This window comes from Enterobacter sp. 118C5 (assembly GCF_034107645.1).
GTDB lineage: Bacteria > Pseudomonadota > Gammaproteobacteria > Enterobacterales > Enterobacteriaceae > Enterobacter > Enterobacter nematophilus.
The window spans coordinates 1-55,016 of sequence record NZ_JAWNEU010000019.1 but is presented as its reverse complement, the minus strand read 5'-3'; the positions used below and the strand labels follow the sequence as shown (position 1 = coordinate 55,016).

The following is a 55,016-nucleotide window of genomic DNA, read 5'->3' as shown; positions in this document are numbered from 1 at the left end:
CAGCGGTTTACGGTGAGCACGGCGTGGTTTATGTTCATCTCTTTACCGTACCACGTCCGGCGCGAAAAACAAAAGGGCACGTCATGCTGCAATCTCTCAACCACCTGACCCTTGCGGTCAGCGACCTGCAAAAAAGCGTCACCTTCTGGCACGAGCTGCTGGGGCTAGCGCTGCACGCCCGCTGGAATACCGGGGCCTATCTTACCTGCGGCGATCTGTGGGTCTGCCTGTCGTACGACGAGGCGCGCCAGGTCGTGCCGCCGCAGGAGAGCGACTACACCCACTACGCGTTTACCGTGGCGGAGGCGGATTTTGAACCGTTATCGCAAAGGCTGGAGCAGGCGGGCGTCACCGTCTGGAAGCAGAACAAAAGCGAGGGGGCGTCGTTCTATTTTCTCGACCCGGACGGGCACAAGCTGGAGCTACACGTGGGCAGCCTCGCCGCGCGGCTGGCGGCGTGTCGCGAGAAGCCCTATGCGGGCATGGTGTTTACCTCAGACGAGGCTTGAGGCGCGCACCTTCAGCCTGCCCGCCAGCGTTACGTGCGTGGCGGCATCTTCCTGATTGCACAGGTACTCCACCGCCAGCCTTCCCAGCTCGCTGTAGGGCAGCTGGATACTGGTCAGCGGCGGGGTGAGCTGCTCGGAAATCTTCTGGTCGTCGTAGCCCGCCAGCAGCATGTCCTGCGGGATGCGCACGCCGTTCACCGCCAGCGCCTGATAGCAGCCAATCGCCAGCCAGTCGCTGGCGCAGAAGATAGCGTCCGGGCGCTCGGCCAGTTCCAGCAGAGAGGTGGTGGCGGTAAAGGACTCGCTGAACTGCCAGTTGGTCTGGCGCACGAGACTGTCGTCGCACGCCAGTCCGGCTTGCTGTAATGCCGCCTGGTAGCCCGCCAGACGCTGGCGCGAGGCCTCCATCCAGCTCTCCCCGGTGATGTGGGCGATGCGCGTGGCCCCGCAGGCGATGAGGTGTTTAGTCACCTGGAAAGCGTTGGCGTAGTCGTCCGGGATAAACGACGGCAGCAGCGGCGAGCCGGGGTCGCGCTGGTTGAGCAGCACCAGCGGGATGCGGGTGCAATCCTGGAACGCCGTCATGTCCACCAGCGTAGTGACCGGAGAGGCGAGAATAATCCCGATGCAGTTGCGCTTCTCCAGCTGGCGGATGATGTTCAGCGCCAGCTCGATGTCGTCGCCGTAGTCGTAGACGGTGAGCAGGGTCTCGTTGCGCCACGCCGCTTCCCGCGCCTGGCTGATGGCGTCGATAAACGGGTCGAAGCTCTGCATGGAGCTCACCAGCAGGGCGATCTCTTCCTGGTTGCGCGGGGCGTGAACGGCGGGGAGGCGGTCGTAGCCGAGCTCGGTGGCCACGTTAATCACACGCTGGCGGGTGTCGTCGCTGAGCTTGATGTTGCGGGACTGGTTAAGCACCAGCGATACCGTCGCCTGCGACACGCCCGCCGCCCGCGCAATATCGTTCATCGTTACCTTCGTTTTTCGCTTCATCCGTCCTCTCCCTTTCGCGACTTCGCATCATACCCTAACCGCACGCTTTAGCGCCGTCGATCACGTTTCTCATTCATCGAAGCGCGAACTTTGTGAGAGCCGTCGCTTTTCGGAACGCCGTGATTTGCGCATTTATCCCGCAACTAATATTTATTAGCTAAATATTATCAGTAAGAGGACGCGTAATGAAAGAGCAGTGGAGCAGGGAGCAGGCACAGGCGTGGTATGAGCAAAAAGGCTGGCTGTGCGGGTTTAACTATCTGCCGTCGACGGCGGTGAACTGGACGGATATCTGGCAGGAGGAAACGTTCGATGCAGAAACCATCGAGCGCGAGCTGGGCTGGGCGGCGGACGCGGGCTACAACACCCTGCGCATCAACCTGCCGTTTATCGTCTGGGAGCACGACCGCGACGGGCTGATGGCGCGTATCGACCGCTTTTTGACGATTGCCGACCGCCACGGGTTCAGCACCATGCTGACCCTGATGGACGACTGCGGCTTCTCCGGCGACGAGCCGTACCTTGGTCCGCAAAAGCCGCCCGTGCCGGGCAAGCACAACAGCCAGGCGGCGGCGAGCCCCGGTCGCGATAAGGTGTGCGATCCGGACTGCTGGCCGCAGATTGAGCGCTACATCCGCGACGTTGTCCGCCAGTTCCGCGACGATAAGCGCGTGCTGCTGTGGGATCTGTACAACGAGCCGGGCAACCGCGGCATTTTCGCGACGGGCACGCAGGAGGTGCAGTACGACCCGAAGCTGGAGACCTGCGCCCACGCGCTGATGAAGCTCGCGTTCCAGTGGGTTCGTGAAGAAGATCCGACCCAGCCGCTCACCGTCTGCGCGTGGCGCGTCCCGCCGGAAGAGGAGGGCGAGATGTTCTTCCAGCACCCGCTGGACCAGACCGCGCTGGCGCTCTCGGACGTGGTGAGCTTCCACGCTTACACCCACACCGGGCGGATGACGGCGATGATCCAGCAGCTGCAAAAGCTCGGCCGGCCGCTGTTCTGCACCGAATGGCTGGCGCGCCACGTGGGCAGCACCATCGAAGAGCAGCTTCCGCTGATGTACGCGGCGAAGGTCGCGCCGTACCAGTGGGGGCTGGTGCGCGGCAAAACCCAGACGTGGCTGCCGTGGCCGGTGGTGATGAAGGAGTCCACGGACTACTGCCGCCTCTGGTTTCACGACGTGTTTGAGGAGAACGGCATTCCGTTCTCGCGCCGTGAAATCGCATTAATGCAGCAGCTGCGCAAGATCGCCCCGCAGGTGCAGGGCTAATAATATCGACCCGGCGGTCCACCGCCGGGCAACCAGGCAGGCATATAACAATGGCAACGACAATGAAAATACCGTCTCGCGAGTTGTGGTCTTATTTTGGCTATGGTTTAGGTCAGTGTTTTAGCTTTGGTTTAGTGGGTTCGTTTATTAACTATTTTTACACCGACGTGCTGGGGATCTCGGCGCTGGCGGCGAGCACCATCTTCCTGATTGCCCGCGCGTGGGACGCGGTTCACGATCCGCTGTTTGCCAGCATTATGGACACCATTAACAGCCGGTTCGGCAAGTTTCGCCACTTTTTGCTGATCGCCCCGCTGCTGATCACCGGCGTCACGCTGCTGTCGTTTTATAAAATTGAAGCGGACATGACCACCAAAATCCTCTACGCCGGGGTGACCTACATCCTGTGGGGGACGCTGTACGCCATCTCCGATATCCCGTTCTGGTCGATGTCGTCGGTGATGACCAACGACTCCGGCCAGCGCACCCGCGCGGTGACGGCGGCGATGCTCGGGGTGAACGCGGGGATCGCCTGCGCCAACATCTTCTTCCCGAAGCTGGCGGCGTTCTTCGCCCAGTACAGCAACGATAAAGGCTACTTTATGGCGGCGCTGGTGATGATGCTGGTGGGCCTGCCGCTGATGCTCAACGGCTTTATGCAGATCAAAGAGCGCGTGCCGCCGAGCCCGGAGAAGGTGACCATCCGCGACACCTTCCACAACCTGCGCCAGAATAAGCCGCTGTTTATCGTCCTGCTGTCGTTCTTCTTCTGCGTGTTCCACAACGTGGCGGGAGGGCTGTATATCTACTTCTTTATCAACAACCTGGGCGACGGCAGCCTGCAGATGGCGATTGGCGTGATGGGAATAGTGGCGGCGGTGCTGTGCCTGGTCGCCCCGATGCTGACGCGCCGGATGCAAAAGAGAAAGCTGTTTATGATCCTCTGCGGGCTGGACGTGGCGGTGCGCGTGGCGATGTGGTTCGTCGGGTATCAGCAGGTGACGATGCTGTTTATTTTGCTCGGCCTGAGCACGCTGTTCGTGATGATGACCAACATCCTCACCTCGTCGATGATTGCCGACACCATCGAGTACGCGGAGTACCACACCCACAAGCGCTGCGCGGCGATCACCTTCTCCGGGCAGACCTTTACCGGCAAGATGTCGGTGGCGGTGGGCGGCGGGCTCATCGGCGTGTTTCTGACGATGATTGGCTACGTGCCGCAGGCGCAAATTCAGAGCGACGGCGTGCTGTCGGGGCTGTTCTTCGGGATTTGCCTGCTGCCGGCGATAGGGTCGCTGATCAGAATGGGCTTTATGTCGCGCTTTACCTTTACCGAGGAGAAGCATGCGGAGGTTTGTCGGTTGCTGGCGGAGCGGAACGCGTCTGCGAAAGCACCTGGCGGCGGCGTGTCGCGAGAAGCCCTACGTGGGGATGCTCTTTCCTGAGCAGGGCTTCGCGTATTACAACGATGTTTTAAACTGCCTTAAAATCAAAGCGATGGCGTACAACCCCATCGCGATGATAAACAGGCGAATCCCCCCTGAGCTCAGCCCCAGGGTCAGAACCAAAACAGGGTGACTGCTGCTGGCGGTAAAGATAAACACCTGCAGCGTGTCCCGGATCGCAGGGAAGCCGGCGTCGACGATCAAAAGCAGGCTGGATGCTTTAAGCAGGCGGATGAGGGAATCATCCAGAATATAGCCGTCGCGCAGCTTATAAAAGAGCAGGGCTATCAGCACGAGGGCAAGGTAATAGGGGATAAAGCCACACAGATCGACGGCCATCGTCAGAATATAAATGCCCCAGCCGCCCACCGACGCGTGTGCGATCGCCGGATAAAACCGGGCGTAGTTCTCGTAAATGTCCTGGAACGCTTCGCCGCTGAACCAGGATTCCAGCATGTACCAGGCCTCCGCGACAGAGCAGACGATCAGTAATATGCTAACCGCCACGCACAGGATGCGAATGCGGGTTAATGCCGCACTGTGTTGTTTTGTCTGGTAAACCGCACCGGTCTCGATTGCCATCGATAGCCCCTTATTTTTTAAGAGAGAAGATAAACAGAGCCAGCCCGCCGATAAGCGAGAGAAACACACCCAATCCCATGGCGTACATCACGCTAAGAATAAATGAAGCGCTATATGGCATTGATCTTCTCCCTTACTTTTTAACTTCGCCAGGGTTCTCCTGTGCGGCTGAAAATGGCTGTTTATGCTGGAATAAAAAAGGAGGTAGTAGTCCTGTCTACCACTACCTCAAAGATTGAAAACGAATATTACGTCAATGATATATATGTCTTAACGCTCCTTGTCAGAGCAGGAACGATATTGCGGCTTATTATATAAACAATGCTTAAACATAAAATCGGCAAAGGGTTAATTAAGAAACTTCATATGTGTCTGTATACAGTGGTGAGGTATCGGGAAATCATTTTTATCTCTGAGACGCTTTCGAAGAGAATCCAAATACGTGCGAAACGGTCTGTTCGTCCTTTTTTTTAAAACCCACAACCCGCTCTGCAACGGCTAATTGCTGGAGCAGACGGTTAAGGTGGTGAGTTTGCGCACGAAATGACAATTGGGATGGTGAAATTTTATTTGCATAATGTGCAATGTTTCGAGTAGCGTTAGCATACATTTCGCTAATGAGCTTATTTATTAGCGCGTTAATAAATATCTTTTGGCTAATGGCAAGTTCGGGGTAAAAGATGATTTTTCCGTATAATAATCCCGTGAGAATTCGGTAAATCCTGTCGGTGCACAGAACAAGGGCATTGTCCGCGAGCAAAAGTTCGGGCAAAAAAGAGAGCGCGAGGCACTGGCTATCGTCAGGAAGCAGAAAAACGGTTGAACAAGATTCCGGGAGGCTGTTTTTCTGAGATGATATTAAATGATTAATGCTGCGGTACAGCATCTCATTGTGAAAATAGTCGGGAGAAAAAACGTCAATCTTAAACATAATCCACCACATTATAATTGATTGCCTTCTGGTTTAGAGTGGCATGTTAATTTTACTAAGGTCACATGCCCCTCAGGTTAATAAAGTAATCAGAAATGGCTGGTTGTTGTAATATATGTTTACTGATATCGCTAATATGCTTTTTTTGAGCCGTTTTTTATGAGGATTGAGGTTTTTATGCTAAAATCTCACTTTACTTTCGGTGTGCTCATATCCTGTTGGGGCTATTCAGCTAAGTAAGAGGTTAAATGGAATACGTTATCAACGATATGGTTGTATTCGATATCCAGCGCGGCCGGTTGAGTTTGGCCGATGGGGATGGAGAGGTGTTTCTCGCCCAGGCGATGACGCGTCTTCTTAAGCTCTTTATTGAAAAGAATGGCCAGACCATCGAACGAGAAGAGCTTTTCGAGAAAGTCTGGGATGACTTCGGAATGCGATCCTCCAATGCCAACCTCAACCAGCATATAAGCCTGTTGCGTAAAGAGTTTGCGCTGATGGGCCTGCCGGATAATATCATCGTTACCGTGCCGAAAGTCGGCTTCAAATTTATTGCCGATATCGCCGTGCGGGGAAAAGAGGTTACCGCAGAACGCAAATCCTGGCTAGGCTGGTTGGCTGCGGGCGCTCTGGCGCTATCGGTCTGTTTTGCTGTCTTTACCGCCGTGGCGGTGAGCCGGGATACTTTGCCGCCGGTGAAAAAAGAATATCCGCTGGGCACCGTTAACGGCTGTAAGGTTTTCTCTTTTAACCGTGTCGAACAAAACTTAATTCCTGAACATCTTGATATGGTTCGCTTCTTATTACAAAAGCTGAATCTCTCCTGCAGCGCGGATAAAGAGATCCGCCTGAGTCTCGATCAGCATTTCGCTTCGAAACATGCCCAACGGGTATTTTTCTCTCTTTGTCAGAAAGAGGGTTCGGTAGAATGTATTAATCTCTACACCCATAACGGGGAAGGATAACGCGATGAAAAGGATCCACGCATGGGGAATTCTTGGCGGGTCTGCATTACTGGCCGCCGCCAGTGTTAGCACGCTGCTCTGGCATTCGCACCATAATGGCTACAGCATGGTGTGTGGTACCCGTCTGGATATTACCTACGATTCCCTGAGAAGGGACTCGGATAAGCTCACCGGCGAAATGTCTTTGCAGCTCAAAAGAGATTACACCGGCACGTTAAACGTGGCGGGTGACGTTTACCTAGATGAGAAACATCTCTTTCATATGTTCCGCAGCGTGAAGTTTAACTATGAGCTTGCCGACAGGAAAAAGGGACTGGTCAATCTTAAGTTCACCGGGGTTGAATTCTATCCCCCCGACTCAGAGAAAAATCAATATATCTCCTGGCCGATAAATAAAAAGGACACTGGCAAAGAGATGGAGCTGATCGTCAATATGCTTGAGCCGGGTCTGATGCTGGTCTCGAATTTTTACTCGCCGGTCATGAACTGCGGAGAAATTCTGGATAACTAACCCCGCCGCTAGGGTAGATAAATCTGCTGGTGATGTCCCTGTCTCTCCAGCATCATGTGCGCAATCATGTCCTTCAGCGACAGCGGTTTTGAGAACAAATAGCCCTGCATACTGCTGATCCCTTTGCCGGCAAGGTAGTCGGACTGATATTCGTGTTCTACCCCTTCCGCAATAATATTCATCCTAAGCTTTCTGGCGATATCAATCACACAGTCCAGCAGGACATTATCCTCGTCGTGTTTACCTATCTGGCTAATAAACTGTTTGTCGATTTTGATGTGGTCGGGATGAATGGAGCCCAGGTAGGCCAGGTTGGAATTACCGGTGCCGAAATCGTCCAGCGCAATCGCCACGCCCATTTTGCGTAAGGTTGCCAGCACCTCTTCCAGACGGCTGGTGTTGCCGATGTCATCGCGCTCCGTAATTTCCGCAATGATATTAATGCGGTCTTTGCCCACCGTATCGAACAGTTTTTTACAGTCTTCAATGAAGGTCAGGGATTCAAAATGCTGCTTGCTGAGGTTGAAGCTCACATGAATTTTATTCGGCAGCCTGGCCTGCAGATACTGTAAATCGCTGGCGACTTTCTCCATTAGCAGCGACGTCATCGGGACAATCAGCCCGCTCTGTTCGGCCAGCGGAATAAAGGCGTCGGGCGGGATGACCCCGTGTACCGGGTGGATCCAGCGGGCCAGCACCTCAAATCCGACAATATTGCGCTCATCCACGTTCACCAGCGGCTGATAGTAGGGAACGATCTGCCCGCGCTGAATGGCGTTTTCCAGCATATGAAACGGCGATTGCTGTTTCGACATCCACAGGTGATACAGCCATCCGGCCAGCGCCGACAAAATAACGTTGAGAATAAACAGGTACTTGCCCCGCTGCCAGACCATCGAAAAGGTCGGCGTACCGTAGCTGTAGGCCACGACGTAGGGAAAATTGCCGGAGCGGTAAATTTTGTATCCTTCCTGCTCGCCCGGCGGGGCAGGAACGACTTTGCCGGATTTGGTCATCAGCATTTTGCCCGACTGAAAATAGGCGTCGTTCAGCGCGCCGATCTGCTGCAGAGCGTCACGCAAAAAGTTGCCGTGAATAGTCACCACGACATCCCCTTCCGGGAACTGCTTACGCAACGAAAAGGCGGGAATGCCCGGCGTGACCACGGTGCCGGGATGCAGCGCCAGCTCGCCTCCTTCAAAAAGGTCAACTTCCAGCTGCAGGGTTTTACTGATCAGTAAAGAGGAGCACCAGATCGTGCTCCCCTCTGCCAGATTGATGGAACGAATATAGGGGAAGAAGGCGTTGAGGTGCGCCAGCTGCCAGCCGGTTTCGGCGGTGCATTTTTTGTCTAAAAACGACTGGCTGCGGATAGCCGTCTGCTCGGCCTGGATGAGCATGGCATCAATATGGCGAGTGATTTGTTTTGCATTGTTCTGGGCATCCGCCTGGTAGGAGCGGTAGGTTTGATACCAGATTGAGATGCTCCCTGTGATTAACATAAACACGGTGATAATACCCGCAGTTAATAAGACATAATATTTTCTTTTCAGTGGCATGGTTTTTCTCGTGGCTATTTTTGCCAGCAATCGTGTCGCCATATCGGAATAATCATATGAGGGCGTGAAATTATAATTCAGGACACTATCAGGCTGGATAACATTATGGCGATCATTATACGTGTTGTGGGCTTGTAGGGTTAGTGATGGAATTTAAAATCAGAATCCTCATAGCTTACAGTTAGCCTGTATTTATATAGACTGAATTTCCTGCAAAGCGTTAAGACAATATGTCATTATGATAAAGAAACGTTTATTTTCAGCAATGCTGCTGCCCGTTATTTTATCGGGCTGCGATGACGCGCCGGCTACAAGCGCCCTGCGCAAAATACAGAAAATAGTGGATCACAAAACCACGCCGTTTATCACGGTAGACTCCGTCTGGCGCGGTGACGTGAGCCACTGTTTTTACGAGAAGCGCCACGGCGAATGCCTGATCAATACCATCCAGAACTCCGGCTCGCCGAAAGCGGTGGAGGCGGCGATGTATGTGTCTGCCAAAGAAGATTACGGCTATGTGTCTGGCTACACGCGCATTCACAATATTGCCATTGCGACCGTCACCTACCCGTTTAGGGAGAAAAATACCCAGGAGGATATCCTGGTGCCGTCAGAAGGTGCGCCGGTGGATACGCAGGACGCGCTTCAGGATATTGAGGGGAATGGCCAGTGGCGGCGATTTTTACAAAAACAGCCTCATGCCTTTCCGGTCGGACCGGGTTTTTTAGTCGATAAATCCGTGAACTATCATGGACAGCAGCTATTTTACGCCTATCCGGTAAAAGTGTGCCAAGACTGTGAAACGATTGGGATTTTAACCATGAGTTATAATTTCGACCGTTCAGGTGATTTTACGGGAAATGAGGTGGTCGGTGTCGTTAATTAAAGATTTTATCACCGGGTGCCAGAGCCGATAAAAAGGCGTCGCTACTGCGACGCTTTTTTTATTTGAAATTAAATTTGCCCGGATGATTATCCGCGCTACCCGTCAGGGCAGCAAACAGCACTGTTTTACCGTCGATAGACAGCTCATCGCTGATATTCATCCACTGTAAGGTCTGCTTATTTTCGCTTTCGTTGCTGGTGGCCAGCACGCCCGCCATTTTATGCGTTTTGGGTGAGTAGAGAACGGCAATTTTCTCTGCGCCGCAGTCGTGCGGTTTACAGGCGGTTTGCAGCTGGTACGTCACGCCATCGATAGTAACGTTTTGTCCCTGTGAATCCACGCCGCCTTTTACTACCCACTGCGGCAGGGTAGTTTTGCCCACCATCTCTTTAAACGCGGCGGCGGTAGTTTTGCCCGTCGCCAGCGCGCTGACGGTCGGCATGTCCGCAGCATGTCCGGAGAATGCGCTTAAAGAGAACAGCGATGCGATAAGTACTTTATTCATAGTTACTTCCATATTGGTCACGTTATTAACGGGGTAAAAACTCATTGTAGGTCAGGGTGAACGTCGCGGTGCCGTTGGCCTGGTCTGCGGTCACCGCGGTGGCCGTCTGGTAGTAGCGTGCAGAAAGCGGCACGTTAACGTTGCTGCTCAGCGCTAACGGCACGCCACGTTGTCGAGATACCGCAGCGATGCTTCGTTTTTTTTCTGCGGTGGCAGCACAAAGTCTGCGCGACAGGTACGGCCGTTGCCGTTACCCCATTTCGCCACCAGAGCGCCTTTATCCGGCACGCCGCTCAGGTAAACCTGACCGCCGTCGCCCACAATCCCGGTTCCGGAACCCTCCTCGCCGTCGAGCGTTACCAGCGCGCCAAACGGCAGCGGTTTGCCGCCAAACAGCAGCGTCATCAGCACGCGCGAACCGACGCGGGTTTTAAAGTCAGCGACCACCACCGCACCCTGGGTTGGCACCACGTTTTGGGTTTTCAGATCCACATCCACGTTCTCCGCCAGAGTCTGCGTATCCAGCGCTACACGGTTACGTTTGTAGGCACTCACGTACGGTACAACGGCGTAGCCGCGCCAGTCGGTTTTCACCCCAGAGTGGTTTTCAACCAGCGTACCGGATGCGCCCGGCGCTCTGACCAGCGCGACCGTATCGCCCAGCGGCTGAGACAGCGTAACGCCATACGGATGGACGATAATCCCGCCCGCCAGACCGTAGTTCACCTGGCGCGTATCCTGGGAGTAGTTATATCCGCCCGTCACTTCACCGTAGGTGCCTTTGTAGTCCGCCGTGGCGTAACCGCTGTTTCCTTCACCCTTGTTGGTATAACCTTGACTGATGCTGTAGTTCAGGTTGTTATTGGCCAGCGCCGTCCCGGTCAGGCCGGCCTGCTGCACCGTTTTATGCTGTTTGTCGGTGGTCACGCTGTAGTAGGCGTTGGCGTTCGGCAGCCATTTACCCAGCGGGATCGACAGCGAGAAGGCTAGCTGCTGGTTGTCCGGCCCTTTGTCTGCCGGGCGGGTCCAGGTGTAGTTAAGACCCCAGGTCATGTTCCACAGATTGACGCTGTAGCCCACCGCCAGGTTACGTTCGCTGCCGTTTTGTCCCCAGTAGCGCTGGTCATAACCAGACAGATAAAAACTGCCGTAATCCCCGAGCGTCTGGGTGATGTTGAGCTGGGTACGGCTGCGTTTGTGCCCGTACCAGAAGGTGCCCGGTTCCCCGTTTGACACCATTTCGTTCGCTTCCTGGAAGTCATAAAAGCCGTTGGTCGAGTAGCGATAGCCCGCCAGCGTAAAGTTGGTGCCGGTCTCCGCGATATCTTTTGAATACTGGATACGGTACGACTGGCCCTGCTCTTTGCTGTCATCGCGCATTTTGGTTCTGGACTGGGTCACGTCCGCTGAAACGGAGCCCAGCTCGCCAAAGCCATGGCCGATACCGAGAGCCGCCGACTGATAATCCCCCGCGCCAATCACGCCGCCGTACAGCGTGGTATTCGCCGGCAGGCCGTAAATCAGGCTGAGCTGACCGAATTCCATTTCCCGGGAGCCTGACACGTTGCTGCGGTATTTACCGCCCACGACGCCGTATTTCAGCTGGCCTTCACGCTGCATGATCGGCAGGGAGGAGTAGGGCTGAACAAAGCGCTGCTCGCGACCGTCGGCTTCACGAATGGTCACATCGAGGTTGCCCTGAGAGCCGGTCGGGTAGAGATCGTTAATGGCGAATGCCCCCGGCGGGACATACGACTGATAAATGATGTAGCCGTTCTGGCGCACGGTGATCTGCGCGTTCGACTGGGCGATCCCGCGAACGATCGGCGCAAAGCCGCGCTGGCTGTCCGGCAGCTGGTTATCGTCGGAGGCGAGCTGCACCCCGCGAAACTGCACGCTGTCAAACACTTCGCCCGGCGTGTTGCTGTCACCCATCGTTAGCTGGGCGCGCAGGCTCTGGATGTCGCGCTGCAAATAGCTGTTGACCGAATCCCACTTCGAGCCGGTGTTGCTGGTGCTGCTCCAGGTGGAGTAGTTACGCAAACGCCACGGGCCAAAGTTGGCGCCGCTGCGCAGGTTTAAAAAGTTACTTTCATAGGTTCCGCTCTGACGCTTGTAGTCGGTCTGCGATCCGCTATAGGTGTAGTTCAGCAAAAATGCCGGCACGCCGTGATCCCACTGCGAAGGATCGACATATCCGCGCACCTGATTCCCCATCGCCGCCTGCGGCACGGAGATATCCAGACGCTGCTGGCTAAAGTTCAGTGAGGTATCGGCCTGGGGAATGTATTTCCCCGGCTCGGTAATCACCGCGTCATCTTTAAGGCTGACCAGTTCAGGAAAGAGCGCAACCTGCACACCCCACTGCTTCAGCTGGGCGAGCGTCAGCTCTGGGCGCAGCTTGCCCTCTTCGGACACGAAATTCACGTCGCGGGTTTCAACCTGCTCCCCGTTCACATAGATATTGACGTGATATACCCCCGGCGCCTGCCCGCCGGTTTCGGCAAAGCTTGCCAGATCGGCCGTTTGTCCGCCGTTACGCAGATCGATGGCGTTTGGGTTGAAGTAGTCCCGTGCCAGTACAGGATGGGCGACAATCAGGCCCGGAATAAGGCAGGCCAGCAGCGACAATGTAAAGGGCGGCATTTTGCACAGGTGAACGTCCGCAAAAGGTTTCATAACGGTCCCGTATTGTTGTTTTTGTCGATGGGTGGGGTGACTGGCTACGTTCTGGAATGGGTTAGAGCGTGGCGTGAGCCTCTTTGGTGATACCGCCGAAGTCGTCGATCGCTTTCCAGCGAACCAGGCCGCCATTAGAGGCTTTCAGCGCGAGCGTGCCGCGTGGGGCAACCATGCCAGCGTCTTTAATCTCTTTGCCGCCGATATTCACGCTATAAAACGATACGTAATAGGGGGTCGGGTTGTTCACCACCACGTTGTCACCCTGCCGGCTAAAGGTCAGCGCTTCATAGGCTTTTGCCGCGTCGTCATTGTTCAGCGCAGCTGGGCGCCAGAAGAGCTTGATGCGCGTGCGCACGGTGATTTGCAGCTGGTTTTTGTTGGATTCATCCGATGACGGAATCGATTTCACGTTAACCATAAATACCGATTCGCGATCCTGCGGCAGCGCCGTGGAGGTCGGGATAATTCGCAGGATATTCTCCTGGCCCGGATCCAGACGGAACAGCGGCGGCGTCATGGTGAACGGCGTTTTTTGGGCATCGGACTCGGAATAGTTGTCTATCCATGACTGAATCAGATACGGGATAGACTTGGTTGGGTTCTCAACCGTCAGCTCGGCTTCACGTTTATCCGCATTAAAAACAACGCGCGTTGCGCCAACGATGACGCCAGCAAAGGTCTGGCTTGAATTCAGTAACAGACCTGCCAGACAAAAGGCAGAAAACCAGCGCATGAGTTCCTCCTGGTGATGAATGAACAGAGATGGGAAAAGGGCAGGCCGGGTGCCCGGCCTGCCAGACAACGCTTAGTTGTAAGCGATGGTGAAGTCAGTCGTTGCGTTCGCAGTACCTGCTGTAACAGACGCTGCGGTAGACATATATTTCGCGACGAACGCCAGGCTGTTAGTCGTCAGCGAGCTGTCGATCGTTTGCTTAGCGGACGTAGTGTGCATTGGCACCAGCGTGCTGCCGTCTTTTTCATAGATAGCCACGCCAACGCCAGTCGCGGTGCTGTCGGTAGACAGTTTCAGGATCTGGGTGTTGGTGGTATCGGAGGTACCGTCGAACTTAACGGATGCCGCAGTCACAGTGCTTGGGCAGCTGGTCAGATCGATGGTGAACGCCGTTGGTGCAGCAGTTACGCCCGCAGCGCTAAACGCTGTTGCGGCAACGGTACCGAGGTTAACGGTCTGGCTTGCAGAGGTTGAATCAACGGTACAGGCTGCATCGGTGATGTTACCGGTGAAGTTGATGGTGCCGTCTGCCGCGTTCACTGCGGTCGCGGTGAACAGGCCTGCCATAATGCTTAATGCGATAAATTGCTTTTTCATAGTCCGGTTCCTGGTTCCGTCCGGATTATTACCGGAGGAGCTTTATTTTTATTAAGGCTAAATTCCGATTCCCTGGTGTTGGTGAATAACGGAATGGAGATGCCAGCAGTACTCTGCCTTCCAGTAAAGTGCACTGATAATATTCACCTGCAAGCAAGCGATGTTTATACAAGCGGTAATACTCTCAGGCTCGGTGTCTTAACGATCCCTGTCCATATGCATTTCCTGCTGACGGGACTCATTCTATTTTTTTTAAACCGGATCACAATATGTCCATTTTTGTGTTGAGGTGGAGAAGGTGGATTAAGCAGCAAAATTTGATTTTTGTCTGAATGGGTTGTGATTTTTGGTGGATGATACTGTTTTTTGTGTGCGTTAAGCGCTTATTGTGGTTTATATAACTACTGGGAGTGAAGTGGATAAGTCAGGGTTTTTGCTGCCTGATTATGTATCTATATGAATTTTAAGGGTGATTTTTTATTTGTCGGAAATGTAATCTTTTTAGCTTTCGGAATAGTCGAGCACATGGCATTTTGGCGCCCATAAATAAATTCATAAATCAGAATTTGAATATTGTTTTAACCATGTTTTCTATCGCCTGATAATAGTTTCAGTCAGTGCATGATATTTACTTTCCTGGCGTTTAATCCCGAATTCAGAGGGCATTCCCGATCTTTTTTTGGATCGTGTCGGCAGAGATAAAAGCAGATTTGCCGCCTGGAAAACGTGCAAAATACCTGAAAAATCTCAGTTGCTTCTCTTCGTTTCGCGTCCACATTGCGCCTGTGTTTTTAACACTCACTGCTCTGCAATGGTGTAAAAATCTATAAAGTTATAAATAGTAGATAAAAATATGTATTTATTTGCTGTTTATGGATTTAAATTCCGGCCAGATAAATTTTAGGGGTATCGTTGGCACATCAAAAAACGTGTGAAGCGAAGCGCCTGGATTCTTGTTTTAGATCAACAGAGATGACGCGAGCCGCTGACTTCCATGATGTGCCACTGGCTGAGTGAGTGATATCAAATGAATATTGAGATTGTTACCGAGAATACCTTCTATAAAGAGAGCATGTCCGCGCTTTTCGCGAAAAACCTCGGAACGTTGCGCGCAGAAAAATATAGCCTCGACATGCTCAAGGTGTTTATTCTGCCGGATGATGCAGACTGTATCTATTTGCCTCGCTCTTCAGCGTTGCTGGATGCAGATAATGCCGTGATTTTTTGCACCCCGACCATAAAGCGTATTTTTTCTGGCCTTTTTTTTGACAGAAACGTTTGCTTTATTACGCTGGATGCGAAAGAGGATGTGTTGATTGAAAAATTGCTGAGCGCAATGGCGACAATATCGAAGCAGCCGTCATTCTGTCCGCGCCAGAAAAATATCTTCGAACGCCTGACCTCGACGGAAATGAGTACGCTGGATTTTATTATGTATACCGGGCAGGGCGTTACGCTGTCGAAAACGCAAAGCCTGCATAAACGGAATGCGATGCATAAGCTGGGCGTGATGAGCACCTTCGAGCTGTACTGCAAGATGAAGCTTGCTGAAGCGCTGTTGACCAAAGTGAAAGGGGCGAAGGGCGCCTACATCGATTTTCTGCACACTAAGGGCAAGTTTGCCAACGACGAGTACAGCTCGTTTGATGTTTATGCCCTGAGTACCGCGCATCCTTCCGTGCGTAACCTGCCGTCTGACCGCTTCGGTACCCTTCTGTAAACCCAATGTACCAGACCCTCACGGGCTGGTTTTTTCTCAGTTGTAGGTCATAGTAAAGGTGGCCGTTCCGTTCGCCACGCCGCCCGTAACCTTACTCGCCGTCTGGTAATAGCGCGCGCTTAAGGGCACCGTCATGTTTCCCGCGGCGGTCATGGAACCGACGCTGATGGCGCTGTTCAACGGCGCTGCGGTATTTTTATATAAAAGCTGAATGCCCACGCCGGTGGCCGTCGTACCCGTTGTCGCCGGGTCGAGATTAATCACGCCGTTTGCCGCGTTAAACGCACCGCTGCTTCCGGGGGAGAGGGTGATTTTGGCGTTCGTTGCCTGTGAACAGGTTAAAGAGATATTAAACGTTTGCGTGTTGGCCGTGCTGCCGATGCCGGTGAAGGCGCTGTTTTTTGTCATGCCGAATGGAACGTTAATCGCGGTGTTATTAACGGTACAGGCTTTTAAGGACACTGTTGGCGAGCCTGTGATAGAAATAGGCACTTGTATGACTTCAACGTTATTGGCATTATCTCCAGAGCAGACGAAAGTGATGTTTGAGAAGATGAGAGAATTTAACGTGCCGCTTGATATTACATTGGAGGTTTTAACCAGAGCATAATAGATGTTATGGGTATTTGTCCCACCTGTTTTTGGTTGGTTGACCACAAGGGAAACATTCGCTGGGGTCGGTATACTGTTATCACTCCATACCGATATGCCTATCCCAGAAAGATTTGTTTTAACAACCCGTGCTCCGTTTTGAGAGAAAGTCACACCACTTACCCCTGATGCGGCCCACCCAAAGATGGCAGCAGAACCTCCTCTGCCAATATCCGTGATTGACATTTGAGTTTGTCCGGTCGCAATCGCCGAACCTATGGCAGCTGAAGGGCTTACCGTAATTGGCCCGGTAAAACTGAAGACGGGATAGCTATTAGCTATGGCACAACCATTTGCCTGGCAATTTGCAGCCGCGACCATTAACAATATAAAAAGAAAGAAAGATTTTAACATGTGCTTTTTCACTCATTGAACATAAACATCTCCTGCGAAGATTGGCCTTCTATGCAGGTAAGTAATATTATTTTTAATAATATCATTTCTTACCACCTTGCTTTTATAAATCAGAATATACCCCTGACGGATATCCAGGAATAATACTTTTTTAAGAATTTAGAAATATCATCAGGGGAAATACAGTCATATTCCCCCCGATCCGTTATTTTATTTTGCAGCCGGGTGACGGCGACCCTTCAACCGGCCGATACTATTACAGCGACTTCACGAAGGTCAGCAGATCTTCGTTGAGCTGGTCCTGGTGGGTCAGCGCGAAGCCGTGCGGGGCGTTGTCGTACACCTTCAGCGTGGCGTTTTTGATCATTTCCGCCGCAAGCTTGCCGGTGCTTTCAAACGGCACGATCTGGTCGTTGCTGCCGTGGATCACCAGCGTCGGCACGTCGATTTTCGCCATATCCGGGCGGAAGTCGGTTTCGCCGAACGCGGTCACGCAGTCGATGGTGCCCTTCAAGGACGCCAGCAGGGCGATGTTCAGCGTCTGGGTCAGCGCGCCGGCGGAGACGGTCTGCCCGGCGTTGGTGCCGTAGAACGGGGTGGCGAAGTCGCTGATGAACTGGGCGCGATCTTTACGCAGCCCGTCGCGAATGCCGTCGAACACGCTCTGATCCACGCCCTGCGGGAAGGAGTCGGATTTACCGAAGATCGGCGTCACCGCGCCCAGCAGCGCAAGCCCGGCGACGCGTGAGCTGCCGTAGTTGTTGATGTAGCGCGTCACGTCGCCGCCGCCCATGGAGAAGCCCACCAGCGTCACGTCGCGCAGGTCCAGGGTGGTAATCAGGTCGTTGATGTCGGACGCAAAGGTATCGTAGTCGTAGCCGTTCCACGGCTGATCCGAGCGGCCAAAGCCGCGACGGTCAAAGGCGATGGCGCGGAAGCCGCGCTCCGCCAGGTAGTTAAGCTGGCTGTCCCACATGTCGCCGTCCAGCGGCCAGCCGTGGCTGAAGAGAACCGGTTTGCCCGCGCCGCAGTCTTTGTAGTAAATCTGCGTGCCGTCTTTTGCCTTAAACGTTGCCATAGTGTGTTCCTGTACAGGTGATGGTTATGGTTATACCGGCGCGACCAGATAGCGAATTGCCGGTGATGTTGTGCCCTGATGAAAAGCCAGAACGCGGCTCTGCAGCAGGAGGTCATTCATGGTATGGCGCTCCTGCTGGCGCAGATGCTCAATCCAGGAGCCCATCAGGAAGGTCTCGATAAACAGACCGGGGCGCTCAATATCTTCGTACACCGCCCAGCTCATCGCCCCGGCGCGGCGGCGCACCCGGCGCAGCTCGTGTACCGCCTCGAGGAAGGCCTTCGCGTTCTGCGGGTCGATAATGTACTCGTGCGATACCAGCACCGGGCCGCGCTCGTTCGGCAGGTCGATCTCCACGCCGTCCAGCGGCTGCCCGCTGAGGTCGAGGTTCAGATCGGGATCTTTCTCGAGCTTCCAGCGGAACACCGTTGCGCTCGCCAGCACCATGCCCAGCGTGGCGACCACCAGCGAGGTTGGGGTGCCAAACTGCGAGGCGATCTGCCCCCAGATGGCGCTGCCCGTGGTCATCGAGCCGAAGAACACCGTCAGGTAGACCGCCAGCGCGCGGGCCTTCACCCAGCGGGCGGCGCTGCGCTGCGCGCCGAGATTGAGGGTGGAGAGCACCGCAATCCACGCGAAGCCGGTGAAAAACTCAAACAGGTTCAGCAGCCAGATGTGACGCACGAACGCCAGCGCCAGCATGGTGAGAGCAAAGGTCAGGCTGGCGGCCACCATCAGGCGGTCGGCGTTCAGCCGCTGGCGCAGGCGCGGCAGCAGGATCGCCCCGGCAATCGCCCCCAGGCCGATGCAGGCCAGCATCACCCCGTAGCCCGCCGGGCCTAAGCCCAGCTCGCGGCGCGCCACCAGCGGCAGCAGTGCCCAGCCCGCGCTGCCGAAAACGAAGAAGGCCACCGTGCGCACCAGCACGTTGCGCAGCACCGGCGCGGCGTGCACGTAGCGAATGCCGGATCGCACAGCGGAGAAGAAGTGCTCCGGCGGCAGACGCTGCACGGACGGCGCCGGACGCCAGCGCCACAGCACCCACGCCACGCCGACCACGGACAGCGCGTTCAGAGCAAACACCATCCACGGCCCGGCGAGCGACAGCAAAAAGCCGCCCAGCGCGGGGCCTATCGCCCGGCTGATGTTCACCCCGAGCGAGTTCAGCGCCACGGCGGCGCCCAGCTCCGGCTTGCTCACCAGATCGGGCACCACGGCCTGGAACGGCGGCGAGCTCATCGCCGCGCCCACGCTCAGCAGAAACGTTGCCACCAGCAGAACGGTAGGGGTAACGTGTCCGGTGAAGGAGAGCACCGTCAGCCCGGCGGCGGCGATGAACACCCACAGCTGGGAGAAGAGCAGGTATTTACGTCGGTCGACGATGTCCGCCATCACCCCGGACGGCAGGGCGAAGAGGAACATCGGCAGGCTGCTTGCCGCCTGCACCAGCGCGATGTCCAAAGGATCGGCGCTCAGGGTCAGCATGCTCCAGTTGATGCCGACGTCGCTCATCCATGAGCCGACGTTAGAGACCACCGTGGCGATCCACAGCATGCGGAACACCGGCTGGCTCAGCGGCTGCCACGGCGAAACCGCCTGCGCGGGCGTCGTCTCGACGTGTGCGTCGCGAACGTCGTTAACCTGGGTCATGCGAACCTCTCCGCTGCCTTACGCTGCAGCCGCCACTGGCCCGGCCCGGTGAGGGCGAGGGTGGTGAAGATAATCAGCAGCAGCCAGCCAAACTGCCCTTCGGCAATCGACCAGTCCGGGTGGACCGCCAGCATCGCCACCAGCAGCACGGCGATAATCGGCAGGCACGCCAGGCGGGTGTACACGCCCGCAATGATAAACAGCGGGCAGATCACCTCGGCGACGATCGCCGGGATCAGGCTGGCGTAAGGTCCGAAGCCGAACGGATCTTCAATGCGCGTCAGCTCTTCGCTGAAGTGCAGCACCTTCGGCAGGCCGTGCACGTAGAGCAGCAGCAGGCTGCCGGTCAGGCGCAGGAAGAACAGCCCCAGGTCGATCCGGGGCGGCATAGTGGTGTTTTTCATCAGAATGCAAAGCAGCTGCAGCCCAGCGCCCCCCAGAAAGCGTTATCGTCGGACACCGGCATCTCTGACGTGCGGGCGAAATCATGCTGGTGGCTGTGAACCCCGCACGGCCCGCTGCAGTGGTGAACAGGGCTCATGCCGACGCGTGCGGCCTGCGGCGGCGCGCTGCGGTAGTGGCCCGGCACTTTCACCACCGGGGACCACTCGGGCAAAACCGGAATGGCCGGCGGCGCGAGCGGGCCAAAGCTGCCTGCGGCGTAGACGATATCGCCGTTCACCACCGTCAGGACGGACTCAATGCCCTTGATCTCCTCTTCCGGCACGCGGAAGTAGTCTTTGCTGAGCACCGCCAGGTCCGCGAGCTGGCCGACCTTGATCTGCCCCTTCTGGTTCTGCTCGCTGGAGAACCACGCGCTGCCCTGGGTCCAGAGCATCAGGGCGGTGTCGCGGTCCAGACGGGCGCTGTGGTCGTACATCTGCATCCCGCCGACGGTGCGGCCGGAGACCAGCCAGTAGAGCGCGGTCCACGGGTTGTAGCTCGCCACGCGGGTGGCGTCCGTCCCTAAGCCCACCGGCACGCCGGTCTCGAGCATTTTTGCCACCGGCGGCGTGTGGCGGGTGGCTTCGATGCCGTAGCGCTCGGCAAAGTACTCGCCCTGGAAGGCCATGCGGTGCTGCACGGCAATGCCGCCGCCGAGCGCTTTGATGCGGTCGATGTTGGCCTGGGTAACGGTTTCCGCGTGGTCGAAGAACCAGTGCAGGCCGTTGAACGGAATGTCGCGGTTCACCTTCTCGAAGACGTCCAGCATGCGGCTGATAGACTCGTTATAGGTGGCGTGCAGGCGGAACGGCCAGCGGTGCTCCACCAGATGGCGCACCACGCGCTCCAGCTCGTCCTCCATGCCCGGCGCGAGGTCCGGACGCGGTTCGAGGAAGTCTTCAAAATCGGCGGCGGAGAAGACCAGCATCTCCCCTGCGCCGTTGTGGCGGAAGAAGTCGCTGCCCTGGCCCGGCGTGAGCATGTCGGTCCATTTTTCAAAGTCCTCCAGCTCGTGGCCCGGACGCTGGGTAAACAGGTTGTAGGCGATGCGGATGGTCATCTGCTTTTTCTCGTGCAGCTCGGCAATCACCTCGTAATCTTCCGGGTAGTTCTGGAAGCCGCCGCCCGCGTCGATGGCGCTGGTCAGCCCCAGGCGGTTCAGCTCGCGCATAAACTGACGGGTAGAGTTGACCTGCTGCTCCAGCGGCAGCTTCGGCCCTTTGGCGAGCGTGGCGTAGAGGATCATGGCGTTCGGACGGGCAATCAGCATCCCGGTCGGGTTACCGTTGGCGTCGCGCTGGATCTCGCCGCCCGGCGGGTTGGGCGTGTCTTTGGTGTAGCCGACCACCTTCAGCGCGGCGCGGTTGAGCAGGGCGCGGTCGTAGAGGTGCAGGATGAAGACCGGGGTGTCCGGCGCGGCGTCGTTAATCTCGTCCAGGGTCGGCATGCGGCGCTCGGCAAACTGGAACTCGGTCCAGCCGCCCACCACGCGCACCCACTGGGGCGACGGCGTGCGCAGGGCCTGCTCTTTCAGCATCCGCAGGGCATCGGCCAGAGACGGCACGCCTTCCCAGCGCAGCTCGAGGTTGTAGTTCAGCCCGCCGCGAATGAGGTGCAGGTGGGAGTCGTTCAGGCCGGGGATGGCGGTGTGGCCTTTTAGATCAACAACTTTGGTGCCGTCGCAGTGGTGCTGCATCACCTCGGCGACGGTACCCACTTCCAGAAATTTTCCGTCGCGCACGGCAACGGCTTCCGCGACAGGATTCTCGCGATCGACGGTGTGAAACTGGCCGTTAACCAGAATAAGATCGGCTTTACCGAGGGTAACCATAACTGCTCCTGACTGAGAGGGGGAATGGTCAGGATTATGGGAATCGGTTTCGGCAAAGATCCAGTTATACAATAGGATAGGTATACCAAAGTATAACTATACCTAAGGTTAACTATACGAAGAGATAATTACGCGCGGCGACGGAAAACCGCAGGATGAGGGTGACTTTATCGTCGTGGCACTCACGGCGATTTCTACCCTTAACCACTGGAAAATGCTATGACCTCTTCAAAGCTCGAAGTGTTAACCCCTGCGAACTGTCAGATCATCTTTATCGATCACCAGCCTCAGATGGCGTTTGGCGTGCAGTCTATTGACCGCCAGGTGCTGAAGAACAACACCGTGGCGCTGGCAAAAGCGGCCAAAGTGTTCAACATCCCGACCATCATCACCACCGTAGAGACCGAAAGCTTCTCCGGTAACACCTATCCGGAGCTGCTGGACGTCTTCCCGGGCCAGGACATTCTGGAGCGTACCTCCATGAACTCCTGGGACGACCAGAAGGTGCGCGACGCGCTGAAGGCCAACGGCAAGAAGAAGGTGGTGGTGGCCGGCCTGTGGACCGAAGTGTGCAACAACAGCTTTGCCCTGTGCGCGATGCTGGAAGGCGACTACGAAATTTATATGGTGGCGGACGCGTCCGGCGGCACCTCCAAAGAGGCCCACGACTTCGCGATGCAGCGCATGATCCAGGCGGGCGTGATCCCGGTGACCTGGCAGCAGGTGATGCTGGAGTGGCAGCGCGACTGGGCGCGTAAAGAGACCTACACCGCGGTGATGGATATCGTGCGCGAGCACTCCGGCGCGTACGGCATGGGCGTGGATTATGCCTACACCATGGTGCACAAAGCGCCGTCTCGCCAGAAGAGCGAGCACCGCACCCTAGCGCCGGTCCCGGCTCGCTAAGTTCCGCTGGCGGGCTGGTCCCTCATCCGGCTCGCCGCTGCCTCTTTCTCTGGAGTTCACAATGAGTACTGGGCTGATATCCCTTGCCGCAGGCGTGTTGATTGGCCTGATGTATGCCGTGCTGAAGGTGCGCTCCCCCGCGCCGCCCGCGCTGGCGCTGATTGGCCTGCTCGGGATGCTGGCGGGTGAACAGGCGACGCGCCATCTGTTATCCCGCGACGGCACGCCGCCTCCTCAGGTGACGGTTCCGCAGGCTAAATCGCAGACGGGAGCGTCGTCATGAAAGCATGGATAATTTCGCTGGTGTGCGGCGTGGTTGCTGGGGTAATTTACGCCCTGCTCGACGTTCATTCCCCGGCACCGCCGGTTGTCGCCCTGCTTGGCCTGTTTGGCATGCTGGTGGGTGAACAGCTCATCCCGGTGGGACGGCGTTTACTGAGTCGCGAACCGCTTACCCTTGCCTGGTTTCGTCACGAATGCGTGCCGAAAATCAGCGGCACGGCGCCCCCCGCGCCCGCGAAGGACGATCGCGACGTTTAATGATTTTTTTGAGGAAAGACAGCATGACGCTGCCGTGGCGCATTGCCATCATTGATGACGAACGTTCCGTCCGCAGCGGGCTGAGTAATCTCCTGGAGTCGGAAGGCTATGCCGCCGACGCGTTTGATTCGGCAGAGGTATTTCTGAGCCATCCGCTCGCCCTGTCCGGCGCGGCGCTGGTGATCGCCGATATCAAGCTGCGGGGCATGAGCGGCCTGGAGCTGTATGAAAAGCTGCGGCTGCTGGCCGTCCCGCCTCCGCCGGTGATTTTTATCTCCGGTCATGCTGATGAAAATATGCAGCGGTACGCTCTTAGCCTGGGCGCCGCTGCATTTTTGCGTAAACCCATTAACATCGATATTCTGCTGGATCATATACAGCGGGAGCTGGCCCGCCGACGATAAGGATCGCGGATGAACGAACACGAGCAGCCTGCATTCTGGCCCGCCCAGGGGAATCTTCACCAGGGGCGGGTTTTTGTCCTTAAAGAGGATGTGATTTTTACCGTGCTGGCGCAGGAGGGCGGTATCTCCTGGATGAACGCGCGCCATCCCCATTCCGGCGGCTCGTTCATCATTGCCACCGCGGTGAGCGACGAAGAAGAGGAGCGGGCCACCCGGCTGCTGAAAAACGAGTTTGCCCTGCGCGACGTGCTGCAGGACAGCTGGGCCATCCGCGCCGTTGCCTCCACCCAGTACCGGGGACGCTTCGCGCTGGTGTATGCGCCGTTTTCGTTTGAACTGCTGGCACGGCGCGCGGGCAGGGCGATCTCGGGGATCTCGCGCTTTATCGAGCTGGCGATCCAGATCTGCGCTCCCCTGCGCCAGATGCACCTGCAAAACCTGATCCACGGCGATATCAAGCCCGGCAGTATTTTTGTTCATCACGATGCCACCTGCCGTCTGGGCAGCTTTGGCCTCTCCTGCAGCCTCTCCGGTGCCTTCTCCCAGACCCGGCTTGCCGTTTCAGGCGGAACGCCCGCCTATATGTCGCCAGAGCACACCACCCGCACCCGCCGCCCCGTTGACGGGCGCAGCGATCTCTACAGCCTCGGCATGGTGCTGTATGAACTTCTGACCGGACGCCTGCCGTTTGAGCTGGGGGAGCACGATCAAACCAACTGGGCGCACTACCATATTGCCTCGGAGCCGCTGGCCCCGGACGTGATTCGCCCGGACGTGCCGGGAATGCTGTCGACCATCATCCTCAAGCTGCTGGAAAAGCACCCCGATAACCGCTACCAGACGGTCGACGGGCTGATTGCCGATCTCCGCCGCTGCCAGGCGACGCTGACCTGCGAGGGCGAGATCGTCGCCTTTACGCCCGGCCAGCAGGACCGCACCCCGGCGATCCATCTGGCGGACACCCTGTTCGCGACGCACCCGCAGGCGAATGACGTCATTGCCGCGTTTGAGCGGGTGGGGCAGAGCATGGTGCCGGAGCTGGTGACGATCGGCGGGCCGTCGGGGATCGGCAAATCGTCCATCATCGCGACGGCGCTCAAAACGCTGCAGCAGCGTCAGGTATTGCTGGCGGTGGGGAAAGTCGATCAGTTCTCGCCGTCTTTGCCCTACGGCGTATTAAGCTCCGCGTTCCGCACCCTGACGCTGCACCTGCTGGGGCTGCCCGCGGAAGACGTGGCGAAGTGGAAAATCCGCCTGTCCCGCGCCCTGGAGGGGTACGAGGCGCTGGCCGTCAGCCTGGTGCCCGAGCTGGGGCTGCTCCTTGAGAGCAAGCCGCGCTTCTCGGCGGATACGTTTTCCATTGATGCCCGGGCGCGCTTCAGCCATATGGTGCTGGCGCTGGTGAAAACCTTTGCCACTCAGGGCTGCCCGCTGGTGCTGGTGCTTGACGATCTTCAGTGGAGCGACGCCGCCAGCCTGCACACGCTGAAACATCTGCTGGTGACCTGCGGCGCTATCCCGCTGCTGCTGGTGGTCGCCCACCGCGATATCGGTTCGTTGTCCGAACCGACACTGCAACAGCAGCTGGCGAGCCTGCCGGAGGCGGCGCAAAACGCGACTGAAATTATCCCGCAGGCGCTGTCCGTGAAGGCGGTGGCGCGCTGGCTGGCGACGATATTTCGTACCCGCAGCGCGGCGACGTCCGACCTCGCCACGCTGATCCACGAGAAAACCGGGGGCAACCCGCTCTTTGTGCACGAGTTTTTCCGCCGCATCGTGGATGACGGCCTGGTGGTGCACAACAAATATCAGGACAAGTGGCACTACGATCTGCAGGCGATCCGCGCCCGACACTACACCGAAAACGTCGTTACCCTGGTGCTGGAGCAGCTCGAAGAGATGCCCGACGAGACGCGCCGCCTGCTGGGCAGCATTGCCTGCCTCGGCGGCACGGGCGAACTGGAGATGATATGCCGCGTGGTCGGGGTGTCGGTGGCAGAAATTCGCTATGCGCTGCACCCGGCGGTGATGGCCCAGCTCATCGTGCTGACGGAAAAAGAGTACGCCTTCACCCATGACAGGGTGCAGGAGGCCGCCTTTGCGCTGCTGGATCAGCATGAGAAAAGCCATCTTCACCTGACCACCGCCAGCCTGCTGGCCGACGCCGCGCGTCAGGCGGCGGGGAACGAACTGCTGTTCCGCGCCGTTCACCACGTCACGGCCGCGCTGGACAGCATTCAGCCCGCGCCGCAGCGGCAGATGTTCCGCGAGCTGAGCCTGCTGGCCGCGCGACGGGCGAAGCGCACGGGAGATTATCTTTCGGCGCTCAGCTACCTCCAGACCGCCAGAGCGCTGGGCAACGCCGGGGCGGTCTCAGATTTTATGCTTGATATCGAAGAGGCGGGCTGCGAGTTTGCGCTGGGGCACCTGGAGCGGACCCGCGAGCTGTGTGACGCCATTCTCGGCTGCCCCGGCGGGCTGACCGAAAAGGCGCTGGCGGCCAACCTGCTGGTGGAGGTGTACACTCGCCAGTCGGACAGCCGTCTGGCGCTGGAGGCGGCGCTCTGCTGGCTGGGGATTTTTGGTATTCAGATTGGCCGCCATCCGGAAGACGCCGACTGCGACGAGGCCTGGGCGCTCTTTTGCAACCGCACGGGCGACGCGCCGCAAAACCTTTTTGCCCAGCTCTCGCGGATGGATAACCCGGAAACCGAAGCGGTGATGAACCTGCTCTACAGCGCCAGCATTTGCGCCAGCTTCATCTGCCCGCGCCTGCATTTTTTGCTGCTCTGCCGCATGATGCACCTCACCCTCGACCACGGCATTACCGGCGCCTCCACCACGGCGATGGCCTGGTTTGGGGTGCTGATTGGCCACCGCTACGCCGAGTATCGCCTCGGGTTCCAGTACGGCACGCTGGCCCGAGAGCTGGTAAACCGCCACGGCTACGACGCGTTCGAAGCTAAAACCCTGCTGCCCCTCGACCAGCTCAGCGTCTGGACCCAGCCTTTATCGTTTACCATCGAGTGCGCAAAAGCCTGCTTCACCGCCGCAGTGACCCACGGTGATATGACGGTGGCCTGCTTTGCGGCCTGCCATCAGGTTATTAACTTCCTCTCACGGGGCGATCACCTGGACGGGGTGTTGACCAGCATCGATCGCGGCTTGGCGTTTGTGCGTAAAACCCACTTCCAGGACGTTGAAACCATATTGATGCTCCAGCGCACCTTCGTGGAGTTTTTGCGCACGCCGACGATCGGCACCTGGACCGCGTCGCAGGCGCTGCCCGAGGCGCTGCTTCCCGCGTCGCCGGAGCAGGCCCCGGAGCAGACCTCCACCATGCTGTTCTGGTACTGGCTCTACCGCGGCATGGCGCACTTTACCTGCGGGGAGTATGCCGACGCGCAGGCGGATCTTGAGATGGCGGGCTGGTACGCGTGGTCTGCACCGGGCCATATCCATCTGCTGGATTACCATCTTTACAGCGCGCTGGCGCTCTCCCGTCAGCTGACGCCGGAGACGTTTTCGGCGAACCACCGCCGCAGCATTCACGCCCACTACGACAAAATCGCCCTCTGGGCGCGCATTAATCCCGGCACGTTCGCGGATAAAGAGGCGCTGATCTACGCCGAAATTGTCCGTCTGGACGGGATGAACAGCATTGCGCTTGAGCAGTACGAGAAGGCGGTCCGGCTCTCCCGCGAGGGCGGCTTTAACCCGATTAACGCCCTGGCCCACGAGCTGGCGGGCCGCTTTGCGCTGGCCTGCGGCTACCCGACCGCGTCAGACGCGCACTTCCGCGGCTCAATTGCCGCCTGGGGCCGCGCGGGCGCGCAGGCCAAGGTGCGCCAGCTGGAGCAGGATTTCCCGCACCTGCTGGCCTCCGGGCAGGCCAGCGCCTACGACACGGTGGCGTTTGCCCAGAACGAGACGATCCGCGATCTGCAGAGCGTGATCAAAGCCTCCCGCGCGCTGTCGGAAGAGATCAATCTTGAGCGCCTGATCGAAAACCTGATGACCATCCTGCTCGAACGCGCCGGGGCGCAGCGCGGCCTGCTGCTTCGCGTGAGCGATAACCTGATCCCGGAGATCGAGGCCAGCGCCTGGACCAGCACCGACGGCGTGCGGGTGCGGATCCTGAAAGACGTGCCGATGGCGACCGACATGCCGCTGTCGGTGCTGGCCGCGGTGATCCGCACCGGGCAGGAGATCCGCACCGGCAGGCCGGAGGAGTTTCACCCCTTCAGCCAGGACCCTTATCTGGTGACATCGGGGGCGGCGGTGATGTGCGTCCCGATGTTCAAACAGGCGCGGCTGGTGGGCGTGCTCTACCTGGAAAACCGCCTGATGCCGGAGGTCTTCACCGCCGAGCACTCGCGCGTGGTAAGCCTGCTGGGCGCGCAGGCCGCGGTCTCCCTGGAGACGGCGCGGCTCTACGCCGAGCTGCTGGCGGAGAACATTCAGCGCCGCCGGGTGGAAAAAGAGCTGCGCGCCAGCCAGACCTCGCTGATGCTGGGCGAGCAGATCAGCCACACCGGCAGCTGGCGCTGGGAGCTGGAGCAGGATCTGATGTTTGTCTCGGAAGAGTACGCCCGCATTCTCGGCCTGCCCGACCAGCAAAAGATGATCTCCATGGCGGAGTTTTTGACCTTCGTTCACGAGGACGATTACGCCCGCATCAGCGCCATCGTCACCCAGAGCGTGCGCGACGGGCTCTCCATGCGCGCGGAGTTTCGCATTAAGCGCACCGACGGCTCAACCCGCTACATCCTCGGGATTGGCGATCCGGTAGGGGTAGGCAGCGAGGTGAACGAGTACTATGGCATTATCACCGATATCACCAGCCAGCGCGCCGCGGAGGATGCCATGCGGGTGGCCCAGGCGGATCTGGCGCGCGTTTCCCGCGCCACTACCGTCGGGCAGCTGACCTCCTCCATCGCCCATGAGATCAACCAGCCGCTGATGTCGATCGTCTCGAACGCCGGGGCGAGCCTGCGCTGGCTCAGCCGCGAGCCCGCCCGGCTGGATAAAGTGCGTGAAGGGCTGGAGGAGATCGCCGCGGAAGGCGCGCGGGCGGGGGAGATCATTCGCAGCATCCAGTCCCTGACGCGCAAGCAGGATCCCACCTTCTCGCGCATCGACATGCATTACCTGATCCGCCATATCCTCACGCTTTCCCGCAGCGAGCTGGAGCAGAGACACATTAGCGTTGATTATCTGTTGAACGCCAGCGACAGCTTTATCACCGGGGATAGCGTGCAGATCCAACAGGTGCTGCTGAATCTGGTGATGAACGCGGTAGAGGCGATGGCCGAGGTGAAGGATCGCGCCAGCACCATCATCCTCAGCACCGCCAACGCGGACGGGAAAGTGATTGTCGAGATCGCCGATACCGGGAGCGGCATTGAGCCCGAGCGGCTGGAGCAGATATTTGACTCGTTCTACTCCACCAAGCCGCAGGGGATGGGGATGGGGCTGACCATCAGCGCCAGCATTATCGAGCGCCACTGCGGGAAGCTGAGCGCGCGCCGCCGGGAGCCGCACGGCACGGTGTTTACCTTCGCGCTGCCGCTGGCCGCGCAGGAAGGATAAACGTTACTCCGCGGGCTGGCTTTTGGTCAGGCGCTCAACGGCCCTGACCAGCTCGGCCACGGAGCGCACCTGCATTTTTTCCATCACGCGGCGGCGGTGCACCTTCACCGTGATCTCGCTGACGCCCAGCTCGGCGGCAATCTGCTTGTTGAGCTTGCCGGTGATGGCAAGCTCAAGCACCTCGTGCTCGCGCGGGGTGAGGGACAGATGGCGCTGCTTCAGGGCGTAGTGCTCTTTATTGCGCTCGGCGTTGTTTTCCGCCAGCTGCAGCGCGGACTCAATGGCGTCGATCAGCGCGGCGGATTCAACGGGCTTGGTGAGAAATTCGTACGCGCCGCCTTTAATGGCGCGCACCGACATCGGGATAGTGCCGTGGCCGGTGAGAAAAATAATCGGGATCTCGCGCCCGCTGTCTTTGAGCGCGTCCGCCACCTCGAAGCCCGAAATGGCGGGCATTTGCATGTCGAGGATCACGCACGACGGCAGATCCTCAAACCGGTGTTGAAGAAATGTTTCTGCTGATGAAAAGCCGATGGCGTTCAGACCCGCTGATTCCAGCAGCCCGATTACGGACTGCCTGACGGCGTCATCGTCATCAACCACATACACAATGTGTTCCATTCACCGCCCCGGTGCTGATTTAAATGTCGAGGATGCAAACAGTCCCAACGGTGGCGTAAGAGACTGTTTATGCTGACTTTCATCTTAACACATTAAATATCATTATCATTTAACAATATGATAACCATATGAAGTATAGCGAGCCGGGACGGGGGCGGTGAAGGAACGAAACGCTGTTTTTATGCACCCACAAGCTCAATGCGGTTGCCGTCCGGGTCCGCGATCACCGCTTCGTAGAAACCGTCCCCGGTCATGCGCGGGGCGCTGAGCAGCGTGCCGTTGGCCTGCGCCCGCTCGGCCATGCTGTCCACTTTTGCCTTGCTGCCGACGTTAATGGCGATATGCGCCCAGCCGACAAACTCCGGGTGCGACGGGGCGTCGGGCAGGTCCGGCAGCGTCATCAGCTCCAGGGTCGGCCCGTCATCCAGGGTAATAAAGTGGGATTCAAACCCCGGACGGTTTTTGCTGACGTAGCGTTCGTTACTGCGGCCATTAAACACCGTTTCCCAGAACTGAATCTGGGCCTCAAGGCTGCGGGTCCAGAGTGCGACATGTGCAATATTCATTGTAACCCTCGTTGTTTGTATTGCGCGGTTATGCAACATTATGCGCATTGATACTCGATTAGAAATTTCAAAGGACTTTCAATGCTCGATTATGCAGCTTTTCCTGAACAGCGACAAGAGCGGATCCGACAGATCCTTCAGGAGAGCGGAAGGGTGGTCTGTACCGAGCTGGCGAGCCAGATGAAGGTGTCCGAGCACACCATTCGCCGTGATTTACATGAACTTAGCAAAGAGGGCTATTGCAAAAAGGTCTACGGCGGTGCGGTGCTTCAGCTTCCGGATGCGGGCAGTTTTTTCAGCCGCGGGCAGAAAATAAGTGCAGAAAAGCACACAATCGCGCAGAAAGCAGCAACGCTGGTTCAGGCGGGCGGGTGCATTTTTATCGACGCGGGGACGACAAACCTGGCGCTGGCGAAGGCCCTTGCGGCGGATCTCAACGTCACGGTGGTGACCAACTCACCCGCCATTGCCGCTGAGCTGCTGCATCATCCGCTGTGCGAGGTAATCATCACCGGCGGGCAGATCCAGCGAGCGTCCGGCGGAACGGTTGGCGCCACGGCGGCGAGCCAGATCCAGGGCATTATCTTCGATCAGGCCTTTATCGGCGGCTGTGCGATGGATCCTGAGGCGGGGCTTACGGGGTTTGATTTTGCCGACTGCGAGTTTAAAAAAGCCGTGATTGCCCAGAGCACCCAGACCATTGTGGCCCTGACCGCAGACAAGCTTCCCGGCGTCGCGCGCTTTGTGGTCGCGAAGAGCCGCGACATTGATCTGCTGGTGGTGGAAGAGGGAATGGAACAGGGCGTTTTTGACGCGCTGGCGGCGCAGGATGTTCGCATTGTGTGCGCCTGAGGACTTTCACGGGTAAAACAGGCTACACTCTGGTTTTGAGCGCTAAATGCTGAGGACGTAACAATGCACTACACACTGAAAGAAAGCGACAAGGACAAAGCGGAAGGGTCAAGCGGCGCGGGCGCTCTGCAGCAAAAACTGCTGGAGTCCCGTTCGATTGTCATCTCCGGTGAGATCAACCAGGAGCTGGCGCAGAAGGTGATCACCCAGATGATCCTGCTGCAAAGCGTCAGCAACGATCCGATCAAGCTGTACATCAACAGCCAGGGCGGCCACGTGGAAGCGGGCGATACCATCCACGACTTCATCAAGTTCATCCGCCCGGAAGTGCACGTCATCGGCACCGGCTGGGTGGCGAGCGCCGGGATCACCATCTTCCTGGCGGCGAAAAAAGAGCACCGCTACTCGCTGCCGAATACCCGCTTTATGATCCACCAGCCGCTGGGCGGCGTGCGCGGTCAGGCGACGGATATTGAGATCGAAGCGCGCGAGATCATCCGCATGCTGGATCGCGTCAACAAGCTGATCGCTGACGCCACCGGCCAGCCGCTGGAAAAAGTGAAAAAAGACACCGACCGCAACTACTGGATGTCTCCGGCAGAAGCGCTGGACTACGGCATCGTGGGCAAGCTGATTACCCATTATGACGAGCTGAACCTGGATTAAGTTTTATCGCCGCGTACGCGTCGGGTGGCGGCTTCGCCTTGCCCGACCTACGCGCGCTCGTTTGACCCATGACAAGTTCCCCCTCTGCCTTCTTGCCTATAATCGCGCCTGTTTCCCCTCTCACTGGTGCTACCCATGGCGTATCAACTGAACCTGAACTGGCCGGAATTTCTTGAGAAATACTGGCAAAAACAACCCGTAGTGCTGAAAAATGCCTTCCCGAATTTTGTCGACCCGATTACCCCGGACGAACTGGCAGGCCTGGCGATGGAGCCGGAAGTCGATAGCCGTCTGGTGAGCCACGCCAACGGCAAATGGCAGGCCAGCAATGGCCCGTTTGAGCACTTTGACGGTCTGGGCGAAACCGGCTGGTCGCTGCTGGCGCAGGCGGTGAACCACTGGCATATGCCCGCCGCGGAGCTGGTGCGTCCGTTCCGCGTCCTGCCGGACTGGCGTCTGGATGACCTGATGATCTCCTTCTCCGTGCCGGGCGGCGGCGTGGGGCCGCATATCGATCAGTACGACGTGTTTATCATTCAGGGGATGGGCAGCCGCCGCTGGCGCGTGGGCGACAAACTGCCGATGCGTCAGTTCTGCCCGCATCCTGCGCTGCTGCACGTGGATCCGTTTGAGCCGATCATCGACGAAGATCTGGCCCCGGGCGATATTCTCTACATCCCGCCAGGATTCCCGCACGACGGCTTTACCCATGAGACGGCGCTCAACTACTCCGTCGGCTTCCGCGGGCCGAACGGCCGCGATCTGATCAGCAGCTTTGCCGACTACGCGCTGGAAAACGATCTGGGCGGCGAGCACTACAGCGATCCGGATCTGGCCTGCCGCGAACACCCGGGCCGCGTGGAGCAGTATGAGCTCGATCGCATTCGTCAGATGATGATCGACATGATTAGCAAGCCGGACGATTTCACAAAATGGTTCGGCAGCTTCGTCTCCACGCCGCGCCACGAGCTGGATATCGCCGCCGCCGAGCCGCCGTATTCAGCGGAAGAGGTGCTGGACGCGCTGCAGGGCGGCGAAACGCTGTCACGCCTGAGCGGGCTGCGCGTGCTGAACGTCAACGGTAGCTTCTTCATCAACAGTGAACAGCTGGAGACGGTAGACGCGAAGGGCGCGGATGCGCTGTGCCGCTATACCGAACTCGGTCAGGCCGAGCTGGGCAATGCGCTGAATAACCCGGCGTTTGTGGACGAGCTGACCGGATTGATTAACCAGGGCTACTGGTTCTTCGACGAGTAACAGCAGGCGGCGTTTAGTCAGCCTAAACGCCGCTACGTTCAAACCAGCATGTTACACGCCTTCCAGTAGTTCAAAAGCCGCTCGTCGTCGCGCTCTTTCTCCGCTTTGATTTTCATCGCCTGGGCCAGATTCTCTCGCGATACCTCATGGCCTTTTTGCACGATGTCCAGAACCGCTTCACCAAGAGCCAGCGAAATTTCTGCCCGATTATTGTTGCGAATCGTCATAAATACCTCCTCGTTGGTTGCGATAATTTAATTATGAACGGGAAATAATCAGCCGGTAATAATTCATCTCATTCTTATTTTTTTTAATTTGGCGTTAAATAGACATAATATTCCATTCTGTCAATGATGTTTCAAAATGCTAATAAGCCTTTTAAGCCTGAATTTATGCGCTACAGTTAATTTCGTGCAACAGGCAAATAACCGAAACAGGAGAATGATTATGGTAGATAAAAGCGCAATTAAGGATCACACTCAGGTTGTCGCCAGCTGCGGAACGCACGTCGGGGTTGTGGACCATTTAGACGGTGAGCGTATCAAGCTTGCGAAGAGCGACCCGGAATCGGGCGGCAAGCACCACTTTATTCCTCTCGGCTGGGTCGATAAGGTCGAAGATAATAAAGTTGTCCTGACCAAAAACCATAAAGAGGTTTTTGCTGAGTGGCAGGAAGCATAAAATATATTTCTCGTTAAGAAATATACGCCTTCGCTCCGGCTTTGTCCGGAGCGTAATAGTGTCTGCGCCCGGTGATTGCTGACATGGCAAAGGGATGGTACTGTTTTGCCTGACCTTTCCCCGATGCAGGCCCCGAATTATGCTCCAGAGTGAAAATAGATCAGCGAAACGCCTATTTTTTGTTGAAGATTTTCAGATATTCGGCGAGCGCTACGGCATTGACTACCGTTTCCCGCTGTTAAAAGGGGAGCAGGTTAGCGGCAGCCCGGTGTTGCAGGGGAATGTGGAAGAGATGACGCTCTCGTCCGGCATTTCGCTGACCCACTCCGACGTGCATGTATTACAACCCTACGAAACCACATCCCGCCACAGCAGCCCGCTCTATATGCTGGTAGTCCTGGAAGGGTGCGTTACGATCGCGCTCAATGGCATCGACTATCACGTTCGTCCCGGCATGGCTTTCAGCGCCCGTCTGAGTGAGGAACAGGTGATGAGCGCGCGTCACGACGCCGACAGCTCGCTGAAAACGCTCTCGTTTGGCGTGTACCCGCATGAAGCCGGGCGTGAAGCCCTGCTTGAGTCGCTGCTGCTGGAATGGCAAAACCTGAATACACCCACGTTTGTCTGGCACGTTCCCGAGTTTGTTATGTCAGGTATTCAGCATGCGCAGCAGCAGAGGGGAAGCGTGCTCGCGCGTAAGCTGTTGCTGGAGGGGCTGATGTACCAGCTGCTCGGTCACGGCCTGAACCAGCGCCAGCAGCCCTGCCCGAGCCGCCCTGAGCATGCGCGTCTGGAACGCGTGCGGAGCATGCTGGAACAGTCTCCTGAACGGGATCATACCCTCGCGCAGCTGGCAGCCCTGGCTGCAATGAGCCCAAGCAGCCTGCGCAGCAAGTTCCGTCAGCGCTACGGCTCCACGCTCTTCGATTACCTCCGCGACTGTCGCCTTGCGCTGGCGCGCCGCTATCTGCTGGAAGGCCACAGCGTGCAGCAGGCGGCCTGGATGTGCGGGTATCAGCATGCCACCAACTTCGCCACCGCGTTTCGTCGTCATTACGGGATTTCACCGGGCGACGTGCGCAAACTCCGCTAACGTAATTTCGCCCATCGCGCGAACGCATCCCGTGCGATTTAGCATCGCGCATACGTAACCTGGCGGCGCGCATAGCCGTTTGCGCCCTCAAAAAGGTAATAATTCTTATTAACAATAAGAAATATCTCTGGAGAGGGTTATGTTTGCTAAATCGCGTCTGGCACTGCTGGTGGGATGGGTTACCGGTAGCGTCGCTTTTCCTTTACTGGCGCAGGATGCGCAAAAAACTGACACCGTGGTGGTGACCTCGCAGATGCAGTCTGCGGCCACCAAGCTTGAAACGCCGGATATTGAAACTCCGCAGTCGGTCTCTATCGTCACGCGCGAGCAGTTCGAAGAGCAGGGCGCAACCAGCGTGCGTCAGGCCGTGAGCTACACGCCAGGGGTCTACAGCAACCAGATCGGGGCGTCAAACCGCTTTGACTACATGGTGCTGCGCGGCTTCTCTGACGGCAGCCTGGACAACGTCTACCTGGACGGCCTGAAGATGATGGGCGACACCAACTCCCACAGCTCGCTGGTGGTTGATCCGTGGTTCCTGGACAGTATCGAAGTCGTGCGCGGCCCGGCCTCCGTGCTCTATGGCCGTTCATCGCCGGGCGGGATTGTGGCGCTTACCTCCCGTAAGCCGTCGTTCGATCCGGGCGGGGAGATCAAGCTCTTTGCCGGGAACAATAGCCAGCGTGGGGCGATGTTCGACGTCACCGGCCCGGTTGATGATAACGACCGCGTGGCGGTGCGCCTCAGCGGGATGACCCGCTATGCCGATTCCCAGTTCGATCCGCTGAAGGAAGAGCGTTACGCGCTGATGCCGAGCCTGACCTGGCGTATCACCGATAGCACCCGTCTGGATCTGATGGCCTACCTGCACCGCGATCCGGAAGGCGGCAGCCACTCCGGCCTGCCGTATGAGGGCACCGTTGTGCCGCACAGCGGAAAGAAAATCTCCAACACGTTCTTTGAAGGTGAAGACGATTACGACAAGTACGATCGTCGGGAAAACATGGTCGGCTATAACCTTGAGCACCTGTTTGACAGCGGCTGGTCCGTGCGCCAGAAGCTGCGCTACCTGCACACCAAAGTGGAGCTGAACCAGGTGTATGCCGCAGGCTGGCTGAATGACACCGAGCTGAACCGCGGCTATTCCGGCTCCGACGAGAAGATGAACGCCATCACCCTGGATAATCAGGTCGACGGCAGCTTCGACACCGGGGCGGTGAACCACCGCGTGCTGATCGGCATGGACTACCAGGACCGCACCAACAACGTGACCGGCTACTATGGCGGCTTCCCGCCGATTGACGCCTTCCACCCGGTTTACGGTGCGAAGCCGGACTACATCACCCAGTACAGCAGGGAAAAGCATAAGCTTCGCCAGACCGGCTACTACCTACAGGATCAGATGTCCGTTGACCGCTGGCGCCTGACGCTCGGCGGGCGTTACGACCAGGTGAGCGTGTCGAACGTCGACAACTTCAACCACACCCGCAGCGATCTGGATAAAAACAACTTCAGCAGCCGCGCGGCGCTGCTGTATCTGTTTGATAACGGCGTTGCGCCGTACGTCAGCTACTCCACCGCCTTTACGCCGACCAGCTTTGCCGACGAGCAGGGCAATATCCTGGATCCGATGAAGGGCAAGCAGTGGGAAGCGGGCGTGAAGTATGAGCCAGAAGGGATGAACAGCCAGTTCAGCGCCTCGGTGTTCCGCATCAACCAGAAGAACATTGCCACCAAAGAGGAGCCGACCGATCCGTACCGTTCCATCGGTGAAATCGAATCCGAAGGCGTTGAGCTGGAGGCGATTGGTCAGTTGACCGACAGCCTGCGCATGCAGGCGGCGTACACCTACACGGATATTCGCTACAAGAAGAGCAGCCCGGAAGAGGAGGGCAAGCGCGCCGTCTATGCCCCGCGTAACATGGCCAGCGCCTGGCTGAGCTACGACGTCAAAACCGGCCCGCTGGACGGCCTGACCGCCGGCTCCGGCGTGCGCTATGTCAACGGGATCGCCAGCGATCGCCAGAACACCCATACGCTTCCGTCGTACACGCTGGTGGACATGGTCGTGGGATATGACCTGTCGAAAGTGGGGCTCACGGGCGTGAGCGCGCAGCTGAACGTCAACAACCTGACGGACAAAAGCTACGTCGCGGCGTGTAACTCGCTCTCTTACTGCTACTTCGGTGCAGAACGCAGCATTGTGGGCAGCGTTTCGTGGAAGTTCTGAGTCGTTGATTTTGCCGGGGGCGGGAGCGGTTTTCTCCCTCTCCCTGTGGGAGAGGCCGGGGTGAGGGCAAAATGCTGGACTACTCCTCCATCGCAATCACAATCGCTTCACCCATCTTTTTCAACGCCTCGCGATGCTTCTCCGTTGGCGGCAGCGCCACGTTGATCCGCAGGCAGTTGCGGTACTTCCCGGAGGCGGAAAACAGCGACCCGGCCGCGGCCTGGATCTTCAGCCGACACAGCTGCTTGCTGACGCACACCATATCCACCTTCTCCGGCAGCTCAACCCACAGCAGGAAGCTTCCCTGCGGGCGCGTGACGCAAATCTCCGCCGGAAAATACTGCCGCACCCAGCAGGTGTAGGTTTCCATATTCTGCTGATAAATCTGGCGCATACGGCGCACGTGGCGGTGGTAATGGCCGTCGCGAATAAACGCCGCTACCGCCATCTGGGTGCCCGGCACGTTAAACCCGCCGGCGGCGTATTTCATGTGCATCACCCGATCGTAATAGCGCCCCGGCACAATCCAGCCGACGCGCAGGCCCGGCGCCACGGTTTTGGTAAACGAGCTGCAGAGGATCACGCGCCCGTCGATGTCCATCGAATGAATGGTGCGCGGGCGCGGGTACTCCGCCGCCAGCTCGCCGTAGATATCATCCTCCACAATCACGATATCGTGCCGCTGGGCGAGGGCTAAAACCTGCTTTTTCCGCGCTTCCGGCATGATGAACCCGAGCGGGTTATTGCAGTTGGGCACCAGGATCACCGCCTTGATCGGCCACTGCTCCAGCGCCAGCTCTAACGCCTCGATGCTGATCCCGGTTTCAGGGTCGGTGGGAATTTCAATCGCCTTGATGTCAAACCCGCGCAGCATCTGCATGGTGCCGTGAAACGACGGCGACTCCACCGCCACGATATCCCCCGGTTTGCACACCGAGAGCAGGGCGATCGACAGCGCGCCGTGGCAGCCGTTGGTGATGACAATCTCGTTGGCCGCGACGGTAGAGCCGCCGTCCAGCATCAGGCGGGCGATCTGTTCGCGCAGCTCAAGGCGGCCGTCGAGCACGTCATAGCTCAGCATCTCGCTCGGGTTATGCTGCGCAAGGCGGCTCATCTCGCGCCACAGGGGCTTGAGGCTCGGCTGATTTACGTCCGGCGAGCCGCCGCCAAACGAAATCATCTCTTTGTCGGCGCGGGCGTCCAGCAGCATCATCACCTCGTCCCACTGGGTGACGTCCACCGGGCGCTGCACCGGGCGCGTCATCGCCGGGACGGGCGGCTGGGCTTTGCGTTTCGAGACAAAATAACCGGAGCGCGGCTGAGGGGTAATCAGCTGGAGGTTTTCGAGGATCTGGTAGGCCTGCTGTATGGTGCTGATGCTCACGCCGTGCTCCTGGCTCAGGGCGCGCACCGACGGCAGACGTTCGCCGCTGCGGTACAGCCCTTGTTCAATGCGTTCTGCCAGAAGGTTGGCGAGATGTTGATAGCGCGTCATGCTGTATCCTCTGTTTTCACCATACAGATTGTTAAACCAGTACAGATTGCCGCAAAAAACGGCATGCAGATACCGTTTTAGCGGATCTGTATGTTAAACAAAAGTTGTTTTTGCATCTGTATTGCACGGGCCGATTTCCAGGATGATAACCCCACTGGCACAGTGAGGAGAGCATCATGGAATTCTACGAGAACCGTTCAAAACGTCCGTTCGTCGTGTTTGTCTGGATCGGCAAAACGATCCGCAACTGGTATCGCATCAACCGGACCCGCCGCATCCTGAGCCAGATGAGCGACGAGCAGCTCAAGGACGTCGGGTTATCCCGCAATGATATTTAAACCGTGGCCGGGTAAGGTGAAGCCGCCACCCGGCGATATTCAGCTCAACAGTTCAAGCGTCTGCCGCTTCGGCCTTTCCAGCAGCTCCATCGCCTCCTGATAGGACCGCACGTTGTTATAGCCCATCACCAGCCCGTAGCGTTTGCCCGACCCGCGGTACCACTCCGAAAGCGCGTTCACCTGCAGCTGCTGGTCCTGCCAGCAGCGGGCCACTTCCCGGTCGCAGCTCCCTTTGGTGAGAAACGCCACGATATGCATCCCGCCGTCGTTTTGCTCGGTGAAAAACAGGTCGCCATACACCTCGCGCAGGGCGGCAATCATCCAGTCGCGGCGGGTCTGATACAGCGCGCGCATCTTCTTGAGATGGCGGAAAAAATGCCCTTCGTTGAGAAACGCGGTGAGGATCTTTTGCGTCAGCACCGGCTGGCCGCTGGTGGTGATATCCGCGCAGTCGGTAAAGGCCCCGACGGTGCTGGCGGGCATCACCACGTAGCCCATGCGCAGGGACGGCATGATGGTTTTACTGAAGGTGCCCATAAAAATCACCCGGTCGTGCTGGTCGAGGCTTTTCAGCGACGGCAGCACCTTGCGGGTGTAGTGAAACTCCCCGTCGTAATCGTCTTCAACGATCCACGCTTCGTTCTGGCTGGCCCAGTCGAGCAGCTGCTGCTTGCGCGGCAGGGAGAGCGTCACCGCCAGCGGGCTCTGGTGCGACGGGGTGACGATGGCAAAACGCGCGTCGCGATGGTGGCGGAGCAGGTATTCCGTATCCATGCCGCTGCGATCGACCGGCACCGTGTGCAGGCGCGGCACGATCCGCTTCAGCAGCTGCTGGCCCATAAAATAGCCCGGATCTTCAAACACCACCTTGTCGCTGCGGCTGGCGAGGGTGTCGAGGATCAGCCGCAGGCTGCCGCTGTAGCCGCTGGTGATCAGCACCTGTTCGGCGCGGCAGGACAGGCCGCGCGAGATATTGAGATAGCTGGCGATGGCCTGGCGCAGCGGATACCAGCCCAGAACGGGCGGGTTGAGCATCTCCTCCTGACGCATGGCGCGCGTCGCCTGGCCCGCCAGCAGCAGCCATTTTTTATACGGGAAACTGTCGAGGGCGGGGATGCCGGGGCGCAGAAACCCCGCCCGCTCGCGCTGGCTGATAAGCGAGGCCGGAAGCGCTCCGGTGGGCTGTTCCGCCGGGGCAGCCCTGTCCGGCAGCAGTAAATCCGGGTTAACCCGCGTGCCGCGCGCGCCCTGGCTCACCAGATACCCTTCACCTGTCAGAATGGCGTACGCCGTTTCGACGGTTTTACGCGCCACCTTCAGCTCTTCCGCCAGCACGCGGATGGCGGGCACCTTATCGCCCGGCTTCAGCACGCCGCGCGTGATGTTGTCGCGATAGCGGGAATAAATTTCGTGATAGCCCGGCTTCATGTCCTACCTCATTTCACGCTTTTTGTATCTTTTTACTATGTCATGAACGGCGTAGATTTGCCCCATCGCATGACATATGCCGCACAAAAAGAGGAAAGACAATGAGCACTCGCGTTAACCATCATAAAGCCACACCTGCCCTCGCCAACGCGCTGTCTGCCCTGAGCATGGAGGTGGCAAAAACCTCCATCGACCCGGCGCTGAAGCACCTGATCGACATTCGCGTGTCGCAGCTGAACGGCTGTACCTTCTGTCTGGATATGCACTCGAAAGAGGCCAAAATCGCCGGCGAGCGCGAGCTGCGCCTGTACCATCTGGCGGCCTGGCGCGAGTCCCCGCTGTTCAGCGCCCGCGAGAAAGCCGCGCTGGCCTTCACCGAAGCGCTGACCCAGATTGGCGTTCACGGGGTGAGCGACGCGCTCTACCGCAGCGTGGCGGAGCACTTCTCGGACGTGGAGATTTCAGAGCTGAACTTCGCCATCGTGGCGATCAACGCCTGGAACCGTCTGGGGATCACCTCCCGCATGGAACCCGGCTCGCTGGACGCGGCTTACGGGCTGAATAAGGCTAATCTGGAATAATCCCGCGCTCGCGGATCGTTGCCACCAGCGCCCGCAGTCCAGGCGGGACGTGGCGATGGCCGGGGTAATAGAGGCGCAGCCCGGCAAAGGGCTGCGCCCAGTCGTTTAGCACGCTCACCAGTTCTCCACGCTCTAGCTCTTCCCGGATATACAGTTCCGGCAAAAATCCCACCCCTAATCCCGCTTTTACGGCGCGGATCGAGGCAAAAAGATCGGACGTCGCAAAGCGCGGCGGTACGGCAAGCGCGTACGTTTCCCCCCGACGCGCCAGCTCCCAGCGGTAGATCCCGCCGTGGGCCATGCGCATGCCGATCCCCTGATGTGAAAGCAGATCGTCCGGCGTCTGCGGAGTGCCGTGACGGGCAAAATAGTCCGGCGTGGCGGTCACCAACTGGCGGATCTCCCCGGTCAGCGGCACGGCGATCATGTCCTGCGGCACGGACTCCTCAAGGCGGATCCCCGCGTCGTAGCCTTCCGCGACGATGTCGATCATGCGCGCTTCGCTGACGGTCTCTACGCGCATCTTCGGGTAGCGGATCATAAAGTCGATCAGCAGCTGGTCCAGAAACAGGGTGCCGATATGGTTCGGCACGTTCAGACGCAGCGTGCCGGCGGGTTCCCCGGTGTCGCTGTGGATCTCCTCTCCGGCGAGGCGGATCTCCTGCAGCGCCGGGCCGACGCGCGCCACGTAGCGCTGCCCGGCGTCGGTGAGCGCCACGCTGCGGGTGGTGCGGTTGAAAAGGCGCGTATCAAGGCGGCTCTCCAGCCCGGCGATGGCGTTGCTTACCGCCGTGGCGGACATGCCCAGCTCCTGCGCCGCGCCGCGAAAGCTGCCGCGCCGCACGACGGCCATCACCACTTCCAGCTCTGTCAGACCTGAACGATGCATAGATTATCCTGAAAATCGAAACAACCCTTGCAGCATAGCGTGGATTATCGCAACGGAGAAGCCGTGCCAGACTGTGCCCACACAGCCTGAGGAGGTTTATATGCACACTATCGAACAGATCTTTATTAACGGCGAATTTGTTACCCCGCACGGCACCGAACGGTTTGATTTGTACAACCCGGCGACGGCGCAGGTTATAGGGCAGGTACGCCTGGCGGATGAGGTTGACGCAGCGCGCGCCGTTGCGGCGGCGAAAGCGGCGTTTCCGGCGTGGTCGCATACGACAAAGCAGGAGCGCATCGCCGCGCTGAAGCGTATGCACGCCGCCGTGGCCGCTCGTCACGACGATCTGCTGGAAGCGGTCATCGAAGAGTACGGCGCGCCCGCCTCGCGCTCGGCGTGGATGGCCAGCTATCCGGCGGAGGTGATTGCTCAGGCCATTGAGGCGCTGGAGGCGTTTGAATTCGTCACCCCCGCGGGCGCAGCCACGGTGCAGATGACGCCGCTCGGCGTGGCCGGGCTGATTACGCCGTGGAACAGCGACGCCGGGTTTATCTGCGGCAAGCTGGCGGCCGCGCTGGCGGCGGGCTGTACGGCGGTCATCAAGCCGAGCGAAATGAGCGCCCTGCAAACGCAGATTGTCACCGAAGCGCTGCGCGATGCCGCGCTGCCGCAGGGCGTGTTTAACATCGTTACCGGGCGGGGTGAGACGGTCGGTGACGCTATCAGCCGCCATCCGGACGTGGCCAAAATCTCGTTTACCGGCTCCACGAATACCGGCAAGGCGATCCTGCGCAACGCGGCGGAGAGCTTTAAGCGCGTGACGCTGGAGTTAGGCGGGAAATCGCCGACGATCCTGCTCGATGACGTGGATCTGGCGCAGGCGATCCCGCTTGTCATTCAGGCCGGGTTTATGAACAGCGGGCAGGCGTGCGTGGCCGGAACGCGCATTCTTGTGCCTTACTCGCGCAAGGCGGAGATCGAAACCGCGCTGGCGCAGGCCGTGGCGGCGGTGAACTCCGGCGACCCGCGCGATAAATCAACGTACGTCGGCCCGATGGTCAGCGAAAAGCAGTGGCAGCGGGTGCAGGGCTATATCCGCAAAGGCCTCGAAGAGGGGGCGCGCCTGCTGGCGGGCGGCGAAGGGCGGCCGGAAGGCACGCGGGACGGCTGGTTTGTGCGCCCGACGCTGTTTGCCGACGTCAACAACCGGATGACGATTGCTCGTGACGAGATTTTTGGCCCGGTGCTGTGCGTCATTCCCTATCGTGACGAGGCGGAGGCGATTGCCATTGCCAACGATACGGACTACGGCCTGAGCGCGATGGTGCTGGGCGGCGATTCGGACCGCGCGCGACGCGTGGCGCAGCAGATTGTTTCCGGTCGCGTGCTGGTGAACACGCTCGCCCATGAACCGAAAGCGCCGTTCGGCGGGTTTAAGCACTCCGGCGTGGGGCGCGAGATGGGCGAGTGGGGGATCCGCGCGTTTATGGAGCCGAGGTCTGTTCTGGGCTAAAGCTTCGCTCTTTACCGAAGCATTGTGCTTTTCCATCCCGCATTCTCTCCTCAACATCACAGCGGAGAGACCCTCATGATCGCAGTCATTTTCGAAGCCAAAGCCGCGCCTGCCCATCAGGCGCGCTATCTTCAGCTTGCCGCAGAGCTTAAGCCTTTGCTGGCCGACATCGACGGCTTTATTGATATCGAACGGTTCCAGAGCCTGACGACCGACGGCAAAATCCTGTCCCTTTCCTGGTGGCGGGATGAAGAGGCTGTCCGCCGCTGGAAGCAGAACGTTTTTCATCAGGCGGCGCAGGCCGAAGGGCGGGAGTCGATTTTCTCTTTCTACCGTATTCGGGTGGCGCAGCTGGTGCGGGAGTACAGTTCCGAAACGGGAGGGCGCGCGAATGTATGATGTTCACGTGATTTTCAGCGACGGGCCCGGCGAGCTGGCGCGCTTTGGACAGCTGTTGGGGCGCAACGGCGTGGGGCTTGAGGGCGGCGGCGTTTTCGGTACGGAAGCCCATTTCCTGGTGGAGAACGGGGAAAAAGCCCGCCGAGTGCTGATGGAGGCCGGGTTTAGCGTGCAGGCGGTGCGCAGGCCGGTTATCAGAAAACTTAAACAGGAGCGCCCCGGCGAGCTGGGTGAAATTGCGGCGGCGCTGGCGGCACGCGGCGTGTCTGTTCTTACCCAGTACAGCGACCATGCGAATCACCTTATTCTGCTGACGGATGATGATAAGCTGGCCGCAGAGATCACCGAACCCTGGGCGGCACATGTTAAAGACAAGCTTACCGACTGATAACGGCGCGGCGCTGGAGCAGGCCATTGCGGCGGTGGCGGCGGCAATGGCCGATCCGTCGCGCGTGAAGATGCTGTGCGCGCTGATGGACGGGCGGGCGTGGACCGCTACCGAGCTGAGCGCGGCGGCAGACGTCGCGCCGTCGACCGCCAGCGGGCATCTCGCCCGGCTGGTGGAGGGAAAGTTGATTACCTGTCTGTCTCAGGGGCGGCACCGCTATTATCGTCTGGCCGGGCACGACGTGGCGGAGCTGGTCGAACAGATGATGGGGCTCTCCTGGAGCCGCATTGCGCCGCCGGAAACCACCGCGCCGAAGGCCATGCGGGAGGCGCGGACCTGCTACGACCATCTGGCGGGTACGGTGGCGGTAAAGATCTACGATTTCATGCAGGCGGAAGGCTGGCTGGAGGCAGACGGTTCAGCGCTGACCCTGTATGGCCGGGAGCAGTTCCTGACGCTCGGCATTTCGTTAAGCGCTCACCCGCGGCGCAAGGCCTGCTGCGCCTGCCTGGACTGGAGCGAGCGGCGGTTTCATCTTGGCGGCGAGGCGGGCGCGGCGCTGCTTATTTATCTGGAAAGCAAAGGGTGGATCCAGCGGGTGGCGGGGTACAGGGAGGTGGTGGTGACGGCGACGGGGAAGGTTGCCGTCAGGAAGTATTTTAGCCGCTAAACGCTGCTGCGGGCTGATGCACTTCCTATTGCTACAGGTAACCCTGTTCCAAAAACAGGCTTTCTGTACAATAGTTCTCTGTACCCAAACTGACCAAGACTGGTCGGTTAAGGAATATTCGTCCTGACGACAGAAAAGGAATTTGCAATGGATATCGCTCTTTTTCCTGGGCAGAGTCGGCGCCAGTGGGCTGATACGATGATCAATCTGGAAGCCCGAAAGCTTGTGAATACCGCAAATATCGTCGCGGCCATGCACCTTAGTGATTCACTGACCCGTCTGAAATTCGTGGATGAAATAAGACAGGTTGTCATGCAATAGTTTGACGCGGCGAGGAGAGCAAAGAGCGATGAAGAATGCATTACCTGCCTGAAAAAACTAAGGGCTGAGAATGAGTTCCTGCTTGAACAGTCGCGCATGCTTAAAACCGGTTATGCCCGAATCTACGCTGAAATTCAGTATGTAACAGAGCAGAATAAAATTGTCGGATACTTCATATCCGGGATTAAGGTCGTTCTCGCCGGCGTTCAGGCTGTGTTTGGCGGTGTTATGATCGCAACGATGACGCCTGCTGGTATGCTTGCCGGTGCCGTTCTGGTCGGTGATGCTCTTAATACGGTTTCACGGGAGGCAGCCCGTCAGCTCCTGAATGAACCTTCTTCAGAGGGGATCCTTGCGGATGGCGCCATGTCCGTAGCGGAATTTATGGGCTTCAGCCGCGATGTCGGCCTGGGGATCTTTAATGCAACTACGCTTGCAGCCAACGTTTATGGTGTGTTTGGTCTGACTGGGAAAGCAGAGGCCTGGCGTCTTTTCCGTTATCTTCCTGGAGACTATTACCGCAAGGTAGAAACCATGACTCCGGGCAAACTGACGATGAAGGTTCTGGGATGGGGGGTCAGTGCGAAGGTGGTACTGAAACTCCTTACCCGTGATGACCGGAGTCGCTGATATGTGATCTCATCAGCTTCCATGATTTATAGCCAAGTCTGACCGGCATCACCAGAAGCAGCACAATCAGCAGAAAGATGACTGCAACCACACAGGATATAACATGGCTGGTGCTGCCAAAGATCATGGTAAGCAGGGTGATTATGACCATCCCGCCGGTGATCCAGGCAACCGACAGGAAATAGCCGGCCAGATCCTTCAGAACCTTTTCCTGCGAGTCCCCAGTCGCCTGGTGACGTTTGATCCTCTCAATATCCTTACTGGTGAATCCTGCCGCGATAAGTTCCTGATTGTTAACTGTCATTCACGTCTCCTTTAACCTGATAAAAAGAATACACTATTTAGAAGTTCCGTTCCTTCCTGCTTTTGTCTTTACCTTCCTGGATTATTGTGCCGTTGCCGTTAAATGATGAGCTTGGCAGAAGACGTTATCCGGCATGACCATATTACTGGCGATCCCTCAGCCCACAGGGAGAGGGAGATATCGTTTCGCAATTCCTGCGCTTTAACTTCTCGTTTCTTGATACTTACCCTGATAACTATTATCTTGACCGCGTGTGACGAGAGGTTCCCCCATGAGTGAAGAAGAACTGTTTAGCCGCAGGCCGATGGGCATGCGGATGGCGATGATCGTACGCCAGTGGCGTGCGGTGATCGATGACGCCATTCTCGATACCGGGTTAACCCAGTCGAGCTGGACGGTGATGATGCAGCTTCATCAGCTTGGGGATAACGTCTCAATGAGTGAGCTGGCGGAGGTGCAGGGTATTGAACTGCCGCCGCTGATGCGCACCCTGACACAGCTGGAAAAACAGGGTTACCTGCTGCGCACAACATCGCCTTATGACAAGCGCATCCGGCTTTTGACGCTGACGCCTGAGGGAAAAGCCATATTAAAAAGGCTCACTCAGGTGATTGAGACCTATCAGGCGCGCGTATCGCAACACATCGCGCCGGAGCATATCGAGATTTTCAGCGCTACGTTGAATCAAATCGCCTGCAATTTGCGGACAATCCGCGAAGAAGACAACAAGACCGAAAAATAATGACCCCTGAACAAAAGTTTGCCCGCTGGGTAAGGGTGAGTATTGCCTCTTTCCTGCTGATGTTTATCTATTTTGTCGTCGCGGATATCTGGATCCCGCTGACGCCGGACTCCACCGTGATGCGCGTGGTTACGCCGGTTTCTCCGCGCGTCTCCGGCTATGTGGCGGCCGTTCACGTGCATAACAACAGCCAGGTGAAGAAAGGCGATCTGCTGTTTGAGCTCGACGACACGCCGTTTCGCAATAAAGTGGAGGCGGCGCAAATCGCGCTGGAGCAGGCGCGTCTCTCTAACGAACAGCTGGACGCGCAGATCGCCGCCGCGCAGGCCAGCCTGAAAACCGCCGTGCTGACCGCGCGTAACGACAAAGTGACCTTTGACCGCTATCAGAAGCTGAGCACGTTACAGAACGTCTCGCAGGCGGATCTGGATAAGGTTCGCACCGCCTGGCAGAGCAGCGAGCAGTCCGTCAGCTCGATTCAGGCCAACATTCGCAACCTGCGCATTCAGCGCGGCGAGCGCGAAGAACGCCGCAACGTGACGCTGCAAAAATATCGTAACGCGCTGGATGAAGCAGAGCTGAACCTCGGCTGGACAAAGGTCTACGCCCAGGCGGACGGTACGGTCAGTAACCTGCAGTTAAGCCCCGGTTTTTACGCCTCATCCGGCTCCGCCGCGCTGGCGCTGGTAAACAACCAGACCGATATCGTGGCCGATTTCCGCGAGAAGAGCCTGCGCCACACCCGTCAGGGCACCGATGCCGCCGTGGTGTTTGACGCCTTCCCGGGGCAGGTATTCCGCGCCCACGTGGCCAGCAGCGACGCGGGGATCCTTGCAGGCCAGGAGGCGGTTAACGGCCAGCTCTCCCAGCCGGAGACCTCTAACCGCTGGGTACGAGACGCCCAGCGCATGCGCATTCACGTCACGCTGGATGACGCGCTGCCGAAGCCGCTGCCAACGGGCGCGCGGGCGACCGTGCAGCTCTATAACAGCGAAGGGCCGTTTGCGCGCTTCTTCTCCGGAATGCAGATCCACCTGGTGAGCCTGCTGCACTATGTCTATTAATACGCTGGCGCGGGTCTTTACTCCGCACGGCAACATCGTCTACACGGCAAACGACTTTCGCCAGACCCTGCGCATCGTCTTCGCCGGGATGATTGCCCTGAGCATCTCGAGCTTCTACAACACCAGCTACGGCGTGTTTTTCGTGGTCTACCCGATCATGCTGCTGTCGCTGGTGCCGGTGTTTAACCGCCACGTGGCGAAGCAGTTTATCTTCAGCGCATCGCTGAACTGCGTCGAAATGGTGATTATCATCGGCTATCTGTCCCAATGGCCGGTCATCATGACGCTGGTGGTATTTGCCCTGTACGTGATGCGTTTTCGCTTTATGAGCAAAGGGCCGCTGTTCCTGTTCGGCTCGATGGGCGTGGTGTGCCAGAGCGTGATGCTCAACTTTATGAGCTACCCCACCACCAGCTGGCACACGCTGCTGTTTTCCAACATCGAAGCGAGCGTGATGGCGGTGTGCCTGAGCGCGCTGATGAACTACCTGCTGCCGGACGTTGAGCCACGCAAGCCGCCGCCGCTGATTGAGAAAGACGACGCCCGCGTGCGCCACGAGTCGCTGCTCTCCGGCAGCGTCGCGACGATGATTTTCGTGGTGTTTCAGATTAGCGATTTAAGCGATTCGCTCTCGGCGCTGATGGCGGGGATTCTGATCCTGTTCCCGATGCACTATCGCGGCGCGGTGATGAGCTCCATCTGGCGCGTGGTCGGGGTGGTGCTGGGCTGCCTCTACATTCTGGTGGTGCAGCTTATCCTCTACGATCACAGCAGCCATATGCTGCTGATGATGCCGCTGATTGGCCTCGGCCTGGCGTTTGGCGCGCGGCTGCACGTGATGGAAAAAGTGGGCGCGGGCGTGGGTTTTTCCAGCATCACCACTATCGGCATTATGTTCGGGCAGAACATGCACCCGGACAGCGACCTGGTGTTCAGCGATCTCTATCGCATCACCTCCGTCACCTTTTCGCTGGTGGCGACGCTGACGATGGTCTTTCTGGTGCATTTGATCCTGAACCGCTTCGAGGCGACGCGCTACGTCATTCAGGGCTGATAGCCTATACCGCCGCTGAAGCTCCAGTCTTCAGCGGCCGTAAACTGGATAACGACCATCACGTCCCCACCGTCGATGCCCATCTTCTCATTCAGTTGCGCAGCCAGCTGGCGGTAGAGGGAAGCTTTCTGTTCATTGCTCCTCGGCTTACCGGCCACGATATTGAATAATATCGCCCCCTCCGTTCTGCCCGTGCTGAGATAGTGCCGGTCAATGTATCGATCCCCGGCAGCGAAGCATTCAAAAAAATGAAACCGGTCCTGCGCGGGAACGGCGAAGGTTTCCGTCAGCGCCTGGTGCAGAATGTCCGAGATCTGTTTTTTCTGCATCTCGGTATAGCGGTCACCCGTCATGATGCGAACAAACGGCATTATTTTTTCTCCTCTGCCAGGCAGGTCAGAGCGCTGACGGCTGCCGGCCAGCCTGCGTAAAACGCCAGATGGGTAAACGCTTCGGCAATTTCGTCGTCCGTCACGCCGTTTTGTCGGGCGAAGTCGATATGCCAGGTAAGCTGCGCGGTGCGCCCCAGGGCGGCCAGTGCGGCAAGCGTGATCAGGCTGCGATCCCGCGGGGCCAACTGCGGACGCTGCCAGATATCGCCAAAAAGCACCTGCTGGCTGAGTTCCGCCAGTTTAGGGGAGACCTGCGCAAGCGTGTCGCGATTCAGTGTTGTATTCATTTTTTTCCTCCTGTTGTCTGGCAATGACTCTCGCAGGCTGCCACCATAAAGAAAATCGCAATGTTTCGGACTCAACATCCCGAAAATGAGGATGATATGGATAAACGGTTTTCAGCATTAGACCTGGACGCGCTGCGCAGCTTTGTGGAGGGTATTCAGTCCGCCAGCTTTGCCGTGGCGGCGGACAGGCTGTGCCGGTCTACCTCTGCGGTTAGCGCCCAGCTAAAAAAGCTGGAGCAGCAGTGCGGCGTGGCCCTCACCGTAAAGCAGGGGCGAACGCTGGCATTGACCCCGGAGGGTGAAATTTTGCTGAGCTACGCCCGACGCATGCTGGCGCTAAATGATGAAGCGCTCCGGGCAATCAAGGGAGAGCAGTTGCAGGGAGAAGTGCGTCTGGGTATGCAGGAGGACTTCGGGGAGTCCGTGATGCCGCAGGTGCTCGGCGATTTTAACAGACAGCACCCTGAGCTCCGGTTGACCGCACGCGTCGAACGCAATCAGCCGCTGCTGCGGGGCGTTGCGGCAAACGAACTCGATCTGGCGCTGGTCTGGCAGGAAGGACGAGAAGGCGACTATGTGCGCAGCGAACCGCTGGCATGGATTTGCCGGTCCCGTGAGGACGTCGAGGCACTTTTGCAACGAGGGGAGCCGCTGCCGCTGGTGATGTTTGACGCGCCCTGCCTACTGCGAAGCCGGGCCATCGCTGCGCTGGATGCCGCAGGTATATCCTGGCGTATCGCTTTTACCAGCCATAGCCTGAGCGGGCTGTGGGCAGGCGTCAGCGCAGGATTGGGTATTACGCTTCGCACGCGTATTGGCCTGCCAGAGACCTTACAGATCGACAACCGCCTGCTGCCCAACGCAGGAGAGCTGGGGATTGCGCTGCATCAGGGGGATGATTCCACCGATACAGCCATTTCCAGCATGAAGGCGCTAATCATCAGGACGCTCAATGGATAAGCGTCGGGATTTGCGAGAGTAAAAACAGGATCAGGCCAATCGTCCCGCCCACCAGCGTGCCGTTGACGCGAATAAACTGCAGGTCTTTGCCGATGTTAAGCTCAATCTGCCGGGACATGTCTTTGGCGTCCCAGCTTTTGACCGTGTCGCTGATGTGGCGCGTCAGGAATGCGGCAAAATCCGGCGCGACGCGGTGCGCGGCCTGCTCCAGATGCTCGTTCAGCGACGCCCGCAGGCTGGCGTCGTTAGACAGCGTTTCGCCAAACCACAGCCCGGCGTTTGCGATGCGCTGCTTCACGCGGGAGTCCTCGCTCTGCATATCCGCCTTCAGCCACTGGCGCAGGTCGGCCCACACCTCTCCCAGATAGCGGTTAAACGCCTCATCGTTTTTCAGGTAGTGCTTGATGTTGTCGGCTTTGGCCGCCATCTCCGGGTCGTTTTTCAGGTTATCGATAAGCTTCAGCGTGGCGCGGTCGAACGCCTGACGGATCTGGTGCGTGCGGTCGTGGCTGATATCGTCCAGCAGCGTGTTCACCGCGTTTGACACCATCTCCGCGCTTTGATCGCCTAGCCACTCGGTGGGCAGCACCATCGCCTTGCGCGGGTGTTCGGTCTTCAGCCAGTGGACGATCTGGTCAGAGATAAAGTCCCGCGTGCTTTCCCGCTGAATCAGGGTAATCAGGCGGTTGATGATGGCGTCCAGCAGCACCTGATGACGGTTGTTTTTGGTCATGCTCTCCAGCATGACGGCGCTGGTTTCGGTGAAATCGACTTTGTCGATGGCCTTATGCACCGCCCGTTTGAGCAGGCGCTGAATACGTCCGTCATCGGTAAGCTCGAGAAAACCGCTCATCACCTGCATCAGATGCAGCCCGACGCGCTGGGCGTTGTCGGGCTTGCTGAACCAGGCGCCGATCATCTGCGCAGGCTCATAGCGGCGGATCAGTGCCACAAGGGACTGGGTATCGAGAAATTTCTCCTGCACGAACTGGCCAAGATTGTCGCCGATCCGATCCTTATTGCGCGGGATAATCGCCGTATGACGGGAGATGAACGGAATGGGCACCCGGCGGAACAGCGCGACGACGGCAAACCAGTCCGCCAGCGCGCCAACCATCGCCGCCTCGGCAATAGCCTTCACGCCGCGCACCCAGAAGGTCTGCGGCAGGAACAGGGTGGTGATAAACGCCGCGGCGGCAATCAGCAGCAGCGACAGCGCCAGCAGCTTGGCGCGTTTGAGTTCAGCGATTTTTTCCATGGGTTAAGGATAGAGGGTTGTGAACCAAAATTGCAAAGCTGGTGTAAGGGGGGAGGGAGACGCACTCTTTGAGTGAATAGACGACTTGTATATTAAAAAGTATATACATTAAAACTATCTATTATTAATTTTTCTAAGTTTTCTGTGCTTAGTTATTTTTGGACGTGATGTTTTGTGACCGTCGTAGTCATTTTAACGCTCTTGTTAGCCATAAGATAAATGACTATTCATGAAAGGAGACGGTATTGATGACATGGGAATATAAAGTTTCAACGGGAGTATTAAGTCATAATGGCGAGTTTATCGCAAAATGCTACAGCGGCGCGGGTGAATCAAGAGATAAGCCTGAGTATGAAAGTCAACGAAACAGAGGGCCCATTCCCAGAGGTATTTATTTTATTGCCGGATGGAATAATCATAAAAGTGCAGAGGCCATTATTCTTGAACCTATAGCGGGGACCAATACCTTTGGTAGAGATCATTTTCAAATTCATGGAGATAAAAAGGGTCAACCGCCAGGCTCGGCATCAGCAGGCTGCATCATTATGAACGGCCAGGACAAGCGTCATATGATTTATGATTCAGGTGACACAATACTGGTGGTGCGATAATGAAATATATGATTGCGCTACTCTTCTTATGCGCTCCGATGACTCTCTTTGCCAAAAACCACACTCCTGCGCAGATTATTCAGATGATAAACGATAAGGGTGCAAGGCGTGTTGTAGCAGCATTGTATGCTAATGATAGCGGTGAGTCGGAATGGTGGAATCATGTTATTCCAGAGATAAGTAAAGGAACTCAAGCATGGTTAGCCGTGGCGAGTGCCCTTGAACCCGGTGTAGACGCCAGTACGGCTGAAGATCTAAAGGCGGCGCTTTCAAATGCTATCCCGCATAACCCTTCGGGTGTTTTAGCAATCTTAAATGACGAAAAACCGTTGCTCACTATTGAACAAGTCTGCGCTTTTGCCAATTTCCCCGAGACGGAAGCAGAGAGTAATAAGCTTTTTGTCGATTCAATCAGGGAGATGTTTAAGGTTAAAAGTTCGGCGGGTAAAAGATGTCTCGCCATTATGATCGCCACCGTTGAACACTCTGTTCCATTCGATAAGGATAATTAAATGGCCATTCCGGGATATATGTCATTAACTGACGATGCGGGTAATATCATAAAAGGGAGCGTGAGAGTTAAAGACCGTGAAGACCAAATTGAGGTTTTAGGACTCTATCATAATGTAAGCTATAATTCTGACCTGCATAATGGCAGAGCGTTGAGTAAACGTCAGCATCGTCCATTTCTTATTGAAAAGGAAATTGATGCTTCCAGCGTTTTTCTCTATAGGGCACTCAGCACGGGCGGTACGCTCAGGAAAGCGACTATCGACCTGTACAGAATCAATGCTGCCGGTCAGGAAGAAATCTATTTCACGATCACGCTGGAAGCGGTGAAGGTCGTCACAGTGTTTTCATTGATGCATGACGTGAAAGAGACTTACCATGAAAAACAGGGCCATCTTGAGCTTGTTTTGCTTCGTTATGAAAAGATTACCTGGCATTACCGTGACGGTAACGTTATTCACTCGGATGACTGGGATTATCGGTTAGGGGCTTGATTAACAGTCTCCGGGATACAGACGGTTTCCCGGAGACAGAGCGCGATGACGTTAAATTTCGCCTTTTAATCCCTCTTCCAGCTCATCAAAAAGCTGTAAATCCACATCCAGCAGCTCGACCGCGTTGCTGCGTCGAATGCCGACATTATTCTCAATCAACAGTTCTAGCAGCCGGTCACCATCTATCAAGGTAATAGGAGCCGCACCGGGATGCAGAGCCGCTTTTTCACAGTTCCCGGCAAAACGCCCCGTGGTGATGAGCGTGCCCCGGATCGCGCTGTGATAAGGCAACGCACCACGTAACTGGTCGATAACAGGGCGGGTAATATTGCTCTGCATACGCTTAACCTGCACCACTTCCGTGATGGTGGTAATGCCCACCTGTACTCTGCCGACGACATCGACGCCCTTATCGCCCGACGCTTTGGTTACTTCCACCTGTTCATAACCCATCGCCTCCAGAAGCTGACCAATCAAATGCTCGAACTTGTAGGGATTCATGGTGCTGATTTGTTCGCGAAGCTGCTCTTTTTGCTGGTGGTTATAGCGCTTCACCGCGTCCAGAAGTTCTTTTCGAGGATCGGCTTTGCGAGCCGGTAGGGCATTCGCTAACCATGCGCGACCTTTATCGGTGATGTAGTAACTCATCCCTTCCCGGGCGATCATATCGCGATCGATCAGGTTGTAGAGGCGCGAGTAGAGCGTGCTTTTGATAGAACTGGTAGAAGCGAACTTTGAATGCTGGTGTAAAAAAGCCTGCCATTCCGGGAGTAAGTCAGCACGACGGGACATTTCACGTCCAGCCAGCAGCTCAAGAAGCTGCAGTAACCCTTCTTTATCGTCCAGCGTGCGTAACGTGGCGTCATCATTATTCAGAAATTGCTGACCGCGCTGGGTAGGGAACCAGGTATCTTTCGGCGTCGTTTCCATCAGTTCAAAGACATGAGAGTTTAGAAACAAATAGCTACCGTAACTATGGCGCGGATTGAGGATGTGGTTATCCTGATCCCAGATCCGCAGCGCTATCTCAGCGTCTTCGCCTTTCAGGCGTTCGTTGATCCACATATCAGGTTCGGACCAGTCGACCGGGTTTTGCGGTGTGCCGGTTTGTTCCTGAATCGCACTGATCATGTTACGTACCGAATTCACTGAATAGCCGGAGACGGCTTTCATCATTGCCTGAACCTGCGCATAGGTTGGAAAAAGTGGCGTAATGACTTTGTAATTTTTCACGTTGTTCCCTTAACGATTGCTGTGGCGTTAGCTTGCCACGTCAGGGAATAAATACTAATAGCTAAGTCACTTATTTTGTAAGGTAATAAAGGCGTTGCTTTCTATAGGGGCAACACACTATTTGCCAGCACCCGCCACAGC

56 protein-coding genes and 1 pseudogene are annotated in these 55,016 nt (G+C 57.5%); 32 read left to right on the top strand and 25 right to left on the bottom strand.

Annotated features, from left to right (window positions below; genetic code table 11):
* Positions 1-83: 83 nt before the first annotated feature.
* The gene (fosA, locus tag UTO39_RS20935; protein WP_320727992.1) at positions 84-509 is read left to right on the top strand and encodes a FosA/FosA2 family fosfomycin resistance glutathione transferase; all 426 of its coding nucleotides are present in this window, start codon (positions 84-86) and stop codon (positions 507-509) included.
* On the opposite strand, the gene UTO39_RS20930 is transcribed toward fosA, so the two are convergent.
* Positions 495-1,502, bottom strand: coding sequence for a LacI family DNA-binding transcriptional regulator (locus tag UTO39_RS20930; protein ID WP_045292240.1), 1,008 nt, complete (start codon positions 1,500-1,502; stop codon positions 495-497). The genes fosA and UTO39_RS20930 overlap by 15 nt on opposite strands.
* 185 nt (positions 1,503-1,687) lie before the next feature.
* Between UTO39_RS20930 and UTO39_RS20925 the strand changes: the two genes are divergently transcribed.
* Positions 1,688-2,776 (top strand): cellulase family glycosylhydrolase, encoded by a 1,089-nt coding sequence (locus UTO39_RS20925; RefSeq protein ID WP_320727991.1) that lies wholly within the window; start codon positions 1,688-1,690, stop codon positions 2,774-2,776.
* Between the two features lie 50 nt (positions 2,777-2,826).
* Positions 2,827-4,224 (top strand): MFS transporter, encoded by a 1,398-nt coding sequence (locus tag UTO39_RS20920; protein ID WP_320727990.1) that lies wholly within the window; start codon positions 2,827-2,829, stop codon positions 4,222-4,224.
* A gap of 15 nt (positions 4,225-4,239) precedes the next feature.
* Here UTO39_RS20920 and UTO39_RS20915 read toward each other — a convergent pair whose 3' ends face one another.
* Positions 4,240-4,806: a hypothetical protein gene (locus tag UTO39_RS20915; protein WP_320727989.1), complete on the bottom strand. Its 567-nt coding sequence runs from the start codon at positions 4,804-4,806 to the stop codon at positions 4,240-4,242.
* A gap of 406 nt (positions 4,807-5,212) precedes the next feature.
* Positions 5,213-5,737, bottom strand: a complete 525-nt coding sequence (locus UTO39_RS20910) for a hypothetical protein (protein ID WP_320727988.1) — start codon at positions 5,735-5,737, stop codon at positions 5,213-5,215.
* 248 nt (positions 5,738-5,985) lie between these two features.
* Here UTO39_RS20910 and UTO39_RS20905 point away from each other — a divergent pair, with 248 nt between their 5' ends.
* Both UTO39_RS20905 and UTO39_RS20900 read left to right on the top strand, forming a co-directional pair.
* Positions 5,986-6,702 (top strand): winged helix-turn-helix domain-containing protein, encoded by a 717-nt coding sequence (locus UTO39_RS20905; RefSeq protein WP_320727987.1) that lies wholly within the window; start codon positions 5,986-5,988, stop codon positions 6,700-6,702.
* A 4-nt stretch (positions 6,703-6,706) separates the two neighbouring features.
* On the top strand, positions 6,707-7,213 hold the full coding sequence (locus UTO39_RS20900; protein WP_320727986.1) for a hypothetical protein: 507 nt from the start codon (positions 6,707-6,709) through the stop codon (positions 7,211-7,213).
* Positions 7,214-7,221: 8 nt separating this feature from the next.
* Here UTO39_RS20900 and UTO39_RS20895 read toward each other — a convergent pair whose 3' ends face one another.
* Positions 7,222-8,715, bottom strand: coding sequence for an EAL domain-containing protein (locus UTO39_RS20895; RefSeq protein ID WP_320728004.1), 1,494 nt, complete (start codon positions 8,713-8,715; stop codon positions 7,222-7,224).
* 295 nt (positions 8,716-9,010) lie between these two features.
* Here UTO39_RS20895 and UTO39_RS20890 point away from each other — a divergent pair, with 295 nt between their 5' ends.
* On the top strand, positions 9,011-9,658 hold the full coding sequence (locus UTO39_RS20890; protein WP_320727985.1) for a hypothetical protein: 648 nt from the start codon (positions 9,011-9,013) through the stop codon (positions 9,656-9,658).
* Between the two features lie 58 nt (positions 9,659-9,716).
* Here the strand turns inward: UTO39_RS20890 and ivy are convergent, their stop codons facing one another.
* From ivy to UTO39_RS20865, 5 genes are all read right to left on the bottom strand, one after another.
* Positions 9,717-10,163 carry an Ivy family C-type lysozyme inhibitor gene (gene ivy / locus UTO39_RS20885; RefSeq protein ID WP_320727984.1) on the bottom strand — a complete coding sequence of 149 codons (447 nt, stop codon included), beginning with the start codon at positions 10,161-10,163 and terminating at the stop codon, positions 9,717-9,719.
* Between the two features lie 25 nt (positions 10,164-10,188).
* Complete coding sequence (locus UTO39_RS20880) at positions 10,189-10,326, bottom strand: hypothetical protein (protein ID WP_320727983.1); 138 nt, start codon at positions 10,324-10,326, stop codon at positions 10,189-10,191.
* Positions 10,317-12,842, bottom strand: a complete 2,526-nt coding sequence (locus tag UTO39_RS20875; protein WP_320727982.1) for a fimbria/pilus outer membrane usher protein — start codon at positions 12,840-12,842, stop codon at positions 10,317-10,319. The genes UTO39_RS20880 and UTO39_RS20875 overlap by 10 nt, the downstream gene beginning before the upstream one ends.
* Before the next feature lie 61 nt (positions 12,843-12,903).
* Positions 12,904-13,578, bottom strand: coding sequence for a molecular chaperone (locus tag UTO39_RS20870; RefSeq protein ID WP_320727981.1), 675 nt, complete (start codon positions 13,576-13,578; stop codon positions 12,904-12,906).
* A 72-nt stretch (positions 13,579-13,650) separates the two neighbouring features.
* On the bottom strand, positions 13,651-14,175 hold the full coding sequence (locus UTO39_RS20865) for a fimbrial protein (protein ID WP_320727980.1): 525 nt from the start codon (positions 14,173-14,175) through the stop codon (positions 13,651-13,653).
* 1,027 nt (positions 14,176-15,202) lie between these two features.
* Here UTO39_RS20865 and UTO39_RS20860 point away from each other — a divergent pair.
* Entirely contained in the window at positions 15,203-15,895 is a 693-nt protein-coding gene (locus tag UTO39_RS20860) for a hypothetical protein (RefSeq protein WP_320727979.1), read from the top strand.
* A gap of 36 nt (positions 15,896-15,931) precedes the next feature.
* Here UTO39_RS20860 and UTO39_RS20855 read toward each other — a convergent pair whose 3' ends face one another.
* The 5 genes from UTO39_RS20855 to UTO39_RS20835 form a co-directional block, all read right to left on the bottom strand.
* On the bottom strand, positions 15,932-16,900 hold the full coding sequence (locus UTO39_RS20855) for a fimbrial protein (protein WP_320727978.1): 969 nt from the start codon (positions 16,898-16,900) through the stop codon (positions 15,932-15,934).
* A 256-nt stretch (positions 16,901-17,156) separates the two neighbouring features.
* Positions 17,157-17,978: an alpha/beta fold hydrolase gene (locus tag UTO39_RS20850; protein ID WP_248058302.1), complete on the bottom strand. Its 822-nt coding sequence runs from the start codon at positions 17,976-17,978 to the stop codon at positions 17,157-17,159.
* Between the two features lie 30 nt (positions 17,979-18,008).
* Positions 18,009-19,628, bottom strand: coding sequence for an MFS transporter (locus UTO39_RS20845; RefSeq protein WP_320727977.1), 1,620 nt, complete (start codon positions 19,626-19,628; stop codon positions 18,009-18,011).
* Entirely contained in the window at positions 19,625-20,032 is a 408-nt protein-coding gene (locus UTO39_RS20840) for a DoxX family protein (protein WP_061099377.1), read from the bottom strand. The genes UTO39_RS20845 and UTO39_RS20840 overlap by 4 nt, the downstream gene beginning before the upstream one ends.
* Complete coding sequence (locus tag UTO39_RS20835; protein WP_320727976.1) at positions 20,032-21,903, bottom strand: amidohydrolase; 1,872 nt, start codon at positions 21,901-21,903, stop codon at positions 20,032-20,034. The genes UTO39_RS20840 and UTO39_RS20835 overlap by 1 nt, the downstream gene beginning before the upstream one ends.
* Before the next feature lie 219 nt (positions 21,904-22,122).
* On the opposite strand from UTO39_RS20835, the gene UTO39_RS20830 reads away from it, so the two are divergent.
* The 5 genes from UTO39_RS20830 to UTO39_RS20810 all read left to right on the top strand — a co-directional run bounded on the left by UTO39_RS20830 (position 22,123) and on the right by UTO39_RS20810 (position 29,345).
* The gene (locus UTO39_RS20830) at positions 22,123-22,809 is read left to right on the top strand and encodes a hydrolase (protein ID WP_023331928.1); all 687 of its coding nucleotides are present in this window, start codon (positions 22,123-22,125) and stop codon (positions 22,807-22,809) included.
* A 61-nt stretch (positions 22,810-22,870) separates the two neighbouring features.
* The gene (locus UTO39_RS20825; protein ID WP_061099375.1) at positions 22,871-23,092 is read left to right on the top strand and encodes a DUF1427 family protein; all 222 of its coding nucleotides are present in this window, start codon (positions 22,871-22,873) and stop codon (positions 23,090-23,092) included.
* Positions 23,089-23,349 (top strand): XapX domain-containing protein, encoded by a 261-nt coding sequence (locus UTO39_RS20820; RefSeq protein WP_010427264.1) that lies wholly within the window; start codon positions 23,089-23,091, stop codon positions 23,347-23,349. The genes UTO39_RS20825 and UTO39_RS20820 overlap by 4 nt, the downstream gene beginning before the upstream one ends.
* A gap of 23 nt (positions 23,350-23,372) precedes the next feature.
* Positions 23,373-23,753 (top strand): response regulator transcription factor, encoded by a 381-nt coding sequence (locus tag UTO39_RS20815; RefSeq protein ID WP_253540519.1) that lies wholly within the window; start codon positions 23,373-23,375, stop codon positions 23,751-23,753.
* Between the two features lie 9 nt (positions 23,754-23,762).
* Positions 23,763-29,345, top strand: a complete 5,583-nt coding sequence (locus tag UTO39_RS20810) for an ATP-binding protein (RefSeq protein WP_320727975.1) — start codon at positions 23,763-23,765, stop codon at positions 29,343-29,345.
* A gap of 3 nt (positions 29,346-29,348) precedes the next feature.
* On the opposite strand, the gene UTO39_RS20805 is transcribed toward UTO39_RS20810, so the two are convergent.
* On the bottom strand, positions 29,349-29,966 hold the full coding sequence (locus UTO39_RS20805) for a response regulator transcription factor (RefSeq protein ID WP_061099372.1): 618 nt from the start codon (positions 29,964-29,966) through the stop codon (positions 29,349-29,351).
* 179 nt (positions 29,967-30,145) lie between these two features.
* Entirely contained in the window at positions 30,146-30,532 is a 387-nt protein-coding gene (locus UTO39_RS20800) for a VOC family protein (RefSeq protein ID WP_320727974.1), read from the bottom strand.
* An 81-nt stretch (positions 30,533-30,613) separates the two neighbouring features.
* On the opposite strand from UTO39_RS20800, the gene UTO39_RS20795 reads away from it, so the two are divergent.
* From UTO39_RS20795 to UTO39_RS20785, 3 genes are all read left to right on the top strand, one after another.
* The gene (locus tag UTO39_RS20795) at positions 30,614-31,384 is read left to right on the top strand and encodes a DeoR/GlpR family DNA-binding transcription regulator (RefSeq protein ID WP_320727973.1); all 771 of its coding nucleotides are present in this window, start codon (positions 30,614-30,616) and stop codon (positions 31,382-31,384) included.
* Between the two features lie 63 nt (positions 31,385-31,447).
* The gene (locus UTO39_RS20790; RefSeq protein ID WP_028015368.1) at positions 31,448-32,050 is read left to right on the top strand and encodes an ATP-dependent Clp protease proteolytic subunit; all 603 of its coding nucleotides are present in this window, start codon (positions 31,448-31,450) and stop codon (positions 32,048-32,050) included.
* 135 nt (positions 32,051-32,185) lie between these two features.
* Positions 32,186-33,307 carry a cupin domain-containing protein gene (locus UTO39_RS20785; RefSeq protein WP_320727972.1) on the top strand — a complete coding sequence of 374 codons (1,122 nt, stop codon included), beginning with the start codon at positions 32,186-32,188 and terminating at the stop codon, positions 33,305-33,307.
* Between the two features lie 38 nt (positions 33,308-33,345).
* Here UTO39_RS20785 and UTO39_RS20780 read toward each other — a convergent pair whose 3' ends face one another.
* On the bottom strand, positions 33,346-33,534 hold the full coding sequence (locus tag UTO39_RS20780) for a hypothetical protein (protein ID WP_047363975.1): 189 nt from the start codon (positions 33,532-33,534) through the stop codon (positions 33,346-33,348).
* Between the two features lie 220 nt (positions 33,535-33,754).
* Between UTO39_RS20780 and UTO39_RS20775 the strand changes: the two genes are divergently transcribed.
* From UTO39_RS20775 to foxA, 3 genes are all read left to right on the top strand, one after another.
* Positions 33,755-33,988 (top strand): DUF2171 domain-containing protein, encoded by a 234-nt coding sequence (locus UTO39_RS20775; protein ID WP_003863067.1) that lies wholly within the window; start codon positions 33,755-33,757, stop codon positions 33,986-33,988.
* Between the two features lie 139 nt (positions 33,989-34,127).
* Positions 34,128-35,081: an AraC family transcriptional regulator gene (locus UTO39_RS20770; RefSeq protein ID WP_320727971.1), complete on the top strand. Its 954-nt coding sequence runs from the start codon at positions 34,128-34,130 to the stop codon at positions 35,079-35,081.
* 121 nt (positions 35,082-35,202) lie between these two features.
* Positions 35,203-37,311, top strand: a complete 2,109-nt coding sequence (gene foxA / locus UTO39_RS20765; RefSeq protein ID WP_320728003.1) for a ferrioxamine B receptor FoxA — start codon at positions 35,203-35,205, stop codon at positions 37,309-37,311.
* Positions 37,312-37,390: 79 nt separating this feature from the next.
* On the opposite strand, the gene UTO39_RS20760 is transcribed toward foxA, so the two are convergent.
* Positions 37,391-38,806 (bottom strand): PLP-dependent aminotransferase family protein, encoded by a 1,416-nt coding sequence (locus UTO39_RS20760; RefSeq protein ID WP_320727970.1) that lies wholly within the window; start codon positions 38,804-38,806, stop codon positions 37,391-37,393.
* Between the two features lie 176 nt (positions 38,807-38,982).
* Here UTO39_RS20760 and UTO39_RS20755 point away from each other — a divergent pair, with 176 nt between their 5' ends.
* On the top strand, positions 38,983-39,144 hold the full coding sequence (locus UTO39_RS20755) for a DUF1127 domain-containing protein (RefSeq protein WP_032644967.1): 162 nt from the start codon (positions 38,983-38,985) through the stop codon (positions 39,142-39,144).
* Between the two features lie 39 nt (positions 39,145-39,183).
* Here the strand turns inward: UTO39_RS20755 and UTO39_RS20750 are convergent, their stop codons facing one another.
* Positions 39,184-40,572, bottom strand: coding sequence for a PLP-dependent aminotransferase family protein (locus tag UTO39_RS20750; protein ID WP_320727969.1), 1,389 nt, complete (start codon positions 40,570-40,572; stop codon positions 39,184-39,186).
* Positions 40,573-40,673: 101 nt separating this feature from the next.
* Here UTO39_RS20750 and UTO39_RS20745 point away from each other — a divergent pair, with 101 nt between their 5' ends.
* Positions 40,674-41,153: a carboxymuconolactone decarboxylase family protein gene (locus tag UTO39_RS20745; protein WP_010427243.1), complete on the top strand. Its 480-nt coding sequence runs from the start codon at positions 40,674-40,676 to the stop codon at positions 41,151-41,153.
* On the opposite strand, the gene UTO39_RS20740 is transcribed toward UTO39_RS20745, so the two are convergent.
* Positions 41,140-42,042, bottom strand: coding sequence for a LysR family transcriptional regulator (locus UTO39_RS20740; RefSeq protein ID WP_320727968.1), 903 nt, complete (start codon positions 42,040-42,042; stop codon positions 41,140-41,142). The genes UTO39_RS20745 and UTO39_RS20740 overlap by 14 nt on opposite strands.
* Before the next feature lie 100 nt (positions 42,043-42,142).
* Between UTO39_RS20740 and UTO39_RS20735 the strand changes: the two genes are divergently transcribed.
* The 5 genes and pseudogenes from UTO39_RS20735 (at position 42,143) to UTO39_RS20715 (ending at position 45,966) form a co-directional block, all read left to right on the top strand.
* The gene (locus tag UTO39_RS20735; protein ID WP_320727967.1) at positions 42,143-43,558 is read left to right on the top strand and encodes an aldehyde dehydrogenase family protein; all 1,416 of its coding nucleotides are present in this window, start codon (positions 42,143-42,145) and stop codon (positions 43,556-43,558) included.
* Positions 43,559-43,633: 75 nt separating this feature from the next.
* Positions 43,634-43,957, top strand: coding sequence for an antibiotic biosynthesis monooxygenase (locus UTO39_RS20730; RefSeq protein ID WP_151413542.1), 324 nt, complete (start codon positions 43,634-43,636; stop codon positions 43,955-43,957).
* On the top strand, positions 43,950-44,345 hold the full coding sequence (locus UTO39_RS20725) for an amino acid-binding protein (RefSeq protein WP_320727966.1): 396 nt from the start codon (positions 43,950-43,952) through the stop codon (positions 44,343-44,345). Before UTO39_RS20730 ends, UTO39_RS20725 begins: the two co-directional genes overlap by 8 nt.
* A complete protein-coding gene (locus UTO39_RS20720) occupies positions 44,320-45,015 on the top strand; it encodes a winged helix-turn-helix domain-containing protein (RefSeq protein WP_320727965.1) in 696 nt (231 codons plus the stop codon). The genes UTO39_RS20725 and UTO39_RS20720 overlap by 26 nt, the downstream gene beginning before the upstream one ends.
* 147 nt (positions 45,016-45,162) lie before the next feature.
* Positions 45,163-45,966, top strand: a pseudogene (locus UTO39_RS20715) (DUF4225 domain-containing protein).
* Here UTO39_RS20715 and UTO39_RS20710 read toward each other — a convergent pair.
* Complete coding sequence (locus UTO39_RS20710) at positions 45,941-46,270, bottom strand: hypothetical protein (protein WP_061099357.1); 330 nt, start codon at positions 46,268-46,270, stop codon at positions 45,941-45,943. The pseudogene UTO39_RS20715 and the gene UTO39_RS20710 overlap by 26 nt on opposite strands.
* Before the next feature lie 271 nt (positions 46,271-46,541).
* Here UTO39_RS20710 and UTO39_RS20705 point away from each other — a divergent pair, with 271 nt between their 5' ends.
* Genes UTO39_RS20705 through UTO39_RS20695 form a run of 3 tightly spaced genes read left to right on the top strand, consistent with a single transcriptional unit; the run spans position 46,542 to position 49,130 of the window.
* A complete protein-coding gene (locus tag UTO39_RS20705) occupies positions 46,542-47,012 on the top strand; it encodes a MarR family winged helix-turn-helix transcriptional regulator (RefSeq protein ID WP_116342297.1) in 471 nt (156 codons plus the stop codon).
* Positions 47,009-48,076, top strand: coding sequence for an HlyD family secretion protein (locus UTO39_RS20700; protein ID WP_266179412.1), 1,068 nt, complete (start codon positions 47,009-47,011; stop codon positions 48,074-48,076). The genes UTO39_RS20705 and UTO39_RS20700 overlap by 4 nt, the downstream gene beginning before the upstream one ends.
* Positions 48,066-49,130, top strand: coding sequence for a DUF2955 domain-containing protein (locus tag UTO39_RS20695; protein ID WP_151413547.1), 1,065 nt, complete (start codon positions 48,066-48,068; stop codon positions 49,128-49,130). The genes UTO39_RS20700 and UTO39_RS20695 overlap by 11 nt, the downstream gene beginning before the upstream one ends.
* Here the strand turns inward: UTO39_RS20695 and UTO39_RS20690 are convergent.
* Positions 49,121-49,501: a tautomerase family protein gene (locus UTO39_RS20690; protein ID WP_320727964.1), complete on the bottom strand. Its 381-nt coding sequence runs from the start codon at positions 49,499-49,501 to the stop codon at positions 49,121-49,123. The two genes, UTO39_RS20695 and UTO39_RS20690, sit on opposite strands and share 10 nt — an antisense overlap.
* On the bottom strand, positions 49,501-49,809 hold the full coding sequence (locus tag UTO39_RS20685; protein WP_151413549.1) for a carboxymuconolactone decarboxylase family protein: 309 nt from the start codon (positions 49,807-49,809) through the stop codon (positions 49,501-49,503). Before UTO39_RS20685 ends, UTO39_RS20690 begins: the two co-directional genes overlap by 1 nt.
* A 96-nt stretch (positions 49,810-49,905) precedes the next feature.
* Here UTO39_RS20685 and UTO39_RS20680 point away from each other — a divergent pair, with 96 nt between their 5' ends.
* Entirely contained in the window at positions 49,906-50,769 is an 864-nt protein-coding gene (locus UTO39_RS20680) for a LysR substrate-binding domain-containing protein (RefSeq protein WP_253540545.1), read from the top strand.
* Here UTO39_RS20680 and UTO39_RS20675 read toward each other — a convergent pair.
* Positions 50,759-52,027 carry a DUF445 domain-containing protein gene (locus tag UTO39_RS20675; protein ID WP_320727963.1) on the bottom strand — a complete coding sequence of 423 codons (1,269 nt, stop codon included), beginning with the start codon at positions 52,025-52,027 and terminating at the stop codon, positions 50,759-50,761. The two genes, UTO39_RS20680 and UTO39_RS20675, sit on opposite strands and share 11 nt — an antisense overlap.
* A 248-nt stretch (positions 52,028-52,275) precedes the next feature.
* On the opposite strand from UTO39_RS20675, the gene UTO39_RS20670 reads away from it, so the two are divergent.
* Genes UTO39_RS20670 through tssD form a run of 3 tightly spaced genes read left to right on the top strand, consistent with a single transcriptional unit; the run spans position 52,276 to position 53,642 of the window.
* Entirely contained in the window at positions 52,276-52,638 is a 363-nt protein-coding gene (locus tag UTO39_RS20670; RefSeq protein ID WP_080328923.1) for a tlde1 domain-containing protein, read from the top strand.
* Positions 52,638-53,150 (top strand): hypothetical protein, encoded by a 513-nt coding sequence (locus UTO39_RS20665; protein ID WP_151413551.1) that lies wholly within the window; start codon positions 52,638-52,640, stop codon positions 53,148-53,150. Before UTO39_RS20670 ends, UTO39_RS20665 begins: the two co-directional genes overlap by 1 nt.
* Positions 53,151-53,642 carry a type VI secretion system tube protein TssD gene (gene tssD / locus UTO39_RS20660; protein WP_151413552.1) on the top strand — a complete coding sequence of 164 codons (492 nt, stop codon included), beginning with the start codon at positions 53,151-53,153 and terminating at the stop codon, positions 53,640-53,642.
* A 51-nt stretch (positions 53,643-53,693) separates the two neighbouring features.
* On the opposite strand, the gene UTO39_RS20655 is transcribed toward tssD, so the two are convergent.
* A complete protein-coding gene (locus tag UTO39_RS20655) occupies positions 53,694-54,875 on the bottom strand; it encodes a restriction endonuclease (RefSeq protein WP_320727962.1) in 1,182 nt (393 codons plus the stop codon).
* Positions 54,876-55,016: the final 141 nt, after the last annotated feature.

What these genes read in the sequence shown, in the direction of transcription:
- UTO39_RS20745 (WP_010427243.1), top strand. Translation starts at nt 40,674, where the DNA reads ATGAGCACTCGCGTTAACCATCATAAAGCCACACCTGCCCTCGCCAAC.
- UTO39_RS20820 (WP_010427264.1), top strand. Translation starts at nt 23,089, where the DNA reads ATGAAAGCATGGATAATTTCGCTGGTGTGCGGCGTGGTTGCTGGGGTA.
- UTO39_RS20900 (WP_320727986.1), top strand. Translation starts at nt 6,707, where the DNA reads ATGAAAAGGATCCACGCATGGGGAATTCTTGGCGGGTCTGCATTACTG.
- UTO39_RS20775 (WP_003863067.1), top strand. Translation starts at nt 33,755, where the DNA reads ATGGTAGATAAAAGCGCAATTAAGGATCACACTCAGGTTGTCGCCAGC.
- UTO39_RS20825 (WP_061099375.1), top strand. Translation starts at nt 22,871, where the DNA reads ATGAGTACTGGGCTGATATCCCTTGCCGCAGGCGTGTTGATTGGCCTG.
- UTO39_RS20830 (WP_023331928.1), top strand. Translation starts at nt 22,123, where the DNA reads ATGACCTCTTCAAAGCTCGAAGTGTTAACCCCTGCGAACTGTCAGATC.
- UTO39_RS20800 (WP_320727974.1), bottom strand. Translation starts at nt 30,532, where the DNA reads ATGAATATTGCACATGTCGCACTCTGGACCCGCAGCCTTGAGGCCCAG.
- UTO39_RS20815 (WP_253540519.1), top strand. Translation starts at nt 23,373, where the DNA reads ATGACGCTGCCGTGGCGCATTGCCATCATTGATGACGAACGTTCCGTC.
- UTO39_RS20895 (WP_320728004.1), bottom strand. Translation starts at nt 8,715, where the DNA reads ATGTTAATCACAGGGAGCATCTCAATCTGGTATCAAACCTACCGCTCC.
- UTO39_RS20790 (WP_028015368.1), top strand. Translation starts at nt 31,448, where the DNA reads ATGCACTACACACTGAAAGAAAGCGACAAGGACAAAGCGGAAGGGTCA.
- UTO39_RS20770 (WP_320727971.1), top strand. Translation starts at nt 34,128, where the DNA reads ATGCTCCAGAGTGAAAATAGATCAGCGAAACGCCTATTTTTTGTTGAA.
- UTO39_RS20930 (WP_045292240.1), bottom strand. Translation starts at nt 1,502, where the DNA reads ATGAAGCGAAAAACGAAGGTAACGATGAACGATATTGCGCGGGCGGCG.
- UTO39_RS20705 (WP_116342297.1), top strand. Translation starts at nt 46,542, where the DNA reads ATGAGTGAAGAAGAACTGTTTAGCCGCAGGCCGATGGGCATGCGGATG.
- UTO39_RS20805 (WP_061099372.1), bottom strand. Translation starts at nt 29,966, where the DNA reads ATGGAACACATTGTGTATGTGGTTGATGACGATGACGCCGTCAGGCAG.
- tssD (WP_151413552.1), top strand. Translation starts at nt 53,151, where the DNA reads ATGGCCATTCCGGGATATATGTCATTAACTGACGATGCGGGTAATATC.
- UTO39_RS20710 (WP_061099357.1), bottom strand. Translation starts at nt 46,270, where the DNA reads ATGACAGTTAACAATCAGGAACTTATCGCGGCAGGATTCACCAGTAAG.
- UTO39_RS20725 (WP_320727966.1), top strand. Translation starts at nt 43,950, where the DNA reads ATGTATGATGTTCACGTGATTTTCAGCGACGGGCCCGGCGAGCTGGCG.
- UTO39_RS20780 (WP_047363975.1), bottom strand. Translation starts at nt 33,534, where the DNA reads ATGACGATTCGCAACAATAATCGGGCAGAAATTTCGCTGGCTCTTGGT.
- UTO39_RS20755 (WP_032644967.1), top strand. Translation starts at nt 38,983, where the DNA reads ATGGAATTCTACGAGAACCGTTCAAAACGTCCGTTCGTCGTGTTTGTC.
- ivy (WP_320727984.1), bottom strand. Translation starts at nt 10,163, where the DNA reads ATGAATAAAGTACTTATCGCATCGCTGTTCTCTTTAAGCGCATTCTCC.
- UTO39_RS20675 (WP_320727963.1), bottom strand. Translation starts at nt 52,027, where the DNA reads ATGGAAAAAATCGCTGAACTCAAACGCGCCAAGCTGCTGGCGCTGTCG.
- UTO39_RS20680 (WP_253540545.1), top strand. Translation starts at nt 49,906, where the DNA reads ATGGATAAACGGTTTTCAGCATTAGACCTGGACGCGCTGCGCAGCTTT.
- UTO39_RS20850 (WP_248058302.1), bottom strand. Translation starts at nt 17,978, where the DNA reads ATGGCAACGTTTAAGGCAAAAGACGGCACGCAGATTTACTACAAAGAC.
- UTO39_RS20730 (WP_151413542.1), top strand. Translation starts at nt 43,634, where the DNA reads ATGATCGCAGTCATTTTCGAAGCCAAAGCCGCGCCTGCCCATCAGGCG.
- UTO39_RS20740 (WP_320727968.1), bottom strand. Translation starts at nt 42,042, where the DNA reads ATGCATCGTTCAGGTCTGACAGAGCTGGAAGTGGTGATGGCCGTCGTG.
- UTO39_RS20865 (WP_320727980.1), bottom strand. Translation starts at nt 14,175, where the DNA reads ATGAAAAAGCAATTTATCGCATTAAGCATTATGGCAGGCCTGTTCACC.
- UTO39_RS20835 (WP_320727976.1), bottom strand. Translation starts at nt 21,903, where the DNA reads ATGGTTACCCTCGGTAAAGCCGATCTTATTCTGGTTAACGGCCAGTTT.
- UTO39_RS20905 (WP_320727987.1), top strand. Translation starts at nt 5,986, where the DNA reads ATGGAATACGTTATCAACGATATGGTTGTATTCGATATCCAGCGCGGC.
- UTO39_RS20690 (WP_320727964.1), bottom strand. Translation starts at nt 49,501, where the DNA reads ATGCCGTTTGTTCGCATCATGACGGGTGACCGCTATACCGAGATGCAG.
- UTO39_RS20735 (WP_320727967.1), top strand. Translation starts at nt 42,143, where the DNA reads ATGCACACTATCGAACAGATCTTTATTAACGGCGAATTTGTTACCCCG.
- UTO39_RS20915 (WP_320727989.1), bottom strand. Translation starts at nt 4,806, where the DNA reads ATGGCAATCGAGACCGGTGCGGTTTACCAGACAAAACAACACAGTGCG.
- UTO39_RS20685 (WP_151413549.1), bottom strand. Translation starts at nt 49,809, where the DNA reads ATGAATACAACACTGAATCGCGACACGCTTGCGCAGGTCTCCCCTAAA.
- UTO39_RS20910 (WP_320727988.1), bottom strand. Translation starts at nt 5,737, where the DNA reads ATGTTTAAGATTGACGTTTTTTCTCCCGACTATTTTCACAATGAGATG.
- UTO39_RS20925 (WP_320727991.1), top strand. Translation starts at nt 1,688, where the DNA reads ATGAAAGAGCAGTGGAGCAGGGAGCAGGCACAGGCGTGGTATGAGCAA.
- UTO39_RS20760 (WP_320727970.1), bottom strand. Translation starts at nt 38,806, where the DNA reads ATGACGCGCTATCAACATCTCGCCAACCTTCTGGCAGAACGCATTGAA.
- UTO39_RS20670 (WP_080328923.1), top strand. Translation starts at nt 52,276, where the DNA reads ATGACATGGGAATATAAAGTTTCAACGGGAGTATTAAGTCATAATGGC.
- UTO39_RS20860 (WP_320727979.1), top strand. Translation starts at nt 15,203, where the DNA reads ATGAATATTGAGATTGTTACCGAGAATACCTTCTATAAAGAGAGCATG.
- UTO39_RS20750 (WP_320727969.1), bottom strand. Translation starts at nt 40,572, where the DNA reads ATGAAGCCGGGCTATCACGAAATTTATTCCCGCTATCGCGACAACATC.
- UTO39_RS20785 (WP_320727972.1), top strand. Translation starts at nt 32,186, where the DNA reads ATGGCGTATCAACTGAACCTGAACTGGCCGGAATTTCTTGAGAAATAC.
- UTO39_RS20720 (WP_320727965.1), top strand. Translation starts at nt 44,320, where the DNA reads ATGTTAAAGACAAGCTTACCGACTGATAACGGCGCGGCGCTGGAGCAG.
- UTO39_RS20920 (WP_320727990.1), top strand. Translation starts at nt 2,827, where the DNA reads ATGGCAACGACAATGAAAATACCGTCTCGCGAGTTGTGGTCTTATTTT.
- UTO39_RS20845 (WP_320727977.1), bottom strand. Translation starts at nt 19,628, where the DNA reads ATGACCCAGGTTAACGACGTTCGCGACGCACACGTCGAGACGACGCCC.
- UTO39_RS20695 (WP_151413547.1), top strand. Translation starts at nt 48,066, where the DNA reads ATGTCTATTAATACGCTGGCGCGGGTCTTTACTCCGCACGGCAACATC.
- UTO39_RS20870 (WP_320727981.1), bottom strand. Translation starts at nt 13,578, where the DNA reads ATGCGCTGGTTTTCTGCCTTTTGTCTGGCAGGTCTGTTACTGAATTCA.
- UTO39_RS20890 (WP_320727985.1), top strand. Translation starts at nt 9,011, where the DNA reads ATGATAAAGAAACGTTTATTTTCAGCAATGCTGCTGCCCGTTATTTTA.
- UTO39_RS20840 (WP_061099377.1), bottom strand. Translation starts at nt 20,032, where the DNA reads ATGAAAAACACCACTATGCCGCCCCGGATCGACCTGGGGCTGTTCTTC.
- UTO39_RS20665 (WP_151413551.1), top strand. Translation starts at nt 52,638, where the DNA reads ATGAAATATATGATTGCGCTACTCTTCTTATGCGCTCCGATGACTCTC.
- UTO39_RS20855 (WP_320727978.1), bottom strand. Translation starts at nt 16,900, where the DNA reads ATGTTAAAATCTTTCTTTCTTTTTATATTGTTAATGGTCGCGGCTGCA.
- UTO39_RS20810 (WP_320727975.1), top strand. Translation starts at nt 23,763, where the DNA reads ATGAACGAACACGAGCAGCCTGCATTCTGGCCCGCCCAGGGGAATCTT.
- UTO39_RS20875 (WP_320727982.1), bottom strand. Translation starts at nt 12,842, where the DNA reads ATGAAACCTTTTGCGGACGTTCACCTGTGCAAAATGCCGCCCTTTACA.
- fosA (WP_320727992.1), top strand. Translation starts at nt 84, where the DNA reads ATGCTGCAATCTCTCAACCACCTGACCCTTGCGGTCAGCGACCTGCAA.
- UTO39_RS20795 (WP_320727973.1), top strand. Translation starts at nt 30,614, where the DNA reads ATGCTCGATTATGCAGCTTTTCCTGAACAGCGACAAGAGCGGATCCGA.